This window comes from Acinetobacter sp. YH12145 (assembly GCF_013418335.1).
GTDB lineage: Bacteria > Pseudomonadota > Gammaproteobacteria > Pseudomonadales > Moraxellaceae > Acinetobacter > Acinetobacter amyesii.
The window spans coordinates 1-57,671 of record NZ_VPCE01000007.1 but is presented as its reverse complement, the minus strand read 5'-3'; the positions used below and the strand labels follow the sequence as shown (position 1 = coordinate 57,671).

General features: G+C 39.3%; 50 protein-coding genes and 1 tRNA gene (1 of these 51 running past the window's edge). 21 read left to right on the top strand and 30 right to left on the bottom strand.

Features of this window, described 5'->3' with window-relative positions; genetic code table 11:
* The 8 genes from FTU80_RS08930 to crp all read right to left on the bottom strand — a co-directional run.
* Window positions 1-384 carry the 5' portion of a hypothetical protein gene (locus FTU80_RS08930; RefSeq protein ID WP_180084797.1) on the bottom strand. Its footprint begins 84 nt before the window's first position, so the window shows 384 of its 468 coding nt (coding positions 1-384); its start codon is at window positions 382-384; its stop codon lies beyond the left edge, outside the window.
* 188 nt (window positions 385-572) lie between these two features.
* Window positions 573-1,874 (bottom strand): DUF945 family protein, encoded by a 1,302-nt coding sequence (locus FTU80_RS08925; protein WP_180084796.1) that lies wholly within the window; start codon window positions 1,872-1,874, stop codon window positions 573-575.
* Window positions 1,875-2,002: 128 nt separating this feature from the next.
* On the bottom strand, window positions 2,003-3,169 hold the full coding sequence (locus FTU80_RS08920) for a GNAT family N-acetyltransferase (RefSeq protein WP_180084795.1): 1,167 nt from the start codon (window positions 3,167-3,169) through the stop codon (window positions 2,003-2,005).
* Between the two features lies 1 nt (window position 3,170).
* Window positions 3,171-4,721, bottom strand: coding sequence for a GH3 auxin-responsive promoter family protein (locus FTU80_RS08915; protein WP_180084794.1), 1,551 nt, complete (start codon window positions 4,719-4,721; stop codon window positions 3,171-3,173).
* Window positions 4,721-5,557, bottom strand: a complete 837-nt coding sequence (locus FTU80_RS08910; protein ID WP_306669694.1) for a hypothetical protein — start codon at window positions 5,555-5,557, stop codon at window positions 4,721-4,723. The genes FTU80_RS08915 and FTU80_RS08910 overlap by 1 nt, the downstream gene beginning before the upstream one ends.
* A 225-nt stretch (window positions 5,558-5,782) precedes the next feature.
* The gene (gene clpB / locus FTU80_RS08905) at window positions 5,783-8,362 is read right to left on the bottom strand and encodes an ATP-dependent chaperone ClpB (RefSeq protein ID WP_180084792.1); all 2,580 of its coding nucleotides are present in this window, start codon (window positions 8,360-8,362) and stop codon (window positions 5,783-5,785) included.
* Between the two features lie 347 nt (window positions 8,363-8,709).
* On the bottom strand, window positions 8,710-9,759 hold the full coding sequence (locus FTU80_RS08900) for an NADP(H)-dependent aldo-keto reductase (protein WP_180084791.1): 1,050 nt from the start codon (window positions 9,757-9,759) through the stop codon (window positions 8,710-8,712).
* 201 nt (window positions 9,760-9,960) lie between these two features.
* On the bottom strand, window positions 9,961-10,671 hold the full coding sequence (crp, locus tag FTU80_RS08895; protein WP_180004890.1) for a cAMP-activated global transcriptional regulator CRP: 711 nt from the start codon (window positions 10,669-10,671) through the stop codon (window positions 9,961-9,963).
* Between the two features lie 148 nt (window positions 10,672-10,819).
* On the opposite strand from crp, the gene FTU80_RS08890 reads away from it, so the two are divergent.
* On the top strand, window positions 10,820-11,248 hold the full coding sequence (locus FTU80_RS08890; protein WP_078188630.1) for an OsmC family protein: 429 nt from the start codon (window positions 10,820-10,822) through the stop codon (window positions 11,246-11,248).
* A gap of 243 nt (window positions 11,249-11,491) precedes the next feature.
* On the opposite strand, the gene mhpT is transcribed toward FTU80_RS08890, so the two are convergent.
* The 4 genes from mhpT to FTU80_RS08870 all read right to left on the bottom strand — a co-directional run bounded on the left by mhpT (window position 11,492) and on the right by FTU80_RS08870 (window position 16,476).
* Window positions 11,492-12,712, bottom strand: a complete 1,221-nt coding sequence (gene mhpT, locus FTU80_RS08885; protein ID WP_180084790.1) for a 3-(3-hydroxy-phenyl)propionate transporter MhpT — start codon at window positions 12,710-12,712, stop codon at window positions 11,492-11,494.
* 17 nt (window positions 12,713-12,729) lie between these two features.
* Window positions 12,730-13,986 (bottom strand): OprD family outer membrane porin, encoded by a 1,257-nt coding sequence (locus tag FTU80_RS08880; protein WP_180084789.1) that lies wholly within the window; start codon window positions 13,984-13,986, stop codon window positions 12,730-12,732.
* 142 nt (window positions 13,987-14,128) lie between these two features.
* The gene (locus FTU80_RS08875; protein ID WP_180084788.1) at window positions 14,129-15,076 is read right to left on the bottom strand and encodes a PDR/VanB family oxidoreductase; all 948 of its coding nucleotides are present in this window, start codon (window positions 15,074-15,076) and stop codon (window positions 14,129-14,131) included.
* A 95-nt stretch (window positions 15,077-15,171) separates the two neighbouring features.
* Entirely contained in the window at window positions 15,172-16,476 is a 1,305-nt protein-coding gene (locus tag FTU80_RS08870) for an aromatic ring-hydroxylating dioxygenase subunit alpha (protein WP_180084787.1), read from the bottom strand.
* 1,053 nt (window positions 16,477-17,529) lie between these two features.
* On the opposite strand from FTU80_RS08870, the gene FTU80_RS08865 reads away from it, so the two are divergent.
* The 5 genes from FTU80_RS08865 to FTU80_RS08845 all read left to right on the top strand — a co-directional run bounded on the left by FTU80_RS08865 (window position 17,530) and on the right by FTU80_RS08845 (window position 22,942).
* Window positions 17,530-18,063, top strand: a complete 534-nt coding sequence (locus tag FTU80_RS08865; protein ID WP_180084786.1) for a fimbrial protein — start codon at window positions 17,530-17,532, stop codon at window positions 18,061-18,063.
* A 75-nt stretch (window positions 18,064-18,138) separates the two neighbouring features.
* Window positions 18,139-18,870 (top strand): molecular chaperone, encoded by a 732-nt coding sequence (locus tag FTU80_RS08860; RefSeq protein WP_180084785.1) that lies wholly within the window; start codon window positions 18,139-18,141, stop codon window positions 18,868-18,870.
* Between the two features lie 65 nt (window positions 18,871-18,935).
* On the top strand, window positions 18,936-21,515 hold the full coding sequence (locus FTU80_RS08855) for a fimbria/pilus outer membrane usher protein (RefSeq protein WP_180084784.1): 2,580 nt from the start codon (window positions 18,936-18,938) through the stop codon (window positions 21,513-21,515).
* Window positions 21,512-22,534: a fimbrial protein gene (locus FTU80_RS08850; RefSeq protein WP_180084783.1), complete on the top strand. Its 1,023-nt coding sequence runs from the start codon at window positions 21,512-21,514 to the stop codon at window positions 22,532-22,534. Before FTU80_RS08855 ends, FTU80_RS08850 begins: the two co-directional genes overlap by 4 nt.
* Window positions 22,535-22,648: 114 nt before the next feature.
* Window positions 22,649-22,942 (top strand): hypothetical protein, encoded by a 294-nt coding sequence (locus FTU80_RS08845; RefSeq protein ID WP_180084782.1) that lies wholly within the window; start codon window positions 22,649-22,651, stop codon window positions 22,940-22,942.
* A 222-nt stretch (window positions 22,943-23,164) separates the two neighbouring features.
* Here the strand turns inward: FTU80_RS08845 and FTU80_RS08840 are convergent, their stop codons facing one another.
* Both FTU80_RS08840 and FTU80_RS08835 read right to left on the bottom strand, forming a co-directional pair.
* Complete coding sequence (locus FTU80_RS08840; protein WP_180084781.1) at window positions 23,165-23,821, bottom strand: LysR substrate-binding domain-containing protein; 657 nt, start codon at window positions 23,819-23,821, stop codon at window positions 23,165-23,167.
* Window positions 23,815-24,072: a LysR family transcriptional regulator gene (locus tag FTU80_RS08835; RefSeq protein ID WP_180084780.1), complete on the bottom strand. Its 258-nt coding sequence runs from the start codon at window positions 24,070-24,072 to the stop codon at window positions 23,815-23,817. The genes FTU80_RS08840 and FTU80_RS08835 overlap by 7 nt, the downstream gene beginning before the upstream one ends.
* 190 nt (window positions 24,073-24,262) lie before the next feature.
* On the opposite strand from FTU80_RS08835, the gene FTU80_RS08830 reads away from it, so the two are divergent.
* The 5 genes from FTU80_RS08830 to FTU80_RS08810 all read left to right on the top strand — a co-directional run bounded on the left by FTU80_RS08830 (window position 24,263) and on the right by FTU80_RS08810 (window position 28,283).
* Window positions 24,263-25,096, top strand: coding sequence for an NADP-dependent oxidoreductase (locus tag FTU80_RS08830; RefSeq protein ID WP_180084779.1), 834 nt, complete (start codon window positions 24,263-24,265; stop codon window positions 25,094-25,096).
* A gap of 46 nt (window positions 25,097-25,142) precedes the next feature.
* Window positions 25,143-26,057 carry an SMP-30/gluconolactonase/LRE family protein gene (locus FTU80_RS08825; RefSeq protein ID WP_180084778.1) on the top strand — a complete coding sequence of 305 codons (915 nt, stop codon included), beginning with the start codon at window positions 25,143-25,145 and terminating at the stop codon, window positions 26,055-26,057.
* Window positions 26,058-26,075: 18 nt separating this feature from the next.
* Window positions 26,076-26,870, top strand: coding sequence for an SDR family NAD(P)-dependent oxidoreductase (locus FTU80_RS08820; RefSeq protein WP_180084777.1), 795 nt, complete (start codon window positions 26,076-26,078; stop codon window positions 26,868-26,870).
* A gap of 138 nt (window positions 26,871-27,008) precedes the next feature.
* Window positions 27,009-27,506, top strand: coding sequence for a hypothetical protein (locus FTU80_RS08815; RefSeq protein WP_180084776.1), 498 nt, complete (start codon window positions 27,009-27,011; stop codon window positions 27,504-27,506).
* 24 nt (window positions 27,507-27,530) lie between these two features.
* The gene (locus tag FTU80_RS08810; protein WP_180084775.1) at window positions 27,531-28,283 is read left to right on the top strand and encodes an SDR family NAD(P)-dependent oxidoreductase; all 753 of its coding nucleotides are present in this window, start codon (window positions 27,531-27,533) and stop codon (window positions 28,281-28,283) included.
* A gap of 171 nt (window positions 28,284-28,454) precedes the next feature.
* Here FTU80_RS08810 and FTU80_RS08805 read toward each other — a convergent pair.
* From FTU80_RS08805 to efp, 7 genes are all read right to left on the bottom strand, one after another.
* Window positions 28,455-28,531, bottom strand: a tRNA-Val gene (locus FTU80_RS08805).
* 31 nt (window positions 28,532-28,562) lie between these two features.
* Window positions 28,563-30,575 (bottom strand): DUF3488 and transglutaminase-like domain-containing protein, encoded by a 2,013-nt coding sequence (locus tag FTU80_RS08800; RefSeq protein ID WP_180084774.1) that lies wholly within the window; start codon window positions 30,573-30,575, stop codon window positions 28,563-28,565.
* 3 nt (window positions 30,576-30,578) lie between these two features.
* On the bottom strand, window positions 30,579-31,484 hold the full coding sequence (locus tag FTU80_RS08795) for a DUF58 domain-containing protein (RefSeq protein ID WP_180084773.1): 906 nt from the start codon (window positions 31,482-31,484) through the stop codon (window positions 30,579-30,581).
* A gap of 12 nt (window positions 31,485-31,496) precedes the next feature.
* Complete coding sequence (locus FTU80_RS08790) at window positions 31,497-32,420, bottom strand: AAA family ATPase (protein ID WP_373685202.1); 924 nt, start codon at window positions 32,418-32,420, stop codon at window positions 31,497-31,499.
* Between the two features lie 262 nt (window positions 32,421-32,682).
* The gene (locus FTU80_RS08785; RefSeq protein WP_078190160.1) at window positions 32,683-32,985 is read right to left on the bottom strand and encodes a YbdD/YjiX family protein; all 303 of its coding nucleotides are present in this window, start codon (window positions 32,983-32,985) and stop codon (window positions 32,683-32,685) included.
* Window positions 32,986-32,998: 13 nt separating this feature from the next.
* Window positions 32,999-35,101 (bottom strand): carbon starvation CstA family protein, encoded by a 2,103-nt coding sequence (locus tag FTU80_RS08780; protein WP_180084771.1) that lies wholly within the window; start codon window positions 35,099-35,101, stop codon window positions 32,999-33,001.
* Window positions 35,102-35,295: 194 nt separating this feature from the next.
* Window positions 35,296-35,865, bottom strand: coding sequence for an elongation factor P (efp, locus tag FTU80_RS08775; RefSeq protein ID WP_067762759.1), 570 nt, complete (start codon window positions 35,863-35,865; stop codon window positions 35,296-35,298).
* A 389-nt stretch (window positions 35,866-36,254) separates the two neighbouring features.
* Here efp and epmB point away from each other — a divergent pair, with 389 nt between their 5' ends.
* The 3 genes from epmB to FTU80_RS08760 are packed head-to-tail and all read left to right on the top strand — an operon-like array spanning window position 36,255 to window position 41,142.
* Entirely contained in the window at window positions 36,255-37,271 is a 1,017-nt protein-coding gene (epmB, locus tag FTU80_RS08770) for an EF-P beta-lysylation protein EpmB (protein ID WP_180004886.1), read from the top strand.
* A 14-nt stretch (window positions 37,272-37,285) separates the two neighbouring features.
* Complete coding sequence (locus FTU80_RS08765) at window positions 37,286-39,031, top strand: GTPase (RefSeq protein WP_180084770.1); 1,746 nt, start codon at window positions 37,286-37,288, stop codon at window positions 39,029-39,031.
* Complete coding sequence (locus FTU80_RS08760) at window positions 39,013-41,142, top strand: EAL domain-containing protein (protein WP_180084769.1); 2,130 nt, start codon at window positions 39,013-39,015, stop codon at window positions 41,140-41,142. The genes FTU80_RS08765 and FTU80_RS08760 overlap by 19 nt, the downstream gene beginning before the upstream one ends.
* An 85-nt stretch (window positions 41,143-41,227) precedes the next feature.
* On the opposite strand, the gene rpmE is transcribed toward FTU80_RS08760, so the two are convergent.
* From rpmE to FTU80_RS08735, 5 genes are all read right to left on the bottom strand, one after another.
* The gene (gene rpmE, locus FTU80_RS08755; protein ID WP_078190165.1) at window positions 41,228-41,452 is read right to left on the bottom strand and encodes a 50S ribosomal protein L31; all 225 of its coding nucleotides are present in this window, start codon (window positions 41,450-41,452) and stop codon (window positions 41,228-41,230) included.
* A gap of 217 nt (window positions 41,453-41,669) precedes the next feature.
* A complete protein-coding gene (locus tag FTU80_RS08750) occupies window positions 41,670-42,140 on the bottom strand; it encodes a hypothetical protein (RefSeq protein ID WP_180084768.1) in 471 nt (156 codons plus the stop codon).
* Between the two features lie 56 nt (window positions 42,141-42,196).
* Window positions 42,197-43,171: a bile acid:sodium symporter family protein gene (locus FTU80_RS08745; RefSeq protein ID WP_180084767.1), complete on the bottom strand. Its 975-nt coding sequence runs from the start codon at window positions 43,169-43,171 to the stop codon at window positions 42,197-42,199.
* Between the two features lie 223 nt (window positions 43,172-43,394).
* Window positions 43,395-43,796, bottom strand: a complete 402-nt coding sequence (gloA, locus tag FTU80_RS08740) for a lactoylglutathione lyase (protein WP_180084766.1) — start codon at window positions 43,794-43,796, stop codon at window positions 43,395-43,397.
* Window positions 43,797-43,995: 199 nt separating this feature from the next.
* Window positions 43,996-46,140, bottom strand: a complete 2,145-nt coding sequence (locus FTU80_RS08735; RefSeq protein WP_180084765.1) for an MFS transporter — start codon at window positions 46,138-46,140, stop codon at window positions 43,996-43,998.
* 205 nt (window positions 46,141-46,345) lie between these two features.
* Between FTU80_RS08735 and FTU80_RS08730 the strand changes: the two genes are divergently transcribed.
* A complete protein-coding gene (locus FTU80_RS08730; protein WP_373685201.1) occupies window positions 46,346-48,994 on the top strand; it encodes a Lon protease family protein in 2,649 nt (882 codons plus the stop codon).
* 183 nt (window positions 48,995-49,177) lie between these two features.
* Here FTU80_RS08730 and grxD read toward each other — a convergent pair whose 3' ends face one another.
* Complete coding sequence (gene grxD / locus FTU80_RS08725; protein ID WP_067762767.1) at window positions 49,178-49,519, bottom strand: Grx4 family monothiol glutaredoxin; 342 nt, start codon at window positions 49,517-49,519, stop codon at window positions 49,178-49,180.
* Window positions 49,520-49,717: 198 nt separating this feature from the next.
* On the opposite strand from grxD, the gene FTU80_RS08720 reads away from it, so the two are divergent.
* Window positions 49,718-50,929 carry an aspartate aminotransferase family protein gene (locus FTU80_RS08720; protein WP_180084763.1) on the top strand — a complete coding sequence of 404 codons (1,212 nt, stop codon included), beginning with the start codon at window positions 49,718-49,720 and terminating at the stop codon, window positions 50,927-50,929.
* Between the two features lie 69 nt (window positions 50,930-50,998).
* On the opposite strand, the gene FTU80_RS08715 is transcribed toward FTU80_RS08720, so the two are convergent.
* The 3 genes from FTU80_RS08715 to surE form a co-directional block, all read right to left on the bottom strand.
* The gene (locus FTU80_RS08715) at window positions 50,999-51,928 is read right to left on the bottom strand and encodes a LysR family transcriptional regulator (protein ID WP_078190171.1); all 930 of its coding nucleotides are present in this window, start codon (window positions 51,926-51,928) and stop codon (window positions 50,999-51,001) included.
* Window positions 51,929-52,020: 92 nt separating this feature from the next.
* A complete protein-coding gene (locus FTU80_RS08710) occupies window positions 52,021-52,851 on the bottom strand; it encodes a peptidoglycan DD-metalloendopeptidase family protein (protein WP_180084934.1) in 831 nt (276 codons plus the stop codon).
* Between the two features lie 114 nt (window positions 52,852-52,965).
* Window positions 52,966-53,739, bottom strand: a complete 774-nt coding sequence (gene surE / locus FTU80_RS08705; protein ID WP_111884223.1) for a 5'/3'-nucleotidase SurE — start codon at window positions 53,737-53,739, stop codon at window positions 52,966-52,968.
* Between the two features lie 116 nt (window positions 53,740-53,855).
* On the opposite strand from surE, the gene FTU80_RS08700 reads away from it, so the two are divergent.
* From FTU80_RS08700 to FTU80_RS08680, 5 genes are all read left to right on the top strand, one after another.
* Complete coding sequence (locus tag FTU80_RS08700) at window positions 53,856-54,230, top strand: MCR_0457 family protein (RefSeq protein WP_078190174.1); 375 nt, start codon at window positions 53,856-53,858, stop codon at window positions 54,228-54,230.
* A gap of 228 nt (window positions 54,231-54,458) precedes the next feature.
* The gene (locus FTU80_RS08695) at window positions 54,459-54,845 is read left to right on the top strand and encodes an MCR_0457 family protein (RefSeq protein WP_180084762.1); all 387 of its coding nucleotides are present in this window, start codon (window positions 54,459-54,461) and stop codon (window positions 54,843-54,845) included.
* A 118-nt stretch (window positions 54,846-54,963) separates the two neighbouring features.
* A complete protein-coding gene (dacC, locus tag FTU80_RS08690) occupies window positions 54,964-56,112 on the top strand; it encodes a D-alanyl-D-alanine carboxypeptidase PBP5/6 (RefSeq protein ID WP_078191838.1) in 1,149 nt (382 codons plus the stop codon).
* 103 nt (window positions 56,113-56,215) lie between these two features.
* Window positions 56,216-56,758, top strand: coding sequence for a gamma carbonic anhydrase family protein (locus tag FTU80_RS08685; protein ID WP_180035324.1), 543 nt, complete (start codon window positions 56,216-56,218; stop codon window positions 56,756-56,758).
* Window positions 56,759-56,846: 88 nt separating this feature from the next.
* Window positions 56,847-57,389: a hypothetical protein gene (locus tag FTU80_RS08680; RefSeq protein WP_180084761.1), complete on the top strand. Its 543-nt coding sequence runs from the start codon at window positions 56,847-56,849 to the stop codon at window positions 57,387-57,389.
* Window positions 57,390-57,671 lie beyond the last annotated feature (282 nt).

Below are 57,671 nucleotides of genomic sequence, written 5' to 3'. Positions count from 1 at the left end.
CGGTGCCACTTCTGGAGATTGTATTAACCCGACCTGATCCGCTGCCCTTTTCTTTTGAAGCAAATAATCACTCATGGTTGAGCCTTCGAGCTGGGTCTCTTGAATGATCTTATTATTACGATTAGATTTATGATTTGAATTTTTCTGCTGCTCTTCTTTGGGTTTAGCTGCTTCACTCTCAATAATATCTAAGGTTTCTTCACTAAACTGTTTTTTACCTTGCGTTTCATTCGACAAGCGTTGATCTGAAATTGAAGTACCCGCAAAAGCTATAGACTGAACAGCGATTAAAAAAATGCTACTAATAAGACTATGTTTTACCCAAGAACATTTAGGCATGGATGAATGAACAAGTTTCCGTCTAAAAAAATAATCGTGTGACATGGTGTCTTTCCTATTGTTGTTTTCATTGGCTAGTTGCCCATTGACGCTAGCAACTTTTCAACTGTTCAACAATGGCTAGGCCGCTGTGTTCCGATAAACTGAAAATCATAATTCTGTAGCCAAAAATACAAAACCGCCAATCTATGACGGTTTTATATTTTCAAACTATACGACTAACGACTTGTTACTTATTTCTTTTGTATAGCCTGACCAAAAAGCTTTTGCCCGAACTTATATTGCATACTCATGACCATGTTATTACCATCGCGCTTGCCTTGCCCTGATGTTTCAAAACCAGCAAACATGGCTTCGGCTTCCTGTCCTGACAAACTTTTGCCCTGTAATTGCAAAAAGTTATTCATGATTGCAGTCATCATATTTTTATCAAAACTTAAGTCTGCTTGAAAATCTAGTAAGCTAGGTAGCATTTTTATAAAAGACTCCATTGAGGCATGGTGACCCGGCATGACTTTCCCCACGACATTTGCAGAGGCTTTACCTGCACCAATACTGATCGAGTTATCTTTAGACTCAAAATCAAAACCTTGGCTTGCGATTGCTAAGAAAGCTTGAGTCATTTCTTCACTTGATTCACCCACTGCATCGCATGAATTTTCCACCTGATGCAAAAGTTCACTAAATGCACGAACTTTATCTAGATTAACTTTATGTAATGCCAAATTTAGTGCGAAATCTTTCGTGACCGGTGAACTAGGGAAATCCATCTCATCAGCTTTTAAATAGCCTTCAAAGTCCACATCATGTTTATTTAGTTCGGTCTCCCAACGCAGTTGCATACCACGCATGCCGCCTGAGAACTTTTGATCTGAACGTTTGATAGAACCCGCTTGAATTTCAACAAAACCATTTTCAAGATTTTTCTGATTTAGACCTTGATTGGTCTTCATCGAAAAATTTTGCACCATGGTTTGCATTGGACCTTCACTCAACCGAACCACAGGTAAATGGATTGAAAGCTCAGATACCTTAGTGGCTTGCCCCGGTAGACTACTGATCCGAATTTGCAATTGGCTGGCATCAGCTTGTACCGTTGCACCTTGTGCAGTCGTTTTAAATGCAGGAATCTGTAGATCTGTTTTACTTTGACCAATCCAATTGACCAACGTTTTTGCCGTTAAGTCCGTGCTAAAAAGCTTGGCATATTCGGACGTACTTTGTTGTTGAACAATCTTAAAGTTCGAGTTGATGTTATAGCCTTTCAACCCACGTTGAATCTGATCGGTACCCTTCAACACGATCACTTCTTTGGGTTTACACGGGTCTGTTTTCAGGGTTAATACCCAATCGACCGTTCCACCCATCAAACCCATTTGATAATTGCTGTACTTTACATCAACATCTTGTACAGCTGCTGACCAATTATTCTGTGTATAAAATTGGGCAAGAGATTTATCTGCATATAAATTTCCTCCCACCACAGCTGTTGAAAGCACCGCTAAACTGCCAATTCCCCACATCAATTTTGACATGTCTTTCTCATTCTGATTATTCTTTGCGCAGTATACTGAAGAACTCAGTTACATAAGTACACAATTAGAATGATTTTAAATGATTGATTTGGCAGTTTTAATTGATTTTTTGATGGCTATCACTTCAACTATATACGCCCAGCTTCAAAATAACTTATACGTTTACGATCAAAAGCTGCATATGGATTGCCTTTAAAACTATGAAAATAGTGCTTGGCTTTTAACACGTGAGAGGTGGTATTTTTCATCCATCCTATACGTGGGTCCTTCTCTGCCAATGTGATGCAATAGGTTTCTTTGCCACGTCGCTTGGTCTGTTGCTTGGCATGAAAAACCAAACTTGCAAATACATCCAGATGTTCAGGATGACATAGTGGACTATGCAACATTAAATAATCAAAAGTTCCCTGAATTTTTGGCAGTGATAACACACCACGCACACTCGCGTAGGCATTATAAAAAGGCTTCATCAACTTTAATGGACGCGAATAGTCGATTACGCGGGTTTGTTTAAAACTCTTTTGATTCCATAATCCGTAGAGTCCAACCAACTGATTGTGCTGATCATAAATCAAATAAAAATCGTCCAGATTTAAGCCTCCCCAAAATGGATTTTGACCATCAACCAACGCATTAAAATCATAGCTAGGTAAAAAATTATAATGGTCTTTCATTTTTAAAATGAAATCATTCGCTTCATCTACACGTTCAGCAGTCAGCATTTTAAATTGATATTGATTGAAAGTTTTTGGTTTCACTGCTTGTGAAACAGTAAAGGTTCGAATTTCATCATAAAAAAATGGCAACGGAAAACCTGATCTTTCATGATGTAAAATACTAGCTGCGACAATATTGGCGTTTAAAACTACACTTTCAAAAATCGTATCTTGGGGGATTTCATCATGGACATAGTCCATTAATAATCGCATGACTTTGGCACCACGATACGCCGGATTCATTCTTAAATCGGCAACATAACGTATTAGGTCAGGCTGACCATTGATATAACAATAACGCCACCCCAAATTCATCATCGCAATCACGATAGATGGATCGTCCACAGGGACAACCACTTTTAAATCTGGTCGATTATACTGTGCATAGCTAGCAGCTAAATAACTCGGGTGACGCTCATAAGATAAGGTAATGCCATTACTTGGCACACTCTCAGCACTAATTTTCATTAGTTGCTCATCATCTTCGACAGTCGCATTTCGAACCGCAAACTTAGTCTCATTCTTTGAATGATATAGCGCCGTTTCATCGAACGGTGCATCTAACACATCGATATCCATCTCAATACTCAATTATTTTTGTTTTCATTTTCTTAAGCGGCTCAGGCTTAATATTCCCTTCAATCATGCCATTGTTCATGGCTAATGTTTTGTAGTAGTCCCATGCATCTTGTACATGAACCACTTCAGGTTCATCCAACTGCCCTAGATCTCGTGCCAATTCATAATGAAAATTATGTTTAAGCAAACGGTCTAGTGCTTGAGCGGATGGTTGTTTATCTACATTGCCTTCACTGAGTAAAATATAGTGCGGTTTTTTAACAGAACATTGTTCGATACCCAAGATACTAATCGGCAAATAATCCGCTTGTTTAAACTCTGCAAGAACTTTAACTGCAGCATTGTGGTCGAGCTTTTCTCCGACCAAATCTACCGTCATTTTACGACCTAAAAATTTGAAACATGGCACTTGCTGATAAAAGTCGGTGACTTCTAATTCATCATCAATCACATAACGAATTAATCCTGAACCTGTCGTGATCACAGGACTAACAATATCACCTACTTTCAGTTGCCACGATGGCACCACTTTTTGGCTGTCTTGCAAAATAAATTCATAAAAATGTGACTGATAACTTAAGGTAAAACGGCTTGCAAATGGAATCGTCACTACGCCTTCAGTTGCCCATAAACCTTTACCTTCAAATGCCACACCTGCAATTCGTTGCTGGAGTTGTACTGCCCACTGCTCTGCGCTCGCAGTATCCCAACTCGAAACCAGACTGAGTTTAGGCCACAGTTTTTTCCACGCCGTTGCTTGGGTCAAATCCAAGTCTTGTAAGCGATAGCATTGTTGACAAGATTTAGGAACTTGCAGAAAACTCAAACCCTCACGTTGCCATTGTCCAGTTTTTAAGACCTGCACAATTTCAGCTTGATGTTCATGAATGATATCCAACAATTGCAAAGCAAATGTAGGACTCCATACCGAAATCATGCCTAAATGCTTATCTGCAACGAGATACACCGCGGTTGCAAACATGGCATCTTCGGCTGAATTCGCCATCGCAATTTCAGTCGGTACCGACTGGGTAATTTTACTCAACACTCGCTTCGACAGATTAAGCAGCGCACTGTCATCATTCAAATTACTATTTTCTAAAAGCTTTCTCTGGCTTTCAGGCAACCATGAAACCGACCAATAATGCGTTGAATTTTTAAGTTGTGGATGAGTTCGGTATAAATTGGTGAGCCATAACCCAATAGCTTCATCCAATTCATCTAAAAAAGCCTGAGTATAGGGAATGAATTTAATTGCTTCACTCGACCCACTGGTGGGTTGAAAACGGACAATTTTTTCAGGCCCCAAACAATTTTTGCCACTTTGTCTGGATTGTTCAATTTGGCTTTTCCAATTGCTATAACGCGATAGCGGATATTTTTTGGCAAATTGCTCATAGCTTAAATTTTGTGAAATGTGCTGCTTTAAAAAATAGCTTAATTTTTTACGTTGCACATTTTCCAGCTGATTTGCCTGCTCTGTATAGCGTTGAAATGCTTTACGGCAGGCAATATTCAAAACTTGATGTGCAGTGGTGAGAAGCAATCCCATTAGGCCACCTTCGAGTCTGAACCTGTCGCAATATGCAATGTACGTGACTTATAACGTAACTTGCTGTCATGTTTACTCACACTGGTGGTCTTGGTTAAGAATCGATTTACATAACGGTATAAATCGCTCCAACGTAATTCACCAATGCACGGAAGTTCAGTTCCATCGACCCACGTTGGGTTCTTGTCTTCAAAGAAAGCAATCTTGGTATTGTTTTCGCGCATCTCATGGGTGATTGGCGCAACATCTGCTTTGAGTGGCTGGTAGTCTTCGCCAAAATTCAGAAGACCTGTTTCATGGTTATAGTATTCTGAGAAATATTCTTTACAGTACGATTCGACAAAGTCTTTGAGATGGGCATTTTTCTCACCATAATGTGGATAGTAGCTGTAGTAGTTATTGGCTAAGAGCAGATAAGTTTTAAAGCCTTTAGAGATTAAAATCCAATATACAGGGGTTCTTGGATGACGAAATTTAAAACTAATAATATAACGGAACATTGCTCGAGTTAATGCACGATTCCCCCAATACTCTTTCTCAATAATGGTATCACCACTGAAAAAAGCATGTCGGGCTTTACCATCAACAACAAAGTCACGTTCCATAACCGTCGAAAATCCGACAATTTGATTATTTTTCGGTTCAATAATAAAAAAAACACCGGTTTTTTCTAAGAAGTCGCGTTCAAAAATTTCATAACGGGTATTGGCATAATACTTTTGATAAATACCATACATGCGTTTGAGTTCTTGAACAGTGATGTCACCAGTATGTTTATATAAACTATAAGGTTCTTTTTTGATCTGCCTAAGCAGTTTAAATTCCATCATAATCATAATTTCCTGTTGCCATTCATTCTTGATGAACGCGCGATATTGTTTTTGTTTTACAGAACACAGTCATCTCGTTGGATGCGTGCGGACGTCATATTAGTGGGTGAAAATGATGAAATGCAATCAACTTTACGTATTTAAACGAAAATCACGAAAAGCGTAAAATAAAAAAACCCGGCCTAAACCGGGTTTCTGTTTTTACAACTGAACGTGGCTAATTTGTACCTTTTAATTGAGTTTCATCTTGTCAAAACTTAGGTGATCTCCTTCCGCTTGAACAACAATCGTATCGCCCGGTTGGAACGCGCCTGACAAGATTTTCTGTGCCAGTGTATTTTCAACTTGTTGTTGGATGGCACGTTTTAGAGGACGTGCACCATATACAGGGTCAAAACCAGCATCGATAAGTAACTCAAAGGCACTATCTTCAACTGCCAAACTCATGTCTTTGTCAGCCAAACGTGAACGTAAACGATCCAACTGAATATCTGCAATGCCACGAATTTGCGCTTTTTGTAAAGAATGGAAAACCACTAGCTCATCAATACGGTTCACAAATTCAGGACGGAAATGTTCAGATACAGCAGCCATGACCACAGCACGAACTTCGTCTTTCGACGGGTTTTCACCTAATTCACGAACATCGGTTGAACCTAAGTTCGAGGTCATCACGATTACGGTGTTTTTGAAATCAATCACACGACCTTGTGAGTCAGTTAATCGACCATCATCTAACACTTGAAGCAAGATGTTAAAGACGTCTGGATGGGCTTTTTCAACCTCATCAAACAACACCACACTATAAGGTTTACGACGTACAGCCTCAGTTAATACACCGCCTTCTTCATAGCCCACATAGCCCGGAGGAGCACCCACTAAACGGCTCACCGAATGCTTTTCCATAAACTCTGACATGTCGATACGAATAATCGCATCATCACTGTCAAATAAGAAGTTACCTAGAGCTTTGGTTAACTCAGTTTTACCTACACCTGTTGGCCCAAGGAATAAGAATGAACCACTTGGGCGGTTTGGATCGGATAATCCTGCACGAGAACGACGCACCGCATTTGATACTGCTACGACCGCTTCATCTTGACCAACTACACGGTTATGTAAGAACTCTTCCATATGTAAGAGTTTTTCACGTTCACCTTGCAACATTTTCGCAACAGGAATACCTGTAGCCGCACTTACCACTTCAGCGATTTCATTTTCTGTGACTTTGGTACGAATCAATTTCGGTTCTTCGTTCACCTCGGCGATTTCTTCTTCATTCAGGCGTTTTTGCAACTCAGGAATAACACCATATTGCAAACGGCTAGCTTCTGCTAAATCACCTTCACGTTGTGCTTTTTCAAAGGCAGTACGTGCTTTATCTAGCTCAATTTGAGCCTGATTCGTGCCGTCAACCAAACGTTTTTCCGCAATCCACACTTCTTCCAAATCACTATATTCTTTTTGAACTTCAGCAATTTGTTTCTCTAGGTGCTCAACTTCAGCTTTTGAGACTGAATCTGCATCTTTTTTCACCGCTTCTAACTGCATTTTCAATTGAATTAGGCGACGATCTAAACGGTCTAATGGCTCAGGTTTTGAGTCAATTTCCATTTTAATTCGTGATGCTGCTTCATCAATCAAATCAATTGCTTTGTCTGGCAACTGACGGTCTGTGATGTAACGATGCGACATTTTTGCCGCAGCAATAATCGCTGAGTCTAAAATTTGCACACCATGATGGGTTGCATATTTGTCTTTTAGACCACGTAAAATCGCAATAGTGTCTTCCACACTCGGTTCATCAACGATCACTTTTTGGAAACGACGCTCTAGAGCCGCATCTTTCTCGATATATTGGCGGTACTCATCTAAAGTGGTTGCACCTACACAGCGTAGCTCACCACGCGCTAATGCAGGTTTAAGCATATTCCCTGCATCCATTGCACCATCACCTTTACCTGCGCCAACAAGCGTATGTAATTCGTCAATAAAGAGAATGATCTCGCCATCATATTTGGCTAAATCTTTTAGAACGGCTTTAAGACGTTCTTCGAATTCACCACGGTATTTTGCACCTGCAAGCAATGAACCTAGGTCAAGTGAAAGTACACGTTTACCTTTCAGACTTTCAGGAACTTCGCCATTGACGATACGCTGTGCTAAGCCCTCAACGATTGCTGTTTTACCCACACCCGGCTCACCAATCAGTACGGGGTTGTTTTTACTACGACGCGATAAAACTTGAATGGTACGACGAATCTCTTCGTCACGACCAATGACCGGATCTAGCTTACCTTCTAATGCACGTGCATTGAGGTCTAAGGTATATTTGTTGAGTGAATCACGTTGATCTTCGTGGTTATTACTCATGACTTGTTCACCGCCTCGTATTTGTTCAATTGCATTGCGTAATTTATCTGTCGTTACGCCTACACTATTTAATAAGGTTTTGGTTTTACCCGTTTCAGCTAAACCTAGAATCACCCAATCTGTAGAAAGAAACTCATCTCCAGCTTTTTGAGCAAAACTATCGGCTAAATTTAGCGCTTTGACTGCTTCAGGATTTAGGTTGATGTCCCCTGTCGGCGTAGCAATGGTGGCGGTATCCTGTAGGGCTTGCTGAAGCTTGGTTTTTAACTCAGGAAGATTAGCACCTGCCTGTTGTAACAAGCTTTGGTTCGAAGGCTCTTCAAGCAATGTCGAAAGAATATGGATTCCTTCAATGGCTGTATGGTCTTTCCCCATTGCTAAAGATTGGGAATCGGATAATGCTTGCTGCAAACGGTTTGTGAATTTTTCGAATCGCATTCTTGTTATTCCTCACAACAAATTCTGTACTTGAAGCATATATGGGAGTCATATTTAAAATTTCAAATACATTTTTTAAATATTTTTCAATGAGTTAATTTTAGGATAAAGATAAATCTTAATTATAATATTGGTATAAATAGAATACTTTTCAAGTCATTTATTGAAGAATTTAGTACTTTATTATGTTATTTAAATACAAATGTATTTTTAGGTAATTTTCTTGTCAACTCAACTGACTTTCTGAGAATAAAATTCAATGATTTTCCACTAGCTTAAATCACGTAAATGTCAAAAAAGCCCACATTTACATGCAGGCTTTTACATAATCCACTGAAAATTTCAGCTTAAGGTGCAGGATTTGGCTGCTGGCGATGAATATCTTCAATCCCTTTTAAAATGTCTTCTGATAAATTCACCTCAAAAGCATCAATATTTTCTTTCAACTGATCTAGATTTGTCGCACCAATGATTGTACTGGTGACAAAAAATTGCTGCTTAATAAATGCTAGTGCTAACTGTGTCAACGTTAAACCATGCTGTTCAGCCAATTGTGCATATTGTTCTGTTGCCCATTCACTCTCCGCATTTGAATAGCGGCTAAAGCGTGAAAATAGTGTCACTCGAGCATTGGCAGGACGTGCACCATGACGGAATTTACCTGTTAGATAACCAAATGCTAAAGGTGAATATGCCAATAAGCCCACGCCTTCGTAGTGTGCAATTTCAGATAAACCGATTTCATAAGTACGATTCAACAAACTATATGGATTTTGCACACTGACAATTTTTTCTAAACCATGCTTTTCTGCAAGTTGTAGGAATTTTAACGTTCCCCATGGCGTTTCATTAGATAGTCCAATTGAGCGAATTCGACCTTTTTTCACCTCATGACTTAAAGCAACTAATGTTTCTTCTAAATTGGTAATAGTTTGCGTATTGTTCGCTTCGGCATTGCCATAACCCAATTTACCAAAAAAGTTGGTTGGGCGTTGCGGCCAATGCAACTGGTATAAGTCAAGATAATCTGTTTGTAAGCGCTGAAGAGAATGATCCAGTGCAGACTCAATTTCCGAAGCAATAAATTTAGTTTGCCCGTCACGAATATGACTACCGCCTTGTGACGGTCCTGCAATTTTTGAAGCTAAGATTATTTTATCGCGGCCACCGCGAGCTGCAATCCAGTTACCAATAATAGTTTCAGTTGAACCTTGGGTTTCAGGTTTCGGTGGGACAGGATACATTTCTGCAGTATCCCAAAAGTTAAGACCACGCTCTAAAGCATAATCCAGTTGCTCAAAAGCATCTGCTTGGGTGTTTTGTTCACCAAACGTCATAGTGCCTAAACAAATTTCTGGAACTAAAATGCCGGTATGTGCCAATGGTTTAAATTGCATGCCGCAAATTCCCTCTTTATTTTAAATATCAATATATAAGTCACGAAGTAGCTTACCTAAGATATCGGCTTTGTTTAAATCATAATTTTCTGTTTATTTGTCAAAAAATGTGAGAAAAGCTTGTTCAGATATAATAGTGAGAAATGAATAGACATAAAAAAAGCAAACCCCTGAGTTTGCTTTTTTTATTTAGAAGAATGATTATTCTTCGTCGTCAAATTCGTCAGAAGCCAATTGACTTTTATCTTCAAGCGATGCATCAAAAATTAGAATCGCTTTACCATCAGTTTCAATCATGCCTTGCTCTTCAAGTGTTTTTAGAACACGACCAACCATTTCACGGGAACAACCCACGATACGACCAATCTCTTGACGAGTAATACGAATCTGACGACCATTCGGCAAAATCATTGCCTCTGGTTGTGAAGATAAATCAATTAAGCAACGTGCAATTCGACCTGACACGTCAATAAACGCAAGGTCAGTTACTTTACGCGTCGTATTTTTAAGACGGCGTACAAGCTGTGCAAATACCGCATAACTTAAGTCTGGGTATTGTTTACTTAATTCATGAAAGTTTTCATAGGTAATCTCAGCAATTTCACATACATCTCGCGTACGCACTTCTGCAGTACGCTGTGCATTTGCTTCGAATAGACCCATTTCCCCAAAAAAGTCACCCGCATTTAAGTACGCAACCACAATTTCACGCTCATCATCTTCGCGTAAAATGATAGATACTGAACCCTTAAGAATTAAATACAAAGATTTAGATTCTGAGCCCGCATCAATGATTGTTGTACGTTTTGGGTAACGATTAATATATGCACGTTTTAATAATGCCTTCACCGACTCAGGTAACTGCCCCGGAGATAGCGCATCTGTGCTAAGTTGTGAAAAGTTTGAAGTCATGCTAACAGTTTCCGAATATGGATAATTTATAGATCGCACAAGACCTAAAGTGAACTTGTCACACGTAAGAGTTGAAATTCCTTATCAACTCAATTTATGTTAGTGTACAGGTACTGCGTAAATTTATAGCTTTTTTTAGGGACTTGCAATGCAAACTAGTGTTCATTGGCTAGAGAATGTTGCTTTTGAAGCAAAAACTCAAAGTGGTCACACTGTTATGATGGATGGATCACAAGAATATGGCGGTGAAAACCGTGGTCCGCGCCCAATGGAACTGATTTTAACAGGACTTGGTGGTTGTGCATCTTTCGATATTGTGACGATTTTAAAGAAAGCACGCCAAGACATTACTGATGTTCGTTGTGAATTAAATGCAGAACGTGCCGACACTATTCCTGCTGTATTTACCAAAATTCATTTGCACTTTGTAGTCACTGGTCATGGCGTAAAGGAAAAGCAAGTTGCAAAAGCGGTTGAACTTTCTGCTGAAAAATACTGTTCTGCGAGCAAAATGCTGATGGACGGTGGTGTAGAAATTACCCATGACTTCGAAATTTTAGAAGCTGAAGCTGCATAATATATTTGCTCAATTTTCTAATAATAAGCCGCATAGAATGCGGCTTTTTTGTTTCAAACAATCCGCTAAAGCACACATTGTATGAAGCACTACTATATAGTCATAAATGCAGATATATCCATACAAGACGTTTGGCTTAATTATACATATGGCAAAAGGGATTTAATTGAATTAATTCTCAGGACGATATAACCCTTTTAAGTTTTTGCTTAAATCTTAAAAGGGTTATTTATCTGACAAAATTTATTCAATTTTTGAAAAGTTCTTTTCAAAGTTAAATGCCGACTTTGTTTCGATTTTTCTGGCTAAAACAAACATACAAAGCAAGGCAATGACAATACAAGGAAACATAGATAAGAGGACACCAGACGTACCACCGCCTGTATTTAGAATAAGTCCTGCTATTGCTGGTCCAACCATTGCTCCCACACGCCCTACTGCATTTGCAGCACCAACCCCCTGACCTCTATGTTCTGTCGGGTAGACAAAACTACTAAAGGCGTAGGAAACACCATTACTACCGATAAGAAAGAAACCAGTAAATGCTGCTGCAACATACATAATCATCAACGTTGGCGCGACATTCATAAAGACAATACCGATCAATATGCCAATATAAACAATCGCAATGACCGCAGATTTATTCCATTTATCAATCAAACCTGTAAATAAAAGCGTACCAATCGTTGCGCCAGTTTGGAAATAGACTTGCGCCATACTTCCTTGCTGCTTAGTAAAACCAAGCTCAACAAACAGTGATGGAAGCCAACTCAACATGATGTAGAGTACCATCGCCGTAAAAAAGCAGCCTCCCCATAATAGGAAAGTTCTTAAACGTTGTCGGTCATTAAATAATGCACGTGCATAATTAACGGTTTGTGTATTTTTTTTAACTTGATTATATTCTTTAGATTCAGATAGATACTTAATCATAAAAGGCACGATGATGAGTGGAATAATCCCTCCAACATAGAAAATTAATTTCCAGTTTTCTGACGAATCCATCGCAGCCCATAAAGAGATGAGGATTGCCCCTATTGGCATCCCACAGTACATCATACCTACAGCTTTACCTTTATTTTCAGCAGAACTAGACTCCGAAGCTAATGCAATTAGATTGGGCAATGCAGCACCAAAACCTAATCCAGCCAAAAAGCGAACCATGAGTAAGCCAATAAAATTTTGTACAAATACAATGGCAAGTGTAAAAACTGCAAAAAGTAAGACGGCAGCTATTAAAACCTTTTTTCGCCCAATTTTATCTGCATAATATCCACCGATCACCGTTCCGGGTAACAGTCCAAAAATACCAATGCTAAATAAAAGTCCAAGTTGTGCTGAATCCAACGCAAAATGTTGCTTTATCGAAGCTGCCGCCACACCAATTGCCTGAATATCAATGCCTTCAATAAGGGCTATCAGGAAGCAAATGACAATGGTGAAATTTAAAGTACGACTTTTCATATCCAAATCCTTTTGAATTATTTAAATTTCCATGTGTAATCAATACCTAAACGGAATTCGTTATCTGGTTTAAATGATGCTGATGATGCAAAATCGTTATCGTAAATTGCATAACGTGCCCTGACCGTCAGTCCATTCAGATATTGGACGTCTTCTGGAACTGTATATTGCAGGTCAAACGCCCATTCATCTTCAGTCAGATCCGTGCCACCTAATTTTGGCAAATGAATATTGTCTCCACGGGTATAACGTGCTGCGAACTTGGCACCCTCGATCACATTTTTTAAGTCGACGTCATAACGTAGGCTCCAAACTTGCTCTTTGGGATTTAAAAAGTCCGTACTCATGCCATCTAGAAAGAATAAGACTTCACCGCCATACAAATAAGGAAATCCTGTCTGACCTGAACTGCTCAATACCCCTGCAGAAAAGGTATGTACACCTGTTTTTAAGCCAAAATTGCCAGCAAACAATGTATTATCTACAGGCCCTGCAAGCTTTTGACCATCTGTTCCACTATGGTAAAGTTTTAAATCGGTTAGAAAATTTAGCTGATCATTTAATTTAGAATTGGTTTTCGCCATGATCAAACCTTGACGATATAAGTCTGTTACATCAGCTGCGTAAGCACCAACCAAGTTATCTTTATCAAAGTTATATTGAAAACCACCGTAAAACATATTGTCTGTTGTCGCAGGCAAAAATTTTCCATTGGCACCAGAGATTTTTATATCTTCATAATCACTTGAATCACGATGATTTACTTGATCTAACCATCCCAAGGTGATCAGCGTATTTTTGACATCTTTGCTTTGGATTTCAGCACCTCTAAATACTTGAGGTAAAAGCCGTGCTCTCGATGAAAAAACAACAGGTGTAAACGGCATCAGCGTTCCTGCTTTTAATTGCGTCTGACTAAATTTGGCTTTCGCCGTCAAACCAATTTTTCCGTAAGAGTCTGCTGCTTCACGTGTATATTTATCTACAGGTAAAACTTGTGCACCAGTTTTATCTGCATCGGCATTGAGTTTAAACCCAGCCATAGCTTGAAAATCTAAACCAAAGCCAATATCTCCTGCCGTGTAGCCAGACTCTGCTGAAAATACAAAACCTTGTGCCCATTCTCTCAATGCTGGAACAGTCGAAACTTCTGTATAATTTCGATCATAATAATAGTTCCTCGCCCAAAGACTCACTTTTGCATCATCAACAAAATCGTTTGCAAAAGCACTGCTCGAAGAGACTAACATCCATAAAATAATCTTCTTTTTCATTAACATTTCCTTGTTTAATCACCAACAATTTCTCAACTGTTAAAACTTCGTTTCCCTCCTCTTTTGTTTTATATACAAAACTTAGTTTGTTTTGTTTTTTAGGCAAATAAAAAGGCTCTTTTCTAAAGAGCCTTCCTAAATTCTATAAATCTAAAACTAAAACTTTTGTTTTAGAACGAGAGCAGCATGGGGTGAATATTTTATTTGAAGCACGTTCCTCATCCGTTAGGAACATATCTCGATGATCTGGCTCACCTTCTAAGACATTGGTCAGACAGGTGCCACAAATCCCTTGCTCACACGACACTGCAATATTGACACCACATTTTTCTAGAACATCAGTAATGCTTTCTTCAGCAGAGATCGGAATCAGTTCACCTGTTGAGGCAATTTTGATCGAAAATTCGGTATTTTCATCATTTCCTATCACTGACTCTGCGGCGAAATGTTCTTTATGTAAATGGTCTTTTTGCCAATGGTTTTGCTCTGCAGTTTTAAAGATATAATCCATAAAACCATTTGGCCCACAGACATACAGATGCTTGTTGGCCAGTGGTTCACTTAAAATTTGATTTACATCTAAATGATTCATGGCATCATCTTCGATATGAAAATGGATTTCTCCAGAGAATTTTGTTTGCAGAACATCCTTAAATGCAATTACATTTTCATTACGTATAAAATAGTAAAATTCAAAAGGAATGTTCTCACGCTTTAAGGTGTGTGCCATTGATAAGATTGGTGTAATGCCGATACCACCTGCAAATAACACTGCCTTATTCGTATTCTGATGAACTGGAAATAAATTTCTCGGCTCACTAATTTCAATACGATCACCAACTTTAAATTGTTGATGAATATAGGATGATCCTCCTCGTGATTGACCATCCTCTAATACACCGATGATATAGCGATCTTTTTCTGAACTACAATTTGCTATTGAGTATTGTCGTGTTAAACCATTTTCCAAGACCACATCGATATGTGATCCTGCAGTAAATGAAGGTAGATCCTGACCATCTTCTGTAATTAACTCAAAACTACGAATATTGGCGGTCAAATCTTGAATAGATTTTATTTGGACAAACATACATAAATTCCATTTTAAGTCTTGGTTTATATCCTTCTTTTCCTTTCAAACCCGCTTGTTTAATGCACCGTGTTTGAAAGGAAATATTAAAGCGCTTATTTACTAGATCCATGGACTGCAAAGTATTTAGCACCTTCCATCTTCTGCCCAACTGCTGCTTCATAATCGAGACGCACATCGTCAGGTTGACCGGCTTGACCAAAGAAATCCTTCAGATATGGACCAAGCAATGGATGTTCACCTAGTTCCTTCCGTGCTAAACCATTGATTAATTCATCACGGCATGCGGAAGGTAATACGATGTCTTTATTCACTTCTTTATCGAAAATTAGCGCTTTAGGTACAAAGTCAGGATTGTTTTTAAGTTGATCTAATTCATCAAAGAAACGACGTCTTAACATCACGATTCCACGATCACTTTGACCTAGATTCTCACGTGTACGATCTGTAATTGTGCCTTGTCCAACCCATACGACAAAATCCTGATTGGCTACATGTGATGTGATCCAACGACCTGTACGTGGGTCACGAATTGGTCCATACCAAGACGGAATCTTGTCTTGCTGATAAGGTTCTTGTTCTGTTGGTACGCGACTAAAAATCCAAAGGACACTTAATGTATTTTCGTCATCGACTGGAACTCGCCACTCAAAATGGTGCCCGAGATAAAACCCATTTGGCCATAAAGTCACACGACCTACCGTCCACATTGGATTTGTTTCATCTTCTTCACCGCGAAGCCTGCGATAAGTAAATCCATAATCAAACTCATCAAACTCAAGCTTTAAATGCGTTGGGACATAAGGACCCTTGGCACCCGTTTGACGAATTGACCAGTTATTATGTGTCCATTCAAAATGGACTGGATCAATTGAGTTTTCTTGACATTGGAACCAGTTACAAGGCAATTCAGCAAATACAGCTTGTGCAAAGCCATTTTTATAATTGAATAGATCCCAATCTGGTAATTCTGGAACTGGCTCAGGCCCCATATAGATCCATAGTATTCCAGCTTTTGCTGTCACTCGATATGATTTAATTTTTATCCTTTTGCACATTCGTGACGTTGGGTCGCACACTTGCTCAAAGGGTTGTTCTATACATTGACCTGTCTGATCAAAACGCCAGCCATGATAACTACATCGAATACCATTTTCTTCAACATAGCCATAAAGCATATCTGCACTACGATGTGGGCAATGACGGTCTACAACACCATATTTTTCACTCAAATCTTTAAATAATACTAAGTCTTCGCCCATGATCCGAATCGGCTTGATTGAATTTTTTTCAAATTCACTTTCTCCAGCTATTGGATGCCAATATCGACGCAAGTATTCGCCCATTTCTGTTCCTGGACCTACTTTCGTTAATCTTGCATTTTTTTCTTCCGTGAGCATGACGGTCTCCTTGACTTAATTTCATTTTGTTTTATATATAAAACACTGTTTTATTTCATCATGGGTAATTTATAACCTATAAAATTAATTGTCAAAATGTACGCTTAATTTTTTTCTATAGATTTGTTACTTGACGTAAAAATAGGTTTTGTATGAAAAACAATTCTTATTCACAAAACTAAGTCTTTGTTTTTATATTATTTAATTTAAGGTGAAATAAAAGATAAATGCTTTTTTAATTTTTTACATTTAGAACATTTGTGGCATTTTTTTAAGGAAATAAGGATTTATTTCTCTGTGATTTAAAGAGCAAGCTAGCCTAGTTTATTTAAATTCATGTTCTAACTAAGGAATGAGATCGGCCTTATTTTTTAATTAAACTGTCTTGTTATATACATCTATCCTAGTGACTAGGCTTTAAAAAGCATAGCTGAAATTGAACTGTCATTAGTTTAATACTTTTGGATCTCAAGCAAGCTATCTAGGGATAGCCTGACCAATATATCCATATTGTCCTGCCTAAATATTTGACTGTTCAATGTCATTAATTTTGTTCTAACAAGATCGTCATTTTATCTTTATATGGTTTCACATTTTTTCTAGGTAGAATCTAATAAGGCCCTATGAGTGTGAAAGGTACCTAATAAAAGCCAAATTACAATTGGTAACGACTCGTGATGAACACCGTTCATATAAGTAGATTTAATTCAACCATATTCTCAATAACACTTTAATTAATTAAAACTTTAATAAATCTGTCATCAATTTGTTGATTTGACCATTCACTCTGTAAATTTACAAAAATATTTTAAATTACTTTTCACTTAATTAAACTCTTAATTTTTATTAAAAGACTTCATAAGCATTTATTTTCAATAATAATAAATTATAAATTATCTAACTATACAGCTGTAGTTTAATTCAAAAATAAAAACACATAAATTTAAATTAATGTGACGTGGTTTACATTTTTAAAATCAACGGTTAATCTTCTGTTACCAAAGCGGTACACCACCAATGACAAACAAAGCCTATTTTTTCGGGAAAAGTAAAATGAAAAAGATCGTTCTAATTGCTACTACAACAATTCTAGGTATCAGCGCGGCTAATGCTGCTGATGGCACAATCACTATTAATGGTTTAGTTACTGACAAAACTTGTGACATCGTTACTCCTCAAGGTAAAGATTTCACTGTAACTTTACCTACTGTGTCTAAGCAAACTCTTGCTAAAGCCGGTGATGTTGCTGGCCGTACTCCGTTCACAATCAACTTAGCAAACTGTTCAGAAGGTAAAGTTGCTACTTATTTTGAACCAGGTGCTACTGTTGATTTTGCTTCAGGCCGCTTAAACAACCAAGATGCTGCTGGCGCGAAAAACGTTCAAGTACAACTTTTAGGTTCAAACAATCTATTCGTTCCAGTTCTTGCAGCTGGTGCTAATGGCGCGCAAACAAACTCACAATGGGTTGACGTTGCTGACCAAGGTTCTGCTGACTTGAACTACTATGCAGAATACTACGCAACTGACGCTTCTACTGCTGGTAAAGTAACAACTTCTGTTCAATACACGATTATTTACCAATAATCGCTATTGCAATTGAGAGCCGATGCAGTTCGCTGCATCAGCTCACTCATTAAATACCCTTTGTGAGAATAAGTTATGCGCTTTAAGCCGTCCCTTTTCAAAACTGCACTTTTAGCTGGGCTGTTCCCCTTTACTGCTGCAAATGCCGAAATTATTATTCACGGCACACGTGTAATTTACCCTTCAGATGCGCGTGAAATTACTTTGCAAGTCAGTAATAATGGCAACAAACCCTCGCTAGTACAGGCTTGGATTGATGAAGGAAATGCTTCAAGTACGCCTGACCAATCACAAGCTCCTTTTATGATTACTCCACCTATTTCACGGGTAGATAGTCAAAAAGGGCAAACTTTACGTATTTCTGCCTTACCTAAAGCAAGCAGCTTAAGTAAAACCCAAGAAACTTTATATTGGTTGAATATTTTAGATATTCCACCAAAACCGACTGCAAAAAATGTAAATGATGTACCAGAAAACTTTTTACAACTGGCAATCCGTTCACGTATCAAGTTCTTTTACCGTCCGAGTGAGCTGAAAGATGATGTAAGCACTGCGCCATCTAAGCTTCAATGGTCTGTACAAGCTAATCAGCTAAATGTGAAAAATCCGACACCATTTCATATTACGCTGACCTCAATTAATCAGGACAATGCAGGTAAACGTATTGACTTAATTAATGAAGGCTTGATGCTTAAACCTTTTTCTGAAGACCATGTAGCACTAAAAACAGCGAATACTTCAAAAATGGTTTTCACCAGTATTAATGACTACGGTGGACGTGTGGAATTACCAATTAAAGTGCAATAGCTTCAAATAAACAAAAGTAAATTCATTTAAAAGCACCTATTTCCAATGAATAGGCGGACAGTTTCATGCAAAAAAAACAACAAAGTCTAAAATGGGTTAAACGTCACATCAGCTATTATATTGCTTGCGGCGTTATTACACTCAGCATGCCTGCTCTTGTTCATGCAGCTGAAACCGAAGAAAAGCCAACTGTTGCTGAAGAAGCAGAATTTGACTCAGCTTTTTTAATTGGCGACGCAAAAAAAATCGATGTTGAGCGTTTTAAATTTGGCAATCCAATTTTGCCTGGCGAATATAATCTTGATGTTTATGTCAATGGAAACTGGTTTGGCAAGCATCGTATCGTATTTAAAGCCTTAGATAATAAAGAAAATGCCTTTACCTGTTTCTCTGAAAATAGCCTGATTCAATATGGCGTAAAGCCTGATGCTTTAAAAAAACCAGCTGATGCACTTCCGAATGTAGCGCCATGTCAAAAAATTGAGCAATGGATTGATGATGCCTATTATGAATATGACAATTCTCGCCTGCGTATTGATATTTCAATTCCACAAATTGCCATGCAAAAAAATGCGCAAGGGTATGTAGATCCAAGTGTATGGGATCGTGGAATCAATGCTGCTTTTCTTTCATACAATGCCAGTGCTTACAAAACATTTGACCGCATGCAAGGCCGTCAAGAACGCACAAATGCGTTTACCTCTATAAATGCGGGCGCCAATCTTGCTGGGTGGCAATTTCGACATAACGGACAATGGCAATGGCAGGATGGCGACCAAAGTAACAATGAAAATCCATCCGAGAGCCAAAGCAGTTATGATGCTGTCAGCACTTATGTACAGCGCGCATTTCCTAAATATAGAGCCGTACTGACTTTAGGTGACAGCTATACCGATGGCGAAATTTTCGATTCATTCGGTTTTCGCGGTGTAGATATCTCTAGTGATGACCGTATGCTGCCAAACAGTATGATTGGCTACGCACCTCGTATTCGAGGCAATGCAAAAACCAATGCAAAAGTGGAAATACGCCAGCAAGGTCAGCTGATTTACCAAACAACAGTAGCACCGGGCAACTTCGAAATAAATGACCTCTACCCGACAGGTTTTGGCGGTGAACTTGAAGTCTCTATCTTAGAAGCTAGCGGTGAAATTCAGCGTTTTAACGTTCCTTATGCTTCTGTCGTACAAATGCTGCGCCCGGGCATGAGCCGTTATTCAATCACTGCGGGTCAATTCCGTGATAAAGACATTGATCTTGATCCTTGGATTGTGCAGGCAAAATATCAGCGTGGTTTAAACAACTACTTTACGGCTTTTACTGGTGTACAAAGTGCTGAAGACTATACTGCTGTGACCTTGGGCAGTGCCTTCACTACACCTGTTGGTGCAATATCACTGGACGTGACCCATTCTCAAGCAGATTTCAAAAAACGTGATAGCGAAAGTGGGCAAAGTTACCGTTTAAGTTACAGTAAACTCATTACGCCAACGAATACCAATTTAACTTTAGCCGCTTACCGCTACTCGACTGAAAACTTTTATAAACTGCGCGATGCTTTAATGATCCAAGATTTGGACGATAAAGGCATCAGTTCAAGTCATGTTGGTAAGCAGCGAAGTGAATTTCAAATTACTTTAAACCAAGGCTTGCCAGACAAATGGGGCAACGTTTATGCCACTGGCTCTTGGGTAGACTATTGGAACCGTCAGGAAACGACTCGCCAATACCAAATTGGCTACAGCAATACTTATAGCAGTTTAACTTATGGCTTATCTGCGATTAAACGTGTGGTCGAAAATACTGCAACCAAGCGCACCACCAATGATACAGAGTATATGTTGACGCTGTCCTTGCCTTGGACATTTAAGAAAAATTCAGTGAATTTCAACTCAATTACCACACAAGACAGCACAACTGTTGGCATGAGCGGTACGGTCAGTGACAGATTCAATTACGGTACTTCTGTTTCAGATACTTATGGTAGTAATCCGAGCATGAACGTCAACGCTCAGTACCGCACTAACTTTGCTACTGTGGGTGGTTCATATAGTGTTTCTGATCAGTATCAACAAGCGATGCTTTCTGCACGCGGCAATGTAGTTGCACATTCCAAAGGTGTACTGTTTGGCCCAGACCAAGGACAAACTATGGTCTTGGTTTACGCACCTGAAGCAGCAGGTGCTAAAGTAAATAATGCTACAGGATTAAGTATCAATAAATCAGGCTATGCAGTTATTCCATATGTAACGCCATACCGTTTAAATGATATTACGCTTGATCCACAAAATATGTCGACCAATGTAGAATTAGAAGAAACTAGCCAACGCATCGCGCCATATGCTGGTGCAATTTCACAAGTTAGCTTTGCAACAAAATCAGGTAAAGCCATTTATATTCATGGTTTAATCTCAGAAGGAAAAACCCTTCCATTTGCAGCTGAAGCATATAGCTCACAAGGTGAAAATGTCGGCATGGTTGCACAAGGTAGCATGGTTTATTTGCGTACCAACCAAACAGCAGATACTGTCACCATCAAATGGGGCGATGACGCTACTGAGCAATGCCGCATTCAATACGATGTGACAAAACAAACAGAAGATAAAAATCTCACCATGATCACGACAGAAGGTGTATGCCAATGAAAATGAAAATTGTTAATACCCTATTGCTGCTCGCTGGAATGGCTGGTCTGTCTGAAGCTTATGCTGCGTGTACACCACAATCTGGATTCAGATCGCAAGACGTCAGTATGTCTGTCGGCCGTGTGGTTGTTCGTCCAAGTGATGCGGTGGGTACAATATTAAGAAAAGCCACGTTTCCAATATCTTCAAATGGATCTACCATCCGATGTGATAACGGTACTCCATCTACAATCCATGCGGTGTTAAGTCAGGGCTTTTCACTCAGTCCATCTGGCAACTCTATTTACAATACCAATATTCCCGGTATTGGCATTCGGCTTTATCGTGAAGCTGAAGGTGCTTCAGGATTTTCAGGCTATTATCCGTATTCACGCGCTTTGTCTAGAAATACTACTTACAACTTAGCTAACGGCTATTTCGTGGTCGAGATTGTTAAAACTGCACCTACAACTGGTTCTGGCACATTAGTCCCGGGTCAATACAGCAGCTATTATGTTAACGGTTACACAAACAAGCCCCTGCTCACCAGTACAGTTTATGGTAATGCGATTACCATTGCCTCTTCTTCATGTGAAATTCAAGGCAATATTAATAAGGTTGTCCAATTGCCTACCGTTAATAAAGCTGATTTCAAAGGTGTAGGCTCCACTCAAGGTGAGCAAGCATTTGACTTAAATATTCTCTGCAATGGCGGTAAAAACCCAACTGGTTACGAAGAAAGTAATAAAATTAGTTTAAGTTTTGACTACAATGCAGCAGCAAATAGCAATAATAAAGTAATTAATAATGATGCCCCTGCGAGCACAAAAGCTAAAGGCGTAGGTACACAAATCCTTTGGAATTACCAGAATCAAAATAAAGTAGTTTCTAAGGGGGACAAACTGGAACTCGGAACATTAACATCTAACCAGACATTACAATATAATGTGCCAATGAAGGCACGTTATTACCAAACTGAGCCAACTGTTTCACCTGGAACAGTACGAGGAATGGCAACAGTCACAATTGAATATGATTAATTTGACACACCTCACAATTTATAATTTTTTTTTATGAATACGCTGAATTAATCTTGTTTTTCATAATATAGACGTGTATTTATCTAACTAAACATCTCAATAATGGGGAAAGAGATGAAGTTAGATAAATATGTAACTTTATTAAGTATAATAATATTTTGTGGAATTGGAACCAATGGTCATGCTGATGAAATCAACTTCACCGGTACAATTTCTGAGTTTACCTGTGCTGAGCAGTCGACAGAACAGGCTTGTTTGGATTTAAAAGAAGCAATATCCAAATTGAAAATTCAACAAGATTTCAGTGCTTATTCCCCATTCAATAAACAGACGTCCAAAACTGCGGATATTTCTATTGAGAATACGGAAAATCAAAACCGCAAAGTATTGGTTATTAATTATAATTGATACAAGTCAGTGTAATCTGAATTAAAGTTTTAGGCTTTGAAATAACATAAACGCGCTTATTTAAATAAAGAATTAAAATTAGATTTATTATTTATGCTACGTAATGTACCTAATAGAGCTCTTTCATTAATACTTCATTCAGTTAACACCAACAGTATTAATAAAAAAATTTAAAAGTATTTTATATACAGCTAAATTATTTCAAATCTTGAGCAAATTTAGCTATCTTAAACTAATCGTGAGCTCTTTTAACCAATCAAGTAAGTGGCGCACCGCAGGCCGCATGCCTTTTTGACCTAAATGAACAGCGTGAATACTACTTTTGCTTGGAATTAGCTCGGATTCTATTAGAATTAAACGGCCTAGAGCGATGTCATTTTCTACATAGATATACGGGATCAAAACCAGCCCCAATCCATCTAGCGCAGCATTTCTCATCATCGTCATATCATCAACAATCAAGCGCGGTTTTACTTTTATATCAACACTTTGATTTTCATTATTCATAAATTGCCAATGTGTCACTCCCTCCACACCTTTCCAAATAATGGCAGGAATGTTTTCTAATGTATCCATCAGTGATGGTTTGAATTTATTTCTCCATTTCGGATGTGCTACAAGACAAAGCTCCATATGTGCCAAAAAGACAGGCACATATCCCAATGGGTAATCGATTTTATTACGTGCCCGAATGACGAAATCAAAGCCCTCATTTAAAATATCGACCTGTCTGTTTGTCGCTTCAATATGAATATTTACTTTTTCATACAAAGTCATATATTTTAAAATTTCATCACTAAAATTATAAAAGTGCAAAAGCGAGGGGGGAATCGCAATTTTAACAAGACCACTTGGCTCGACCTGCTGACTTTCTAACATTGAAAACGTGTGGTCAAGTTGAAAAAAATTTCTAGACAACTGTCATATAAAACCTGCCCTTGCTCGGTTAAACGGAAACTGCGTGTACTCCTCTCAATCAGGCGTGCACCCACCTCCGCTTCTAGCTGTGAAATATTACGGCTCAGTGTTGCCCGCGATTGACCGGTAATTTTATGTGCAGCTGAGTAGCCTCCGGCACTCACCACATCTCTAAAAATTTTCAGACTATTCAGATCATGTAATTTTTTCATCTTGCTCTTATTAGTATCAAATATGGAATAGTGTAGTGTAATAATAACTCTTCTCATTTAATGTATAAAAATTATACTGAATATATCCCTTCAGGCTGAATCAAGTATTCAACAAGGTTTATATAAATGAAAAGTACAATATTAATCGCACAACAATATGGTCAATCCGACGTCCTAGAATTCATTAGCAATGAACTTCCCCCCACTTTCAGCAGGCATGGCAGGTATTCAAGTAAAAGCCGCAGGCATCAACCCGATTGATGCACGTCGAATGACAGGTGAATTCAAGCATTCGCCTATGCCGCAAGCCTTTGGTACTGAATATGCAGGTGTGATTACGGAGACTACCAATAGCACATGGGCTGTAGGTGACGAGGTTTTAGGCTCAGGCGGTGCATTTACCCATGCAACAATTATTGACGTTCCCATCACTAATTTAGTGAAAAAACCCGAAAATTTAAGCTGGGCTGTTGCAGGAACACTTGCAGGCGTGGGTCAAACTGCAATGACGATTTTAGATGAAATCGGCCCTATTAAGTCACTCTTAGTACATGGCGGTTCAGGCGGAGTTGGATCAATTGTAATTCAATTGGTCAAAGAAAAAGGCATTGAGGTCATCGCGACAGCATCTGCTAAAAACCAAGACTATGTTCGTGAATTAGGCGCAATACCTGTGATTTATGGCGAAGGCCTAATCGAGCGTTTAGATCAAATCCACCCTGAAAAATTTGATGCTTCTATCGATCTAGTCGGTAATGAAGATGCCACCCAAGCTTCCTTAGCCACTGTTAAAGATGGTGGATTCATGGGTTCAACCGCTGGTAAACGTTTAACTTCAGAGAGGATCCAAGCCGTTTGGGTGAAAAAGAAACCGTCAAATCTGAAATATGTGGTTGAACGTGTAGCTGATGGACGCTTTAGCTGGGTCGTCAGCCGTGAGTATCCATTTGACCATGCACAAGAGGCCTATGCCGATATTTTAGTCGGCCATACCAAAGGAAAAAGCGTACTGATTTTTAATTAATCCTGCTCACGCATTTTCAAAATAGAAAAACTAAAAGGCAATTCAAATGAAACTAGAAGTTTTTGCGGAAAATTTAGATTTTCCTGAGGGCCCTATTGCCCTAAATGATGGCTCAGCGATTGTTGTTGAGCTTAAAAGCCAAAGCCTAAAACGGTTATACCCAAATGGTCATTTTGAAATTATTGCTCAGGTGCAAGGTGCACCGAATGGTGCTGCATTAGGCCCTGACGGCATCATTTATGTTGCAAACAATGGCGGAATATCTTGGAAAGAATCTGATGGATTAATTGCGCCAGGCCCGCAGCCAGAAGATTTTATCGGCGGACGTATACAAACAATTCACCCGAATGGTGAAGTCAAAAACCTCTATACCCACTATGCCGATGGTCCCATTTTAGCGCCAAACGATATCGTGATGGATGGCCAAGGCGGATTTTACTTTACCGATCATGGGCAACGCCGTGAGCATGACATGGACCTCGGTTCACTCAGTTATGGGCGCTTAGACGGCAGTTTAGTCAAACGCCTCGTTTCCCCTTTATTTACCCCAAATGGTGTCGGTATTTCACCAGATGGCAAGCGTGTCTATGTATCTGAAACCATCACAGGCCGTGTCTGGTGGTGGGAAATTCAAGCCGCAGGTGAGCTTAATTTATCTGGCCATGGCGCAAATTTATTGGTTGGCTTGGGCGATTTTACCTTCTTTGATTCTCTTGCTGTCGATGCCGAAGGCAATGTCAGTGTGGCAACCATGCCTAAAGGCGGAATCACCACTATTTCCCCGCAAGGTGAAGTGATTGATTTTGTCGAAGTGCCTCTTAAAGATCCGACGGTCACCAATATCTGTTTCGGTGGTGAAAACATGCAAACCGCATTTATCACAGCATCCGGTACAGGCCGTTTATATAAAGCACAGTGGCCGCGCCGCGGTTTAAAACTTCATTATGCAGACGAACTATAAATTTATAAGGAAAAGATCATGTCAAATAATACTCAATTTAAAGATAAAGTAGTTTTAGTTACTGGTGCAAGCTCTGGTATAGGAAAAGCAGCCGCACTCGAATATGCACGTCGCGGTGCAATTGTAATCGGCGTTGCGCGTAGCCCTGCCACAGAACTTGAAGCCGAAGCAAAGGCTGAAGGCTTAAACATTGGTTATATCCAAGCAGATGTTAGCGTAGAAGCCGATGTAGACCGTTTGATTTCAAGCATTGTAGAACAGCATGGTCGTTTAGATATTGCCTTTAATAACGCAGGTATTTCAGGTGTGCATGCACCGATTGTGAATGCTGAATTAAAAGACTGGGATCGCATTATTTCAGTGAACTTAACCAGTAATTTCCTGTTAATGCGTGCAGAAACACGTCAAATGCTGAAACAAAATTCAGGTGCAATCGTCAATACATCTTCAATTGGCGGATTGACAGGTGCTGCAAACCTTGCAGCTTATGCCGCTTCAAAATCAGGTCTGATTGGTTTAAGTAAAGTTGTTGCGATGGAATATGCACCTTTCGGCATCCGGGTTAATGTCGTCGTGCCAGGTTATACCATCACCCCAATGACAGATAAGACTTCAACCATCATTTCAAATTTCAAACAGCATTCTGAAGATGCAACCCCAATGCACCGTGGTGCAGATCCATTAGAAGTTGCTCATTTAGCATTATGGCTCAGCTCTGACGAAGCGTCCTTTGTCACAGGACAAGTGGTGGCAGCTGATGGCGGTTATCTTCTCAATGGCATGCCTTTAACCGAAAAACCTGTCGTTAAATAAATATTTTTTAAAATCGCAACTCAGTCATTAGCGATATCTAGGTTTAGAGAATTTAAGTCACCTATAAGAAGCGCTAATGACGCTTTGCTTTACCCACAACATTAAATTAACAACACACCTAAGCAGTGGAGAAAAAAGATGAGCCATATAAACAGTAAAATCGAGAATACTTTTTTTGCAGAAAATCTAGTTTCAGGCCCTTATGAACGTGTGTTTTTAGAGTCAGGACAAGAACAACAATATATTCGCAACTATATCGACTTATTTGACGGTCATGTCGAGTATCTTTTTAGAATTGAAGAATATTTCAACTTGTTGGTGGTCGGCTTACAGTCTGTGTTGGGTGATGTGTCCTTAGTCGTCCTTGAATCTGAACATGTGGCCAAACTCCCAGATTTTATTCGTGACACAAAAATCATGTTTGTTGTAGATGATATTGAAGCCGTATATCGTAAGGCTGAAAAAAATGGCATTCCAATCTTACAAAAACGCACACCCAATATTATGGGCGCACAAGGCCGTTTAGAAATCGCACCGGGTTATATCATTGAACTTGCAGAAGCGACCAATCAGGATTTATTCAATCCAAATCTAGATGATCTTGCTTTGCCTGCCCCACATAAAATTGTGAAATAAATAAACTCCAAGAGGTTGAAACTAATGCCTAAAGATCTGCACGTATTATCCAACAAAGTTGCTGTAGTTACAGGTGGTTCGAGATCCATTGGCGCTGCGATTGCGAAAAAACTTGCAGATCTTGGTGCAACCGTGGTGATTACTTATAACCAGTCCCCTGAAAAAGCCAATGCTGTAGTTGAGGAAATCCTCGCTAAAGGCATGCAAGCACTTGCTATTCAAGCTGATGCCGCACGACCCGAAGCAGTTAAACAAGCAATTTTGACCACTGTTGAAACTTATGGCGGCATCGATATTTTGGTGAATAACGCAGGTATGAGCATCACCGGAGATATTGAACAGCTCAGCTTAAGCGATTATGAAAAAATGATTGCAGTCAATGTCACTGCAGTATTTGTTGCTACCCAAGAAGCCGTTCGCCATATGAAAACGGGTGGACGGATCATTCATATTGGGTCTGCTATGACAAATTTTTCGGCATTCCCTACCGCTTCGCTATATACCTTAACCAAAGGTGCAATCAGCGGTTTTAGCAAAAGCCTTGCGCGAGATCTAGGTCCTCGCGGTATTACAGTAAATACAGTTTTACCCGGTTCTACAGATACCGATATGAACCCAGAAATAGGAGCTGTGAGTAATATCATTTTACCTATGATTGCATTGGGCCGCTATGCAAAAGTTGAAGAAATTTCTGAAGTTGTTGCATTTATTGCAAGTCCAGCAGCATCATATATGACAGCATCTGAAATTTTAGTGGATGGAGGCTTTACTGCTTAAATGGTCTGAATCATCAATTAGGAATGAAATTGTAATGAACAGATGCTCTATCTCTATATTATTTTAGAACTTTAATTTCAAATCCTTGAATATATTTATGAATATTAATAGGTTAATTTAACAATTTCAGATAAAAAAAAGCAGAATCATTTTGATTCTGCTTTTTGAATTTGGTAGGTATATCCAGACTCGAACTGGAGACCTCTACGATGTCAACGTAGCGCTCTAACCAACTGAGCTATACACCTGAAGTCCAAGCATCATATTCATTTTTATTTTTTATGACAAGCCCTTTTCTGAGTTTTTTAAACTTTGCGTACAAGTTTTAAGCAAAGCCTTAAAACATTGAATATCTTGAGAACTTAGCGCTCTACCTACATAAATTTCCTGTTCAAATAACGTAATAGCTTGTTCGAATGAATCCTTTTCTTGTTCAGGTACATTTTCAGCCAAACGTTGTAGCCAATACCTAAAACTTTCAGAAGTTCCTTTTTGTAGGTTCAAGGGTAATTTCTTTGCAAAATTGGTAATTTCTCTTTCGAGAGGGCTTAAACTTTTTCTTTTTTTCCACATAATCCATATAAAATAAAATACAACAACTCCACCAATACTCAATACAAGTATTAAACCTCCTGCATATGCAGAATTTACACCGAGCTTTTTGAACCATTGTTGTTGAGATTCAGTATTATAACCTACGACCTTGCTTTGCCATTGGTAACTCGCATAATCACTCCATACACGGACTTTTTTCAATATGGCAAATTGCTGATAGGCCCAAGTCGACTGCTTTGTTCCAAAAATTGTACGATCTTGTGCCATATAATCCTGCATTCCACCATTTATACGCTGCGGTGCGATGATGGCCGTCGGATCAATACGACGCCAATTTTGATTGACATAAACCTCTGTCCACGCATGAGCATCGAGCTGACGAACTTCCCAACTTTTACCATCTGGTGCTAATTGACCACCCTGATAACCCACAACGATTCGTGCTGGCACTCCAGCATAACGCATCAACATTGCAAAACTTGAAGCAAAGTGTTCGCAAAAGCCTTGTCGTGAACCAAATAAAAAATCATCGATACGATTTTGTCCAAGCACACCGGGGCTTAAAGTATAAACAAAGTTATTGTTTTGATACCAATGAAATACTTGATCTATATAACGCTCTGGATCCGCCCCACTTTTACCCCATAATTCTTGAGCCAATCGTTGAGACTTGTGATCTAACTGATGTACATAACGCGTATTTAGTTTAGCTAACCACTGTGACTGAACCACTTGCGGAAGCGATGCTATACCTAACCATTTTAATTGAATTGGTTCGGTCCGAGCCGTTAAACGATAAGGCGTAATTCGACCATCTTGACCAAATAGAAATCGTGGCTCTGTAGGCACAGATTGCTCAAGGGCCATCACCCACATTACACTAGGGTCAGCAGCAAGATATTGGTAATTTAAAGTCTTGCTCGGTAGTATTTGTGATACATCAAATTGAGTTGCTTGTTGATTTACAAAATGACTGGTCCATTTAGTGCCATCATATTCATCTAATGCCATCCCCCGCCAATACAGCTCTGTACGTGGTGGCAAGGCTTGAATATCACCGATTATACGAAAAGCTAAACTACTCGACTGCGATAACTCAGCAATATCGCCTGGAGACATGCTGTCACTAATACCTGTTGTGGCTTTATTTTCAGGAATTGGAATGTGCCATAGTGGCGGCAGGCGTGGAAAAAAGAGAAACAGCAAAATAAAGAATGGAACAGCTAAGGCAATAAATTTTCCCACATGCCCAATATCTTGTTTAATCGCTTGTATTTCACCGCCTGAGTTTTGGCTAAAACCAACGGTCTGTAAACGGTATAATCCAATAAAACAGCTCAACAGTGCCAATAAAATAACCAGTGCCATGGCAAAGGACTGGCTAAATAGAAAGCTACTGGCTATCACAAACATCGCAAAGTTAAATAAAATAATTACATCACGACGTGTTTTTGTTTCTAAAGATTTAGCAAATAAAAATGTACTAAGTACTGCAACTCCTGCATCAACACCAATAAAGGTTTTATGGCTTAAGTAAATGCTGAATAAAGCAGTCAATGTCAGCACATAGGTTAAAATTTTAGAAAATGGTTTTTTACTGGCGCGAGTATTGAGTAATAAAATAAGCCAAATGACTAAAAATACCAATGATGTTGCCACAGGAATATAAAGCATTTGTGCAATGAGCACCAAGGCTAAAGTGAGTAATATTGAGCGGCGTATGGTATTTTCAATCATCTCTTAAGCCTGCGCCAATAACCGTTTTGCTTCGGAAAAATGCAGTGCTCCAGTGCCTGATGCTAACTCAGCATTAGGTAAATACAGTGCATATTGATCGTGGTTTTTTTCAGCCTGCTCGACCAAACCCATCATGAGGCTAAGTTTTTCTTCATGACTTTGAGCTGGCATATGGTGATAATGAATCTCCAATTTCTTTAGATCTTCATATTGTTCAAAGACTTTGATATATAAGCCTTGTCCTCGTGCTGCTTGTTTCCAAGACACCGCATGAAGTGAATCCCCCGTCTGAAAACTGCGTAATTCGCGAAATTCATCAAGATCAGGTTCAAAGTTTTGCTGTTGTTGCTTATTTTCAACGGAATGCAAACTGGCTTGTGGGGCAACCCACGCAGTCTGCTGTGCATATAAATACGTCCAGGCCCGTACTAAACCAAAGGGATAAACACTATAAATGTGTATGGGTGGAATCTGAAAAACACCGCGTTGGCTGGTTGTAAAATTTAATTGAAAGCATTGCTGTTGCGTATTGAACAATAATTTATGTAGCTGATTTTCAGTTTTAATCCACAAATATCTTGCCTGTTCAGCATCTTGCTTAAAGTAAATATCGACCGAAAGTAATTCACCTGCTTGCGGTGTATCAACAACATTTATTTGAATCTGTAACGCATGAAGCTGCTTAAAAGTAATATAGAAACTAATACACAGTACAGCACTAATTAAAAAGCAAAAGCCTAGAATCAAATTATTGGCATAATTCACACCTGCAATAAAGGTGATGAAAATTAACACCAAATACAAGTAGCCTTGCTGATAGATAAAGATCAAGACGTCTTTTTGAGTCAGCTGCTTGTGCTGATCAATTTTAAATCGACGTTCAATCCATTGCTGCCACATTGAAGCCAAGGTTCAACTCCCTTATTGAATCGAAACTTGTTCTAAAAGCTTAAAGGCTTCAAGATCTGACAGCCCAATTCGATGAGACACTACCGCTGTAAACACCGCTTGCACATCGTCAGGATTCACATAATTTCGCTGCTCAATCAGCGCATAGGCTTGCGCAGCTTTCTTTAAGGCTAAAACACCACGCGTAGAAAGACCATGTCTCCCTTTACGTGTTTCAGCAGCAAGATCCAAAATGTAATCCATTAAACGATCACTCAGATGTATCTGCTCGACAAAGCCTTGTAGTTGTAAAATTTCTGCTTCATTAAAGATATATGCTAATGCCGCAATCAGATCATGGCGTGAAGTTTGTTGGAGCAATAATTTCTCTGCCTGACGCGATGGATAACCTAAAGACAAACGCATTAAAAACCGGTCCAACTGGGACTCAGGTAAGGCATAAGTACCACTTTGAAATAAAGGGTTTTGTGTCGCAATCACCCAAAATGGTTGAGGCAAAGCATAGCGCACACCATCAACCGTCACATACCCCTCTTCCATGGCTTCTAATAAGGCACTTTGGGTCTTTGGACTACAACGGTTGATTTCATCTGCCAATAAAATTTGGGTAAAAATCGGCCCAGATTTAAACTCAAAATGATGTTCTTTTTGATTAAACATATTTACCCCAATCACATCGCTAGCCAGCATGTCATTGGTAAATTGAATCCGTTGAAACTTTAATCCCGCCAAATGTGACAAGGCGCTAGATAATGTCGTTTTCCCTAAACCAGGTAAGTCTTCAAATAGCACATGCCCGCCTGCCAATAGGCAAGCTAAAGCCAATTTGGTTTGCTGATTTTTATCCAAAATAATTTGGTTAATTTGTTCGAGGAATGTATTTATTTTCGGGTAAAAAGGCGCAAGGCTCTGCTCACTTAAAAGCGTTGATGTAATATTTTGTTGGCTTTTCTCTGATCCCCAAAACACCTTTTATTCCCCAATAAAAAAGTTAAATGAATGACTAACATACAGGGTTTTATTTAAAAATACAGTGTTTATCTCCAAGCAATACCCAGTTCCATACTTTAAATAGATACTCTTGATATTTATTGAATATACAAAAGGGTTGTTTTCGCTTCGACTGATCACAAATCAGCAATAAAAAAAGCGTCCCGAAGAACGCTTTTTTCTTAGATTTTTGGCTCGAGTCACTGCATTAGCAAGGACACTTCTTCATGTCACCACCAGCTGATGGATAACGTGCATCTACACAGTGACGATAAAATGTTTTTGCATCCATCGCTTCCAAATCAGGATGATGTTTTGCCATATGTTCCAAATAGTTTTGGTAATCTGGCACACCCACCATCAGGCGGAAGCTTTGCTGTAAACGTTGCCACAACGTCGCAATACGTGACCAATTTTTCGGGTTCAGAATTAAATCCTTCTGCGACATAATGGTCATTTTAATGATTTTATAAATCACCGTTTTTCCACTTTTTGCAAACTTCAGGTTCATTCATATTCCCCTATTAATGTGCTGAATTTGACGGATTAATTTCAGCTGGGTCACGGTAAATTGCTTCTGCTTCATTCACCGATGGATTTGGATTTGCCAAGGCACGACGCACCACACCAATCGCTGCAAATAACATCACAAATGCCACGATCATAAAGAATGCACAAAGACCGGCATTGATTTGATTCGACAATGCAACCGTATGCATTTCAGCCATGGTTTTCGCAGGTGCCAACAATTCATTTTTCGCAATTGCTGCATTAAAACGATCTGCCTGAGCCAAAAAACCAATCTTTGGATTTTCGTGGAAAATCTTCTGCCAACCAGCGGTCATGGAAGTAATAAACAAGAATACTGTTGGGATAATCGTCACCCAAACATACTTTTGTTTTTTCATCTTGAATAAAATCACTGTACCCAAGATCAATGCCATCGCAGCAAGAATTTGGTTACCAATACCAAATAGCGGCCATAAACTATTAATACCGCCGAGTGGATCAACCACGCCTTGGTAAACGAAGAAGCCCCAACCTGCAACAGCCACCGCTGTACCTAACAGATTTCCGAAGAAGTTATGTGAGTTTTTTACCGCAGGAATCACGATACCCACAGTATCTTGCACCATGAAACGACATGCACGTGTACCCGCATCAACTGCCGTTAAAATGAAAAGTGCTTCGAATAAAATCGCAAAGTGATACCAGAACGCCATCATTGAACGGTTATTAAAAATTTCCGTAATGATATGCGCCATACCAATCGCAAATGTTGGTGCACCCCCTGTACGAGACAGAATCGAATTTTCACCCACTTCTTGTGCAAGTAAGGTCAATGCTTCAGGTGTTACCACGAAGCCTAATGTACGAACTGCTTCTGCAGCGGACTCAACCGTTGTACCAATCACAGCTGCTGGCGCATTAATCGCAAAATACACACCAGGCTCAAGAATCGTTGCACAGACCAAAGCCATAATCGCAACAAAAGACTCCATCAACATGCCGCCATAACCGATCATGCGAATATCTTTTTCATTATTCACAAGCTTCGGTGTCGTTCCTGAAGAAACGAGCGCATGGAAACCTGAAATTGCACCACAGGCAATGGTAATAAACAAGAATGGGAACATTGAGCCTGCAAATACAGGACCTGTACCATCAATAAAATGCGTTACCGCTGGCATTTTCATCTCAGGTAAAGCAAACATGATCCCGATTGCTAAACCTGCAATAACACCAATTTTCAAGAAGGTAGATAGGTAATCACGTGGTGCAAGCAGTAACCAAACAGGTAATACTGATGCCACGAAACCATAACCAATCAACCACCAAGTTAGTTCAGTACCTGAAAGTGTAAAGAATGGCCCCCAGTACGGATGCTGTGCAATGTCGCCACCATAGATAATCCCAGCCATCATCAGTACAAAACCAATGATTGAAACTTCTGCAATTTTACCCGGACGGATAAATCGCATATATATACCCATGAAAATCGCAATCGGTACAGTGGCAGCGATACTGAAGACACCCCACGGACTATTGGTCAACGCTTTTACAACCACCAAAGCAAGTACCGCAAGAATGATGATCATCACACCAAGTGCGCCAAGCATCACGATGATTCCGGCAAATGAGCCAAGTTCTTGTTTTGCCATTTCACCGAGTGAACGACCATCACGACGCGTCGAGATGAATAAGACTAAAAAGTCTTGAACCGCACCTGCGAGAACAACACCCACCAAGAGCCAAATTGTTCCCGGCAAATAACCCATTTGCGCAGCAAGGATCGGTCCGACTAAAGGACCTGCACCTGCAATCGCAGCAAAGTGGTGACCAAATAGAACGCTTTTATTGGTCGGCACATAATCCAAACCGTCAGCTAAGCGATGAGCAGGCGTTAAACGTCGCTCATTCAGTTCAAAGACTTTATTGGCAATAAATAAACTATAAAAACGATATGCAATGCTATACACACAGATTGCTGCAAGGATCAGCCAAACTGCATTGACATGCTCGCCTCGACTGAGTGCTAGTATGCCGAATGAAACGGCACCTAGAATGGCTACAAACAGCCAGATAATCTTCGAAGCCATTCCTGACTTCGGTTGAATGTTTTCCATCTCAATCCCTCATAAATGTTGAAATAAATCAGCTTGATTTTTCTTGTTCGAGGTACTGCTGTTTCTTCCCTTGAAACTCTACTCCTGTTATAGGTTTTTTCATCTAATACTTTGGAATAAAAATTTAAACCAATAGGTATAAAAAAAGGGATGAATCACTTCATCCCTTTCGATAATAGTCTATTTTTAAACCATTATGCACGTTCTAAATAGTCACCAGTACGAGTGTCTACACGAACGCTTTCTTCTTGCTGTACGAATAATGGAACACGTACAACTGCACCAGTTTCAAGCTTAGCCGGTTTACCGCCACCACCTGAAGTATCACCACGTACACCTGGATCAGTTTCAACGATTTTTAATACAACGAAGTTTGGCGCGCTCACAGTTAAAGGAACACCATTCCATAACATGATTGTGCAAAGTTCGTTAGAGTCATCTTTCAACCATTTAGCCGCGTCGCCCATAGCAACTTTATCAGCAGCGATTTGTTCGAAAGATTCTGGGTCCATGAAGTTCCACATTTCACCGTCGTTATACAAGTAGTTCATTTCAACTTCTTGGATGTCAGCAGCTTCTAGTGAATCACCAGATTTGAAAGTTTTTTCTAAAACTTTACCAGTTTTAAGGTTACGTAATTTTACGCGGTTAAAAGCTTGGCCTTTACCTGGTTTTACGTATTCGTTTTCCATGATTGAACATGGGTTACCATCAAGCATGACCTTAAGGCCTGACTTGAAATCATTCGTAGAATAATAGGCCATGACTGGCTCACTCCAAACTTACTAACTTTAATCTATAGATGCTATGGGCTGTAACATGTCATTTAGCAAGTACTGACTGTAACATTGGCTGCCACATGCACATTAATGTGATATTGCGTATTCTAAATGACCAATGCACCATGTCGCAACGAAAAAATCCCCATTAAAGGGGTCAAGCTGCTTAACTTACACTCAGACATTAAAGAACTTTGTTTATACAATGCCCACAAACAGGTAAAATTGCTGTTTACTGAAACTTAATAAATGTTTCGTAGGCTTCATCAGGTGTAAGCTTTTTCGGAATTATTTCAGCTTACACTTCAAAGTTCGACGCATTAATTTCAGCAATATTCTCCCACTCACCATTCTGCATTTTTTAAACAATCGGCATGATAAACTATTTATTTCAAGAGCAAAACTGGCAAACCCAATTGAGTGATTTGATAACAAATCCTCAAGAATTACTCGATGTATTAGAACTTTCGCATGATCAGTTATTATCGGGTGCTCAGTTCGCAGCAGATGAGTTTCGCCTACGTGTGCCGCGCGCTTTTGTCGAAAAAATGCAAAAAGGTAATCCGCTTGATCCGCTTTTACTCCAAGTTCTACCGCATCATTTGGAACTTGAAGAACACGCCGGTTTTGTCACCGACCCTTTAGGTGAAGAGCAGGCTAACCAACAGCCAGGGGTATTACATAAGTACAAGTCTCGTTTTTTACTGACTTTAACCGGTGCCTGCGCGGTCCATTGCCGTTATTGTTTCCGCCGTCATTTTCCCTACCAAGAAAACCTGCCTAAAAATGACGATTGGGCAAACATTAAACAATATATTGAACAACAACCCGATATTAATGAAGTGATTTTAAGTGGTGGAGACCCGCTCACACTATCAAATCGTAAACTTCAAGTGTGGATTGAACGTTTATCGACTTTGCCACAAATTAAATTTTTGAGAATTCATTCACGAGTTCCTATCGTAATCCCCAACCGTGTCGATGAAGAGCTGGTTTCTATTTTAAAAAACAGTAGGCTACGCATTATTCTAGTGGTACACTCAAATCATCCATCAGAGCTAGATGACTTCACGTGCAGCCAGCTTCAACAGCTTGTCAAACAAGGGATCACCGTGCTGAACCAAGCAGTCTTATTAAAAGGGGTTAATGATTCTGCAGAAGTATTGGTCGATTTGAGTTACCGCTTATTCGACGCAGGTGTAATGCCATATTATTTGCATGTTCTGGATAAAGTAAAAGGTGCTCATCATTTTGATACACCAGCTCAGGATATTGATTTAATTTATAAAAAAGTTTTAGAGAACCTACCTGGTTATTTGGTTCCTAAACTTGTACGGGAAATAGCGGGCGAAAAAAACAAGACACCGCTTTTTGGGGCTTCAACTTTTTGAGTTAAATAATAAAGATGACCACGCATACTTCAGATACGTTTTACAATCCGACTGAATTAAAGCTGGATAAATTAAGCTTTTGTCCGACCAATGCTAAAGGTCTGCAAGAGTGGTTAAACGGTATTTCAATTTTACAATTAGGTACTTCATCTAAAGCACTGTTTAATGCGTTGCTAGAAATTTCTGAGCTCAAGTGCCAAGAAATGCTACGTTTTGATTTGGTTCAAATTTTACATCCGACTATGGAAAGTGTGCTCACAAGCTTAGAAAAACACTTTACCAATCAAAGCCTCATTACCACGGATCGTAATGACCAAATCATTGAATTGGCGATGCTTTTACGCAGTCACTTTGCCAAAATCTATATTGATATTGCCAAACGATGTAATCAGCAGCTTAATCAACAAAAGTTTTCGATTTTTTCATTTGGCCATAAAAAAAGCTTACAAACCGCTCGAATTGCATCAATCTACTATGCGTTGCAACAACTGACACTGTTGTTGTATCAACAACATATGTTGTATGCCACCCCGACTACGGGGCAATGGATTGCAGCACATCAACTGATTGAATGCGCCATCGAACACAATTTCTACCAAAGTAATGTCAATCAGTTACTGGGTACTCAACATCAAATTGCAAATATTGCTCAAGCTTATGCACAATTAATCTTATTAGATATTTTCAATAATCATCAGATTCGCCCTGCTGAAATCCAAGGCTTGTATTTATGTAGCTTTGACTGGGCAAAATTGGTTCAAATCCTACCGAAAGAAACCACGCTTTCACGCTATGTTGTAGACACGAAAAAAGATCACCCACCGATTTATAACTCAAAACAAGATCGGTCTTATCAAGCCAATGTATACATTTCAACGCAAAACTTGCTCGATCATTTGACCGAAACGCAAACTAGAAATGCCAATTATTTATCTAAAAATGAAAAGTTATTTTTAACTCCAGCGCTATATTTCCATATTCATAATATTTTGACCAACAACACTGAACGTCGTCATGAACGTTATGAATATTCTGCGCAAATTAATATTTGCTTTAGCTTAATGGTGGCGCATTTCTATCTCTCTAAAGGTAAAAACTTCCACGAAACTTTAGATTTGGAAGGCAATTATCAATTCCACAATGAAGCCTCTTTTGTCAATTCGCATGATTCAAATATGCCAACAGGCATGACTAATGCGAAAGCGCTAGATCGTGAAGCAAAACAGATTCATACCGCTGACGTATTAGATATTAGTGTGAATGGTTATCGCATTAAATGGACTGGCCCTACCCCTGCTAATTTAAAAACCGGCGAATTTATTTTGATCCAAGAAAATGCCCAAAGCCAATGGCGTGGCGGTGTTGTTCGTTGGATCAAACAATCGACTGAAAAAAGTTTGGAATTGGGTCTCGAAGTACTGGCTCAAGATTTGTATCCATGTTCAGCCCATATTCGTACCGACCGCAATACAACAAATCATCAACCTGCTTTATTGGTACAGACCACACAACTTGATCAAGTGTCTACGACCTTAATTTTACCTGGGGCAAATCTCTTCCGAGAGAAACAAACGATCCACCTTCGCTTAGGCAAAGAAGACATCAAAGTCTATCTCACCAAAGCGCAGTTGGTGACGCAAAGCTTTATTCGCTTTGAATATGAATTATTGAATGAAGAGCAAGAAAATGTCGTTAAAGACTATATTGCGAAACAGAGCAATGAGATCAAAAATAACGACTTATGGGAAGCATTAAAGTGAGAAATCCATTACTATCCAAAAAACTAAAACGTACGGAAACTCGATTACTCATTATTGATGATAATCAAATACGTTTTAACCAGATACGTGATTTATTGACAGACAGCGAACATCAAGTTCATGCCATATTACTTGATGATTTACAAAATTTCGAAAAACAGCTGAATCTCAATTGGGACTTGATCATTTTTGGACGTGCTTATGATTTAAAATATGAACAAGCTTTAAGTTTAGTTCAACTATCGAGCCAACCGAATTTACCGATTATTTTACTTAAACCCGAGGACTATCAAGCAAAACAATATGCAAGTTTAGTCAAAAAAGGGATTTATGACATTGTCGATATTGCTGAACCTGAGAGTTTCTATTTTGGTTTAATCCGTGCTTTATCCTTTAGTCGCCTACAACAATCGCAGCAACATTTAATGGAAGAGCTCGAAACAGCTCAAATCCAAACCCAGTCTTTAGTTGAAGATAGTCGTAAAGCGGTTGCCGTGATTCAAGAAGGCATTCACATTCAAGCCAATGCTGAATATCTCACTTTATTTGGTCTAAAAAATGAAGATGATGTAATTGGTCTGCCTTTACTCGATCTATTACAACCTACTGACCTCAACGACTTTAAGCAACGCTTTAAAAAAATTAGCCAAGGGCAGCTCGATTTAGGACGTTTTGATCTCGTTTCACAAAATATCGCAGTGGTTGGGCAAAACCCACTAAAACTCGAATTTATTGCCGCGGCTGAAGAAGATGCTTTACAGCTCGCAATTGAAATTGGCAGTCAAAGCAGCAATGCTGTAAGCAATGCTCAAGTTGAAGCTAGCCCACAAAAACCAAAAGCATTTCAACAACTCAACCGTACCATTGCTCAGCAACCTGCTAATGTAAATGCATTAGTTCTATTTACATTGGCTTCTTGTTCTGATGCGATTTTTCAAAAAGATTGGAATACTTATAAGAGCTATTTCACCAATATTAAAGACTTCTTGAAAGATCAGACTCATGCTCCATTATTTAGTTTAGATAATGGTGCAATCGTTGCTTTATTCCAAGCGGATAATCAGCTCAAACTTGAGTCTAAGTTGATTGGTCTTAACACCCTGAGCAAACCTCAATTACTCAGTGTAAACAATGAAACTTATCCATTAAATTTACGCATAGGATACAGTGTTTTAGACAGCGATATTCGTGATGAAGCACATTTTGATACCTTTATTGCGAAAGCCTTTAATACTGCGCTACCAACCAACCAACAAGCACCTGAAATCGATTTAACGATTCCATTAGAAATTGACATACCAAGTTTGGATTTCGGTACACCAGAAGCACAAATTGCGCCGATTGTCGTTAGTGATGAAGCTCCTGTTATCAAGGCCCTTCGCAACTGCTTAGAACGCGGTGAAATTCATCTTAAATATCAGCAACTGTATGATAAAGAAGATTCACATCTTTATACTTATGAAGTAACCAGCGGCTTTATTTTTGAAAATAAATGGAAAGATATCGCCCAACTACGTGAATTGGCTGAAGACTCAGAGCTATCCATTAAATTGGATCGTTGGATCTTGGTTGAATCGTGTAAACAACTACACAACTTCATCACTCAGTTCCCTGAAGCGAAATTAATCGTTAACCTGAACAAAGAAGTGCTATATAACGACCGCACCTTCCCTGAGTTTATTTCAAAACTCATTACGATTATTCGTAGTAAATTGAAGAATCCACTGATTTTACAATTTGCAGAAGAAGACATTCAGCTCAATATTGATGCCGCTCAAAAAGCATTTGTTGAACTTCGTAAAAATGGTGCCGAACTGGCTTTACGTAATTTTGGTCATTCGATGTTTAGTGAATCATTATTACGTCAAATGGATGTTCACTGCTTAACACTAGATTCAAGCTTGACCCAAATGCTTGCAAACGACAAGTCATGCCAAGAGCTGCAAGAAAAAATTACCACTTATCATGAAATCAAAACTGTTGAAATCATGCTACGTGAATTAAATGACATGACACTGTTTGCCAATGCTTGGAATGTAGAAGCTCGTTTTATTCAAGGTGATTATTTCCAGAAGAAACTCGACCATCTCATCGATGTTCAGGACCAATAAGGTTCTGAACATTGCCGATTTAAGGTTTATCTTTTTATCGGCACAAAAAAAAACGGGCATAAAGCCCGTTTTTTCGTTTTGGATATTAACGTTTGATAGAACGTGACATACCAGCAAAACGTTGTTTGAATTTGTCGATACGACCGCCAGTGTCAACGCTTTTCTGTTTACCAGTGTAGAATGGGTGACAAGCAGAACATACGTCTAGGTAAATAGTTTCTTTACCAAGAGCTGAACGAGTTTCAATTACGTTACCGCATGAACATGTAGCAACTAAAGTTTCATATTTTGGGTGAATATCGGCGCGCATCGTCGATTACTCCTAAGATTTAAGAAGGTTTAGCTGTCATCGCAATTGATCACTCTTGCATCACTACAAGGAAGGCTTAAAAAAGCAGACCAACACCATAACAGACCATTCTTTTGGCCCACCGAGACGGATACCGTCAGAGCTAAGCACAACAAGTTGGGGCAAATTATAGCTGATTTTTTATTTTTAATAAATAGATATTCAAGGCTGAATCGCTCTACTCTTTAGGTTGAGCTTGCTCTAAATATTTCTGATATTGTAATTCGACTGTCCGCTGAAATTGCGCTTGATCAAAATGCTTTAATTTTTCAATAAATGCAGGACAAAACGTCGCTGCATTTACTGACTGTAATGATCTGCTCATACCCTCTAACATGCCTTGAAGCTGCTGTTTAAATTGTGCATCGACTGGCTGATCAACATCTTTTGCTTTTAATGGCTCTACACCATTAAAACGGACAGCCTGAACCGCAGCAATTAATTTAAGGTTTGCAGCTTGATAAGCCTGATCTAATTCCGTATTCATCTGTGGTTGTCGATCACGACAAAAATCCAGCATAGGCTGCAGGCTGATGAGCGGCATTTTTTCAATGACATCACGGTTACTATTTACGGATAAATCCTCTTGGGCATGAACGACTGTGTTCATACCCAAGAATAAAATGAAAAAGCCTTTTTTAATTTTCATGATTATTTTCTTTTCATCTATATAAGGTATTTTAAAAGGACGTATTCATCTCGTCCTTACTCTTGCCCACGGCTCTGTTTTGCCCAAAGGTTGGCAATCACACCACAGACCATCAACTGAATTTGGTGAAAGATCATAATTGGTAAAACTATCATCCCCATCGGCTGACCAATAAAGAGAATTTGTGCCATGGGCACACCGCTCGCCAAGGTTTTTTTAGAGCCACAAAAGAAAATCGTCTTTTGATCAGCTCGGCTAAAGCCCAACCAACGTGGCACATATAACGCCAATAACATAATAATCGTTAATAGAACTGAGCACGCCACAATCAATAGGAATAAGGTCATACCACTCACTTGATGCCATAGTCCTGCCACAACCGCACTACTGAATGCACCATAGACCACCATCAAAATTGAGCCCTGATCAAATACCTTCACAATTTTTGGTACCCTCTTCATATAAGGAAACACCCAAGGACGGAGGAGCTGCCCTAAAATAAAGGGAATCAGTAATAACAGCGTAATTTGAATAATAGATGCAGTCGGATCGTAGTTATGTTGTGACTGGCCGAGAATAAAATATGCCACCATCACTGGGGTAATAAACATACCAATAATATTTGAAAATGATGCACTACAGACTGCGCCAGCAACATTACCCTGTGCTACCGAAGTAAATGCAATGGAAGACTGTACTGTCGAAGGTAAAAAGCACATAAACAAAAAGCCCCAATACAACTCTTGCCCTAACATCGGCACGAGAATTGGTTTCGCCATTAAACCCAATAATGGAAATAATGCAAAGGTAAAAGCAAAAACTAAAGCATGTAACTTCCAATGCATTATGCCTTCAACCACAGCCTCACGAGATAACTTTGCACCATGTAGAAAAAATAAAATGGCAATTGCAGCCGTTGTAATATAGCCAAAAATTTCTGCAGCTTGACCACTGACAGGCAAAAAAGTCGCAAGTATGACCATTACAAAAAGTAGAATGGTAAAACGATCCAAAGCCAACATTTTTAGCATAACAACATCCTGTAAAAATTTCCCTTTAAAGCTGATCGGCACAAAAATGCCCAATAAGCTAAATTTACCATTGAGTAAATTTCATCTTACTGGGCCATGTAAATAAAGCCAGCTTTTCTCCGATATATTCGTTATTTTAAACGTTGATAGTGAGCTCAACGCAAAAAAATTTATAAATAAGAATATTCAGAATTACAGATGACTTTATATTAATGATTGCAGATTAATTATTTCGTGCATTTGAGTCTTGTTGGATCAACTCAATTTTATAGCCATCGGGATCTTCAACAAAGGCAATGACGGTCACACCACCTTTCATTGGTCCTGCTTCACGTACCACGTTTCCGCCACGTGCTTTAATTTCTTCACAAGCCTTGTAGGCGTCATCTACAGCAATAGCGATATGGCCATAAGCATTACCCAATTCATAACTCTCCGTATCCCAGTTATGCGTTAACTCGAGTACGGTATGATTTTCTTCATCACCATAGCCCACAAATGCCAAAGTAAAACGACCTTCTTCATAATCACGCCTACGAAGCAAAGTCATACCGAGTACTTCAGTATAGAACGCCAATGAACGCTCTAAATTGCCTACACGTAACATGGTATGCAGCATGCGCATAATCGAGTTTCCTAAATCTATCATTATGTTTGAATACTATAGGGATTTAACATGCAAAGTTCAATTTAAGTCTAGAGCACATATACCGCCTTATTTCAAATATCCTTGTCCAAAACCGTAGACCTGCTTAGGCTATTTAACAGCTTAGAATAAAAAAAGCCCACTCATACTGAATAGGCTTTTTTTAAGTTAAATTGAATTATGAATTGGATTTTTTTTCATGCTCTTTCAAGAGTTTAGCAACCCAAACCACTAAAATTAAAATCGGAATACCAATTAGAGTTGTCATCAAGAAAAAGTTCGGATAACCGATATTGGTCACAATCGTACCCGAGTAACCACCTAAAATTTTAGGGGTTAAAGTCATTAATGAACTAAAGATGGCATATTGAACGGCTGTGAAAGAAACACTGGTCAAGCTCGATAAAAATGCAATAAATGCCGCACCAGCAAGACCAGATGCCAAGTTATCAACAATAATCGCGAAATATAACCACAGCGAACTATAAGGCTTAATGACCTTACCTTTGATGTCCACATTCTGATCAGCACTTGCCAAATTAATCGGTTGAATATCAACACCAAGTACACCCGCCATATTGGCTGATGTATTCACTTGATATGTTAAATCGACACTCTTTTTCACTACATCATTTTCTAGTAGTTGAGCCGTTAATGTTTTTTGCTTTGCTGTTTCGAGCGCTTGCCCTGGAATTGCAGCACTAAAAACACCAGTTTTATCAAGCTTCGCATCGAACGGTTTAACATCCAAAATAATTTGAATTTTTTGATTTTCTTTTAACTCGCCAGCCAAGTATTGTCCACGGATCACGATACTATTTGCAGTCTCTTGAGCTGAAATCGTGTTATCTGAAGTCACTGGCAGCAACATCATTGCTGAGTTTGAAAAAGCATTATTCAGATACGGCAAACTCACCTGTACTGGATGTTGATTCTTAGACTGATAATCCGCACTGACTTTAATATTTTGATCTGCAGCCAAGACTGCTTTTGGAATTTTAACTACCCAAGCACCCGTGTCATCCGGCGTCGCTGTATATTGCTGCCCTGCTACATTTACAGTGACATCGCTTAATGGCTGACCTGATTTGACCAGACCGATAAAAATCAAGTTTGTTGAACTTGCTAAAATCGCACCTACAAACATCAATTTCATAATGTTCATGCGCTGTGCAAGTAAACCACCAAGGAAGCCGCCAACCAAGCTGAAAATCACACCATAGACTTTTACAGCTTCAGCAATCTGCTCTTTGGTGAAGTTTAAATCTTGATAAAACACATTAGAAATGACGCCGGCGATAATATCGGAAATACGGTAAAAACCAATAAGTAACAACAGCACTAAAGCCAGTTTTAGACCATAACGCTTAAAGAAATCTGCAACTGGATTAACCCAAGTTTCAAATGCCATCTGCTTATTTACAGCACCTGATTTCACCAAAACTGAACCGATGCCAAAAGCAACCACCGCTGAACAAATAAAGCGCACAGCCTCTAAACAGAACAATGCAAATGAGTCCGAAATTTGCCACTGCTCTTTCAAGCTTTCAACCGCTACACCTGAATAGATATAACTCAAGACAAAGGCAACCACCGCAGCAAAGAATACCGCGACTAAACGATAATAGTCGGTTCGTTTATAATGCTTTTGTACACGGTCAACCTGCGGCTCACGTATCGATAAAGTTGTGATAATACCGATAGCCATCACAGCAGCCATTGCAAGGTAAGTATATTTCCAAGCTTCATAAATATAGTTACCTTTGGCCGTGCCTAAATATGCAGCCAAAAATAACGCCCCTGCACCTGCCACGATCATGCCGATACGATAACCTGCATTATAAGTCGAAGCTAAAACGGTCTGCATTTCAGTTTCTGCCAACTCAATACGATAAGCATCAATCACAATGTCTTGCGTTGCGGCAGAAAAACCAAGTAATACGGCTCCAGCAGCCATTTGGTAAATATAGCTTTGCCCTAAAGCTGGGTCTGAAAATGCCATGATACAAATTGCACAGATAATGAGAACTTGAGCGATCAACAACCATGCACGGCGCCGTCCGAGTTGTTTAGTTAAAAATGGCACAGGTAACTCATCAATTAATGGCGCCCAAACAAACTTAAACGAATAGCCAAGCGCTGCCCAACTAAAAAAAGTCACTGCACTTTTATCAATTCCTGCTTCACCTAACCAAAGCGATAAACTGGAAAAGATCAGTAAAATTGGAATACCGGCCGAAAAGCCAAGAAAAAGCATAATCAGCGCACGTCGGTCTAAAAATGCAGTAAAAGCAGATTTCCATCCTGAAGCTTGTGTTGTCATGACTCAGTTATTTTTGTCAAAATCGAATGTTGCTATTCAAGCGCTTAATGACAACGGTTTCAACAACATTTATGAAATCATTGTTTTATTTTATCGATATTTCGCATGCTGTTGCTTGATCTTTGGCATTAAACCTGTATACCTTAATTACATATCTCTATTCTTTAGTTTTTTGGATTCAACAGTGACCCAGCGACTTGAACAAATTCACTCTTCTTTATCAACCACCATTAATGAAACCAACACAAAAAACTTAGCAGAAACAGTAACGACACTAAAGAGCGCTTTTGATCAACCCGAAATACAGAATACTTTAACTAAAACCCAGTTGCAGCCGCTTCAGCTGACGCATACACCTGAACTCAAAAAAATACCAACGTCTACCAAGCGGATCAAACCACTTAATGACTTTTTAGGACAAGATCGTGCCCGAGCTTCGGTCGAGGCTGGCATTGCATTACCCTATTCAGGCTATAACATTTTTGCTGTAGGTACCGCAGGCTTAGGTAAGCGCACCATGATTAAGCGCTTATTACAACAACACGCTAAAAATATGCCAACGCCTTCAGACTGGGTCTATGTCAATAATTTTAAATTTCCGCGTGAACCGATTGCGCTAAAACTTCCTTCTGGTCAAGCGACAAAATTCCAAGCGTTATTACATCAAAGTTGGCAAACCATATTAAAACAGCTTGAACGTCGCTTCACCGCAGAAACCTATCACAATCGCATTGAAATGATTCGCCAACATGCTGGTGATGAACAACATCTTGCTTTAGTTGAATTAACCCGAGAAGGTGAAGAGCTCGATCTTAAACTGATTTCTCAGGATGATGATCATTGTTTCGTTCCGATGCATTTGGTCGATAACAAATACCAAGAAATGTCGAAAGAAGACATCAATGCTTTAAGCAGCAAACAACGTGCTGAAATTGCGTCAAACGTCCGTTATATGGATAAAAAACTTGAACGTCTTGGTCTACATCTTGGTGATCTTGAAGATGACGCACGCGATAAAGTTCAGGTTTTAAACCGTGAAATTGCTAAACAAGTCGTCATGCCGCGTATTGATGTAATTCAAAATAAATTCAGCATGGTTGAAGGCTTGGAAGATTATCTGAAGCAATATGCAGATGACATCATTCAAAATGTTGAGTTTGTGCTTGAGCAAGAAGAAGATGACTTTACACCTGGCCTATTTAACCGCGTGCCATCTCGCTACCAAGCTAACATCATCGCCACACACAAACCAAATGCTGGTGCGCCAGTTATTTTTGAAGATTTCCCAACCCATTACAATTTGCTAGGTCATGTCGAACAACTGACCCAAAATGGCACCATCACTACAGACTTTACCTTAATCCGTCCCGGTGCGTTGCATAAGGCCAATGGTGGATTCCTTATCTTGGAAGCAGAACAACTTTTAGAGCAGCCTTATGCATGGCAAGGTCTAAAACGTGCATTAAAGTCAGGACATTTAAAGCTGTCTTCACTTGAACATATGCTTACACTGACTGGCAGTATTTCGATTGAACCTGAAGCTATTGATTTAAATATCAAAGTGATCCTACTTGCTGAACCTGATATTTATTACGATATTTTAGAACTCGAACCAGAACTGGGCAGTGTCTTTAAAATTCGTGCCGATTTTACCGATACATTACAACGTAATGACATTAATGAGCAGGCATATATGCAGCTAATTGCTGATTATGTGCAAACAGACAAACTTCTGCCGTTTGACCGTACAGCACTTGCTGCACTGTTAACTGATTCAAGTCGTCAAGCTGAAGATCAAAGCTCTTTGTCATTACATGCCCTCACCTTAGGTGATTTGATTCGTGAAGCACATCATCATGCAGCACTTGCTGGCGATAAAATGGTGACAGAAACACATATCAACACCGCTCTTGATCATCGTAAATACCGTCTAGGCTACTTACGTGAATTATATTGGCAAGATCTCACTCGCGGTACACAGTTAATCGAAACCAAAGGTCATCGATTCGGGCAGATTAACGCCCTCTCTGTGATTCAATATGCTGATGTTGAATTTGGTTTACCGTCACGTTTAACGGCTTCGGTTTATCAAGGCGGTGGCGATATTTTAGATATCGAGCGTAGTGTAGAACTCGGTGGTTCTTTACATGCCAAAGGCGTCCTGCTGATGTCGAGTTTCTTAAAGGCACACTTTGGTCGTGAACAAATTTTACATTTTTCTGCTGCCCTTGCCTTTGAGCAAAGCTATGGCCAAGTAGATGGCGACAGCGCAACTGTTGCAGAGCTTTCAGCTCTTATTTCCGCTATTAGCCAATTACCGATCGATCAATCATGGGCAATCACTGGCTCAATGAACCAATTGGGTCAAGTTCAACCGATTGGTGGTGTAAATGCCAAGATTGAAGGCTTCTATGATGCATGTAAATTACAAGGGCTAACAGGCAAGCAAGGTGTGATTATTCCACGCCAAAATATGCAGCACTTGATGTTACGCAAAGATGTGATTGAAGCTGTGCAACAAGGTCAATTCCATATTCACGCCATAGATACCATTGATCAAGCATTAGAAATTTTGATGGCGCGTCCAGTAGGCACTCTTGATAAAAAAGGCCGTTATAGCAAAGGCTCAATCTACGCTGCTGTCATGGAGCAACTTGAATACTGGCAAGCGATTGAAGATGGTGCTGAATTTGAGGAAGAAGAGCCAAAGAAAAAGAAAAAAAAGAAGAAGTCAAAAAAGGACAAAGATAAAAAGGCAAAGAAGTCTGAAGCTCAAGACAGTACTGCTAAAAATGGGACTGCTGAAAACGAGCAACGTGTTGAAGAAAGTCCGACTGAAGACAATCCGTCATAAATCTTCGATGAGTTTATTCATTTGTTGATTTTTCCACCACCCTTTGTGCTTTAAATGCGTATGGGGATGGTGGAAAAACGCATAAACCACGACTTTTTTGATAAATAAGTCATAAAAAAAGCGCCTTAAAGGCGCTATTTTTTATCTGTATCCAATGATTAAAATCATCAAATACATATCCAATTAAGCTTCAGGAGCTGGGCTATATTGTTCAACTAAAGGTTGTAATTCACCTTTTTGGAACATATCAAGCATAATGTCGCTACCACCGATCAACTCACCATTGATCCATAATTGTGGGAAAGTCGGCCAGTTTGCAATTTGTGGAAGAGTTGCGCGAATATCTTGATTTTCAAGAATATTTACATAAGCAAACGGACGACCAATTTGACTGAGCGCTTCTACTGCACGCGCAGAGAAACCACACTGTGGAAACTGTGGAGTGCCTTTCATGTAAAGTAGAACTGCGTGTTTAGCAATTTGGTCACGAATTAACGCTTCTGTATCGCGTGCTTGTTCAGTCATTGATATATCCTCAATAAATCTGCTTCGCATTATACCCAAAACTGAGTAAAACAATATGACTAAAGCAATATTTCACGTTTTATTTACATTTCAGCTTTTCAAGTGAGTTATATTTTGCTTATATAGACCTCTTGATGCTCATATATATATGGCGTCTCCTCTATATTATTTCAATCACCTGACAAATTAGAGTTAGTCATGAATAACATTACCCTTGCCCCAGTACAAACTGATCAACCATCGCACTTGATGCCAGTATTTGGCCGCCAACCGATCAGCTTTGTCCGAGGTCAAGGTGCTCACCTGTATACCGCAGATGGCACAGAATACTTAGACGCACTGACAGGGATCGCTGTTTGTGGTTTAGGTCACTCACATCCTGCAATTACAGCTGCAATTGCTGAACAGGCAGCGACCCTCATTCATACCAGTAACTTATTTGAAGTGCCTTGGCAAACGGCTGCTGCGCAAAAATTAGCTGAAGTTGCGGGTATGGAAGAAGTTTTCTTCTCAAATAGTGGTGCAGAATCAAATGAAGGTGCAATCAAAATTGCACGTAAATTTGGTCATATGCAAGGTGTTGCAAGCCCTAAAATTATTGTTGCTGATCATTCATTCCATGGTCGTACCATGGCGACATTATCTGCAACAGGTAACAAAAAAGTTCAGGAAGGTTTTGGCCCACTGGTTGAAGGTTTCATTCGTGTGCCTTTCGGTGATATTGAAGCAATTGAAGAAGCTGCAATTCACCACCCAGACATCGTAGCGATTTTGGTTGAGCCGATCCAAGGCGAAGGTGGCGTCAACACTGCTCCTCAAGGTTTTAGCTATTTAGAAGATATTCGTCGTATCTGTAACCAACACAACTGGTTAATGATGCTTGATGAAGTGCAAACAGGTAATGGTCGTACAGGTAAATACTTTGCGTATCAACACACCAATATTGTTCCTGATGTGCTAACTACAGCTAAAGGTCTAGGTAATGGTTTCCCTATTGGCGCAGTCATGACTCAAGGTCGTGGTGTTGGGGTTTTAACAGCGGGTAACCACGGTTCAACTTATAGCGGTACAGCATTAGGTTCACGTGTGGTTTATACCGTGATTGATACCATTCAAAAGGAAAACCTTGTTGAAAATGCTGCAAATATGGGTGCGTATCTTGTTGAGCAATTCACAGAGCAACTTGCAGAGCAAAACGTGACTGTTCGTGGTTTTGGTTTAATGGTCGGCATTGAATTACCAAAAGCATGTGGCGAACTTGTGAATATTGCACGTGATGAGCATCACTTGATTATTAACGTAACAGCAGGCTCTGTGATTCGTTTATTACCTACGCTGAACATCAATAAAAAACAAGCGGATATCTTAATTGAACGCATTGTTAAAATGGTGAAAAACTTTCTAGCGTAATTTGTGCCGAAAGTAAAAAAAAGCCGCTGATTGCGGCTTTTTTTATAACTTTTTAAACCTTTTTTGTTTTTATGAGGCTTCTTGGTATACACGTCCGCCTGGTAATTGACTGAAATACAATTTTAATGCATCTAGGCAACGATGAATCTTGGTAGGCTGTTGATCACGTTTAGACATCACCGCATATAGAGTAAATGATGGTAAACGCCATTCTGGTAAAACTTCAACAAGAGAACCGTTTAATAAGTCTTTTTGCGTATCTAGATATAATATTCTTGCAATGCCATGTCCTTGTTGACACATTGCTTTTGCAGCAAATACATTATTTGTTGTAAATCGGGAGTGCACATCCAATGCAACCTGCTCTTTAGTCACTGCATTTTCAAATGCAAAATGCTGAAAGTTTTTAACCAAATTTATTTGAACCATATCATGATTTTGTAAATCTTCTGGTCGTGTAATTAAACTGGTTTGGTTGATATAGCTTGGTGCTGCAACGAGAACTTGTTCAACATGTGCCAATGGCACCACATGAAACTGTTGATCATCAATTTTTGAACTCATTCGTAGCGCAATATCAATGCGGCCATCAATTAAGTCGATATATTGATTATCTGCTTCTAGATGAACGGATAAACCGCGATGTGCCGACATCCAATGTGACAATGCAGGAATCACATGATTCGCACAAAGTTCTGGTGTTGATGCAATACGTAATTCACCGACTAAGTCGTCACGAAGTTCATTGATACGAATTTTGCCGCGCTCTGCGGCAGATAGCATCTCTTGGCAACTATGAAAAAAAGCTTGTCCAGCTTCTGTCAAACTTAACTTACGTGTTGAACGATGTAAAAGAATGACTTCCATATCCTGCTCTAGTGAGCGGATTTGCTGACTCACGGCACTCGTGGTAATACCTAACTCACGAGCAGCACCGCTAAACGAATTTTTTTCCACAACGCAAGCAAAGACACCCATTGCTCGAAGTTGATCTAACATAAATTTCCCTCATAAACTTATGAGAAGCTTCATCTTTCGATAAAAGCAACTCATTGTATTATACGGGGATATTTTGCTTTTGCATTATATATTTAATTATTTGGTAAAACTGAAGTTGGATTGATTGGTTTACCATCTAAACGCACTTGGAACTCAAGCATCGTGCGGTTGGTACCCGATGAACCCATCTCACCAATTTGCTGCCCTGCTTTGACAGTATCGCCACTTTTGACATTCATTTTACTGTTATGTGCATATGCAGTGATATAGCCATTAATATGCTTCACCAAAATTAAATTGCCGTACTCTTTAAGACCATCGGCGGCATAGACCACTTGACCATCAGCTGCTGCAAAAATAGGATCACCTGTATTACCTGCGTAACGTGTTCCTTTCACATTCGATGCTAAGGTATAGCCTTGTAATACCGTAGGACGCGATACTGGACTCACCCAACGTAAACTTGAAGAACTGACCACTGGCGTTGGAACTGTAGTTCGCGTCACTGTCGATGGAGTGGTTGAAGCTTGAGTCACGGGCGCTGTTTGCGTTGGCATTGCAATCGTTTGGCGTTGAATTGGTGCCGCTTGAGTCATGGCTTGTGTAGACGTCGTACGACGAGAGCCACTATTTTTAAGGCGAATGGATTGTCCAACATAGATGCGATAAGGCTGGGCAATATCGTTCATTTCTGCGATGCTGACATAGCTCAAGCCATAGCGAGCTGCGATGCCACTTAAAGTATCTCCCGAACGAACTGTATAATAATCCGGAGCAGTCGCATAACGGGTCGCATTATTAATTTGTGGTTTTGACGCACAGCCAGTCATGACCAAAGTTGTAACCACAGCAGCAGATAAAACAAGGGTCTTAAATAATGCTGCAGGAGCGGTAATAACGCGATATTGTGACACCAGGGACATCATCTTCCTCACTAATAATTCAAATATAGTCATTATGAATGGGCTAAGATTAGCAAAAATCCACTCTAAAAAAGTTGCGGCATAACCATTTTCACAAAGTTATAACACTAATACTTAAATTTTAGATAACTCTGCGTGTAAGTTATTCAAAATCTCATAGTTTGTAGCATCCATTTGTATAGGCGTTACACTGACATAACCATTTGCCACGGCAAAAAAATCTGACTCGATATCGGTTAAGCCTTTCTTAGGCTCTGCCACTGCCTCGCCTGCCAATCCAATCCAATAGACTTGACGACCACGCGGGTCTACATGACTGGTAATCGGTTTGGACTGTAAACGTCTTCCTTGATAGGTCACTTTGGTGCCTTGAAGTTCAGCAACATCTGGAATATTAATATTAAAAATATGTCGTGCAGGTAGCGCGGGTAGTCCATTGGCAATAAAATCATGCACCCATTGCGCGGCGACTGCATAATCTTCTGGGTTATTATAACTACGCACATTTGGCCCAGCCAAAGAGACGGCTAGCGCAGGTTGTTTCATTAAACGGCCTTCAAATGCCGCACCCACTGTCCCTGAATACAGCACATCATCACCCAGATTTGCGCCACTATTGATTCCACTCACCACCAGATCAAATTCGAAGTCGAACAAGCCATTCATTGATAAATACACACAGTCCGCAGGTGTACCATTTACCGCCCACATATTCGGTGCAATTTCGACAGGTCGTAATGGTCGATCTAAAGTTAAAGCACTTGAAAAACCGCTGCGTTCGCTTTCAGGCGCCACGATCACCACACGACCGAGAGGACGCAATGCATGTGCTAAAGCTTGGATACCGGGAGCAAAAACGCCATCATCATTGGCAATTAAAATATTCACAACTAAATTTCCATTACTAAAAAATTAAAAATGACTTGCAAGAACATTTTATTGAAATATATGAATAATTATATATATTTACATTTCAACATCCAGCATAAATGTGTGTGTACAAAATGAATAAAACCGTAGCACTTCGTGGTTTATTGGGCTTTGCTCTAGCAGCTTGCATGACTCAAACTGTGGTCGCAGACAATGACTTCACTCAAGAAGAAGCCAATACCATCGTAAAAGAAGATATTGCATCTGCACAAGTCATGTTAGAAGTATGCCCTGCGATTATTGGTCAAAATGCAAAATTTGATGCCAACATTCAAGCACTCACTAAAACATATCTTGCTGATTATTCTGATAAATCAATGACATTAGAAAAATTACAGTCTGACAGCGAATATAAATCAGTTCTTGAAGAAGCGCGTCAAGCTGCTAAAGAAACTGATAAAGCTGAGCAAAAATCAGTTTGTGATGACGTTTTAAGTTATGAAGGTTAATTGATCATTCAGCTTTGGACGTCCTCTAAATAGGTTAGTCCTTATTGCATCAAACCTGCCGAAAAAAGGATGAAGCCTTATAGCCTCATCCTTTTTTCTTTCACAATGTATTGATTTTTAAACAGCTTCAATACAATTTTCTACTGATCTCTACCAGAAATACCATTAAGCTAAGCAAATAAATTTTAGCTATTTGATATCTTTTAGGTTATTTAACAGGTTATTTAAATGAAAAACTCCTTTGTAAAATCTCTTTATGCCCTTAGCCTTTCTGCTTTTGCTTTCACTACCATGTCTGCACATGCCGCAGATGAAAAAATTGAAGTCACCCCTACACCTCAAGTGACTAGTCAAGAACTTGCAGCTATCTATGTACTATCTGAAGTCTGCCCAAAATTGGTGAATGACAAAGATCAACCAAAGTTTGAAGCAGGTTATGCAAAATTAGCTAAAGAATATATGCCGAATGAAAAGAACCCAGTAAATGCTTTACAGCAACTCAGCAAACAAAAAAGTTTTAAAGACGCTTTAAAAGAAGCGCAGTCTGATGCGAAGAAAGCTGGCGATAAGAAAAATGGTGCGATTTGCAAAGAATTGACTGCTTACAGCAAATAATACCAATTGGTTACAATACTTTTAAAATAAGCGCTTGCACCCCATAGCAGTCCGCCTAGCTTTGTCCTAAAATGCTAGGCTCTTTGTGCTTATACCTAAGTTATTGGAACCACCCAGAATGACCCGAAAAACCGCCCTTGCCGCATTACTACTTGCACCTAGTTTTTCATTCGCGGCAACTGTCCTTTCTGCACCACCTGAATTAAATAATAAATCTTATGTGCTGATGGACTATGAGACAGGGCAAATCCTTGCTTCTAAAAATGAAAACGAAAAATTAGCTCCTGCTTCAATGACAAAAATGATGACCAGTTACATCATTGAGCAAAAGTTATTAAGCGGTGAACTAACTGAAAATGAAAAAGTACGTATGAATGAGTCGGCTTGGTGTCGCGGCAGCAGCACTGAGTCATGTATGTACGTTCCGCTCAACGGTACTGCTACTGCATTAGAAATGTTACGTGGCATTATCATTCAGTCGGGTAACGATGCTTCTAAAGCTATGGCAGAACATATTGCTGGCAATGAAGGCACATTTGCCCACATGATGAACCAAGAAGCGAAACGTATTGGCATGGTGAATACTCAATTCATCAATGCGACAGGTATGCCAGCTGAAGGTCATTTCTCGACTGCCAAAGATATGGCGACTCTTGCGCAACATATCATTCATGACAGTTCAAAATACTATCCGATCTATTCTGAAAAAGAATTTACGTTCAATGGCATTAAGCAAGGCAACCGTAATGCCCTGCTTTATACTGACCCAAGTGTAGATGGTTTAAAAACTGGTCATACTGAAGAAGCGGGCTATTGCTTAACGACTTCAGCTAAACGTGGTCCTTTACGTTTAATTTCAGTGATTTTTGGTGCGCCAAGCATGAACGAGCGTGCATCTCAAACACGTGAAATTTTAGCTTGGGGTTATGCAAACTTTGAAACTGTAAAAGTTCAACCTGCTAAACAAGTGCTTGCAAAAGCAAAAGTTTGGTACGGTAAAGACAATGAAGTTCAAGTAGGTCTAGCTGAAAACTTTAACGTGACGATGCCTAAAGGCGAAGCGAACGCCATTAAAACTCAATTGGTTGTTCAACCAAAATTAACTGCTCCTTTAAAACAAGGTCAAGTGGTCGGTAAATACGTTGCAACGCTTAATGGCAAAGTCATCGCTGAAAAACCACTTGTAGCTCTACAAAATGTAGAAGAAGCTGGTTTCTTTGCAAAAATGATTGATCACATCAAACAATTCTTTAGCAACTTATTCTAAGTTTGATGAAAACTCGATATTAAGACTAAAGTGAAAGCATCTAGATTTCGGTCTAGGTGCTTTTTTATTTTATACTGCCTAAAAACCTGTAGATGACTTTCCTATGAGCCAAAACATTCGCCCTTATTTAGACACTGTTCCACGTATTGCTGACTCTTGCTATATCGATGAAATGTCAGTGGTGATTGGCGATGTTGTATTGGCTGAAAATGTCTCTGTTTGGCCATTTGCTGTGATTCGTGGTGATGTAAACCATATTCGTATTGGTAAAAACTCTAATGTGCAAGATCACTCAATGTTGCATGTGAGTCATAAAAAAGCCGATAAACCTGAGGGTTCTCCACTGATTATTGGTGAAGATGTGACGATTGGTCATCACGTGAAATTACACGGTTGTACCATTGGTAATCGTGTTTTAGTCGGTATAGGTACGATTATTTTAGATGATGTAATTGTTGAAGATGATGTGATGATTGGTGCTGGTTCACTTGTTCCACCAAATAAGGTTTTGGAAAGTGGTTATTTATATGTGGGCAGTCCAGTCAAAAAAGTCCGCCCACTAACCGATAAAGAAAAAGCATTTTTACCGTATTCAGCGCAGAATTATGTGAAGGTGTCGAATAATTATCTTGATCAAAATAAATAATATACGCATTCGTTTTTAGTTTTAACAGTTCCAGCTTATGTCTCAATGCTTCATTGACAGACAAATTCAAATACAGAGTAACTCTTTAATGTTGATTAAACCTTATACTTTATTAATTACTAGAATATTTTTTGCAGGCGTAATTTTAACCTCTAACACTGCTTTTGCGAATTCAACGCAGTGTAAAGATGATTATGAAAAAATCATTGCCAAAGAAATTAAAGATATCGGCACAGCCTTGAATAAGGGTAATTATGCATTAATCACCGAAAAAACAGATTCATCTATTATCAATTATGCAGGTGGTAAAGATAAATATAATGCCATATTAGAACTTGCTGCAAACTCCTTTAAACAAAATAAAATATATGTCTCTCAAGTTGACACTCATCCTCCAAAACAAAGTTATATCATTGGTAGAAATGAGTTTTGTGCCGTACCTAAACAAGTCACGATTTCTATGAATGGTCGAAAAATGACAGGTGATCTTTCCTTCATGCTTGCAGTACGTCCAATTGAAAGTAAGGAGTGGAAATACATTGATGGTGCGGGTCTTCAAAAGAATCCTGATATGATTTACACACTATTCCCTGATTTTCCTCGTGATAACAAGACTCCCTTCATTGAATAAAGATTTTAATATTTAACATTACTGCTTTTTAAAGCAAGTATTTTAAAAAGCTGTAATGTTAAATCTATAACAATTCGGTCAGTACTGGACAAAAATATAATTAACTAAATAATTAAACAATACACTTTTATTTAACAATTTTTCTTACTATAAACGGCTTTGTTGCACAAAGATTTGAAATGCAAAGCGCCCCTAATTGAGCCAAATTTAAGGCGTAACTTGGGTAAGTGGTCGACCTAATTCCGTAAATCTGTTAAGAACTGCTACACGTGCATGGATCTC

Coding starts and splice junctions, on each gene's coding strand:
- FTU80_RS08925 (WP_180084796.1), bottom strand. CDS start 1,874: ATGTCAAAATTGATGTGGGGAATTGGCAGTTTAGCGGTGCTTTCAACA.
- FTU80_RS08920 (WP_180084795.1), bottom strand. CDS start 3,169: ATGGATATCGATGTGTTAGATGCACCGTTCGATGAAACGGCGCTATAT.
- FTU80_RS08915 (WP_180084794.1), bottom strand. CDS start 4,721: ATGGGATTGCTTCTCACCACTGCACATCAAGTTTTGAATATTGCCTGC.
- FTU80_RS08910 (WP_306669694.1), bottom strand. CDS start 5,557: ATGATTATGATGGAATTTAAACTGCTTAGGCAGATCAAAAAAGAACCT.
- clpB (WP_180084792.1), bottom strand. CDS start 8,362: ATGCGATTCGAAAAATTCACAAACCGTTTGCAGCAAGCATTATCCGAT.
- FTU80_RS08900 (WP_180084791.1), bottom strand. CDS start 9,759: ATGCAATTTAAACCATTGGCACATACCGGCATTTTAGTTCCAGAAATT.
- crp (WP_180004890.1), bottom strand. CDS start 10,671: ATGACTTCAAACTTTTCACAACTTAGCACAGATGCGCTATCTCCGGGG.
- FTU80_RS08890 (WP_078188630.1), top strand. CDS start 10,820: ATGCAAACTAGTGTTCATTGGCTAGAGAATGTTGCTTTTGAAGCAAAA.
- mhpT (WP_180084790.1), bottom strand. CDS start 12,712: ATGAAAAGTCGTACTTTAAATTTCACCATTGTCATTTGCTTCCTGATA.
- FTU80_RS08880 (WP_180084789.1), bottom strand. CDS start 13,986: ATGAAAAAGAAGATTATTTTATGGATGTTAGTCTCTTCGAGCAGTGCT.
- FTU80_RS08875 (WP_180084788.1), bottom strand. CDS start 15,076: ATGTTTGTCCAAATAAAATCTATTCAAGATTTGACCGCCAATATTCGT.
- FTU80_RS08870 (WP_180084787.1), bottom strand. CDS start 16,476: ATGCTCACGGAAGAAAAAAATGCAAGATTAACGAAAGTAGGTCCAGGA.
- FTU80_RS08865 (WP_180084786.1), top strand. CDS start 17,530: ATGAAAAAGATCGTTCTAATTGCTACTACAACAATTCTAGGTATCAGC.
- FTU80_RS08860 (WP_180084785.1), top strand. CDS start 18,139: ATGCGCTTTAAGCCGTCCCTTTTCAAAACTGCACTTTTAGCTGGGCTG.
- FTU80_RS08855 (WP_180084784.1), top strand. CDS start 18,936: ATGCAAAAAAAACAACAAAGTCTAAAATGGGTTAAACGTCACATCAGC.
- FTU80_RS08850 (WP_180084783.1), top strand. CDS start 21,512: ATGAAAATGAAAATTGTTAATACCCTATTGCTGCTCGCTGGAATGGCT.
- FTU80_RS08845 (WP_180084782.1), top strand. CDS start 22,649: ATGAAGTTAGATAAATATGTAACTTTATTAAGTATAATAATATTTTGT.
- FTU80_RS08840 (WP_180084781.1), bottom strand. CDS start 23,821: ATGTTAGAAAGTCAGCAGGTCGAGCCAAGTGGTCTTGTTAAAATTGCG.
- FTU80_RS08835 (WP_180084780.1), bottom strand. CDS start 24,072: ATGAAAAAATTACATGATCTGAATAGTCTGAAAATTTTTAGAGATGTG.
- FTU80_RS08830 (WP_180084779.1), top strand. CDS start 24,263: ATGAACTTCCCCCCACTTTCAGCAGGCATGGCAGGTATTCAAGTAAAA.
- FTU80_RS08825 (WP_180084778.1), top strand. CDS start 25,143: ATGAAACTAGAAGTTTTTGCGGAAAATTTAGATTTTCCTGAGGGCCCT.
- FTU80_RS08820 (WP_180084777.1), top strand. CDS start 26,076: ATGTCAAATAATACTCAATTTAAAGATAAAGTAGTTTTAGTTACTGGT.
- FTU80_RS08815 (WP_180084776.1), top strand. CDS start 27,009: ATGAGCCATATAAACAGTAAAATCGAGAATACTTTTTTTGCAGAAAAT.
- FTU80_RS08810 (WP_180084775.1), top strand. CDS start 27,531: ATGCCTAAAGATCTGCACGTATTATCCAACAAAGTTGCTGTAGTTACA.
- FTU80_RS08800 (WP_180084774.1), bottom strand. CDS start 30,575: ATGATTGAAAATACCATACGCCGCTCAATATTACTCACTTTAGCCTTG.
- FTU80_RS08785 (WP_078190160.1), bottom strand. CDS start 32,985: ATGAACCTGAAGTTTGCAAAAAGTGGAAAAACGGTGATTTATAAAATC.
- FTU80_RS08780 (WP_180084771.1), bottom strand. CDS start 35,101: ATGGAAAACATTCAACCGAAGTCAGGAATGGCTTCGAAGATTATCTGG.
- efp (WP_067762759.1), bottom strand. CDS start 35,865: ATGGCCTATTATTCTACGAATGATTTCAAGTCAGGCCTTAAGGTCATG.
- epmB (WP_180004886.1), top strand. CDS start 36,255: ATGATAAACTATTTATTTCAAGAGCAAAACTGGCAAACCCAATTGAGT.
- FTU80_RS08765 (WP_180084770.1), top strand. CDS start 37,286: ATGACCACGCATACTTCAGATACGTTTTACAATCCGACTGAATTAAAG.
- FTU80_RS08760 (WP_180084769.1), top strand. CDS start 39,013: ATGGGAAGCATTAAAGTGAGAAATCCATTACTATCCAAAAAACTAAAA.
- rpmE (WP_078190165.1), bottom strand. CDS start 41,452: ATGCGCGCCGATATTCACCCAAAATATGAAACTTTAGTTGCTACATGT.
- FTU80_RS08750 (WP_180084768.1), bottom strand. CDS start 42,140: ATGAAAATTAAAAAAGGCTTTTTCATTTTATTCTTGGGTATGAACACA.
- FTU80_RS08745 (WP_180084767.1), bottom strand. CDS start 43,171: ATGCTAAAAATGTTGGCTTTGGATCGTTTTACCATTCTACTTTTTGTA.
- gloA (WP_180084766.1), bottom strand. CDS start 43,796: ATGCGCATGCTGCATACCATGTTACGTGTAGGCAATTTAGAGCGTTCA.
- FTU80_RS08735 (WP_180084765.1), bottom strand. CDS start 46,140: ATGACAACACAAGCTTCAGGATGGAAATCTGCTTTTACTGCATTTTTA.
- grxD (WP_067762767.1), bottom strand. CDS start 49,519: ATGACTGAACAAGCACGCGATACAGAAGCGTTAATTCGTGACCAAATT.
- FTU80_RS08720 (WP_180084763.1), top strand. CDS start 49,718: ATGAATAACATTACCCTTGCCCCAGTACAAACTGATCAACCATCGCAC.
- FTU80_RS08715 (WP_078190171.1), bottom strand. CDS start 51,928: ATGTTAGATCAACTTCGAGCAATGGGTGTCTTTGCTTGCGTTGTGGAA.
- FTU80_RS08710 (WP_180084934.1), bottom strand. CDS start 52,851: ATGTCCCTGGTGTCACAATATCGCGTTATTACCGCTCCTGCAGCATTA.
- FTU80_RS08700 (WP_078190174.1), top strand. CDS start 53,856: ATGAATAAAACCGTAGCACTTCGTGGTTTATTGGGCTTTGCTCTAGCA.
- FTU80_RS08695 (WP_180084762.1), top strand. CDS start 54,459: ATGAAAAACTCCTTTGTAAAATCTCTTTATGCCCTTAGCCTTTCTGCT.
- dacC (WP_078191838.1), top strand. CDS start 54,964: ATGACCCGAAAAACCGCCCTTGCCGCATTACTACTTGCACCTAGTTTT.
- FTU80_RS08685 (WP_180035324.1), top strand. CDS start 56,216: ATGAGCCAAAACATTCGCCCTTATTTAGACACTGTTCCACGTATTGCT.
- FTU80_RS08680 (WP_180084761.1), top strand. CDS start 56,847: ATGTTGATTAAACCTTATACTTTATTAATTACTAGAATATTTTTTGCA.